The sequence below is a fragment of the Vibrio owensii CAIM 1854 = LMG 25443 genome (genome assembly GCF_000817815.1).
Lineage (GTDB): Bacteria > Pseudomonadota > Gammaproteobacteria > Enterobacterales > Vibrionaceae > Vibrio > Vibrio owensii.
The window spans coordinates 1-57,671 of record NZ_JPRD01000019.1 but is presented as its reverse complement, the minus strand read 5'-3'; the positions used below and the strand labels follow the sequence as shown (position 1 = coordinate 57,671).

Here is a 57,671-nt window from a genome sequence, read left to right as displayed (position 1 = left end):
CCAGTAAGTCCCGAGTGGATATAACGTCTTTCCTCGTAACTTGAGATGCTGGAATCTCCTCCAATAACTCAGAAACAACAATACACTTAGCTCTCATTGCGTTGAGCGTTCTGTCGGCAACAGAACCTTTCTGTTCTTTTTCATACTCTTCGAAGAGCTCAAAAATGCTTCTTGCGTCCTTGGGTTCTCCCGCACTTCGCCCTTGGAACTGGAGAACCTGAGCCTCTTGCTGAGGCTCAGAAATTAACGATGCAGCTAGCTCGGAATCTGGGTCAATCTTGAGCATTGTATCTTCAAGTTGTTTGACGATGGAGTCACATGATTGCTTGTCACTACTTTTAAGTGCGGTTTGTGCGTCTTTGGCGTATTGAAAGACTTGAGTTAACGCTTGTCGCGTTTGCCATGCTAAAGGGTCTATCGGTGACAATTGGAACTGGGTCAGTGCTTCATTGGCCAGTTCTGTAGGAGACTTTTCAGATTGATAAAGATATTCGACTGGAGACATCAGAGTATTGATGTTCTCTGCACTCAGGTTGTCAAATTTTGTGGCCTGACTGAGCATACTTGCCATATAAGCTTGTGAGAGTTCACCCATTGGATCTATAGCACATTCAATCTTCATGAGTGTAGCACCAGTGTGGGTAGCGATAAGCTCGTTTGCAGCTTCGAGAGAGAGGTATTGCTTAATTGTCATGATCCTTTCTTTGATGGTTGCTTCCAGCTTTAGTGCTTTTACATGAGCAGTAATTTTATCGGATGTTTGGAGGGATTTCTTGATTTCGGTACGATTCCCGAAGAAACGACGATATAAAAAAGGCACTTGGTATCGAAAATACCAAATGCCTGTTTTTCTTTGAGTTAAGTATTTCATTTTAGTACCTTTTTTTAGTACCACATACTTAACTTACTGATTGTCACCTTCTAAGTCTTTCTTATCTCTTAGAAAGTTTCTGAATTGGTGGAGCTGGCGGGAGTTGAACCAAAGTATCAATATTTTAAAATTCAGTCGATTAGCTTGGTGTTACCAATTTAGTGTAGCATCAAATGTTACATCAATTTCCTACTGCAAAAGGAACTGAACCCCCGTCCTAATATAACTTTTTGCTATGAAATTTTATTCCAACCATAGCAAAATGGTCTTAAAACTCGCTGTAACGGTTACTCATCAACAGGTGATTTATCACTGTTGAGTAATGAGTTTAGCATACTTGTTGAGGACGGTATTAGGCCAACTCTTAGACCAAAAGGTTTGAAAACTTTGTTCAATATGTCTGTTTTGTAATTACCACGATCATTTTCTATATCAGATAGTGTTTTTCGAGACACATCAACGAGCTTTGCGTAAACATCTTGCTTTAAACCCAGCACATTGATTCGAAGTTCTTTTAGAGCTTGACCTTGAGTTAAATCGCCAAATAACAGTTGTTTAACTATTTGATTTACTATCTTGGTACGTTCGATCGCTTTTGGTGTTGGAGTCTTTTTTGAGGCTCTTTGAGAAGGTCGAACTCTGAGGCGAATAGTATCAGGTCTTACGTTGTCATTGCTGGTTGTGCCGTAGGAGCTAGAGAGCTGTTTGCGATTATTTCGTAGGCGATGAACTACGTCATTTATAGACTCTTTAGATGACTTGTTATTATTGCTCATAATAGCCCCCATTTTTTCAACTTTTCAGGGATATGATTTAACCCAATAGCTGGCATTTCTACGATCTGTTCTGGGACACCTCGCTTTACCAGTCTTTTTTTAAGATCAATACACTTTTCTGCGGTATCTTTAAGCTCGCCAAGCAACAACTCGCTCGGTACAAGGTCAGACAGCGATTCTGCAATGCCGATAAAATTGTAAGTGCCTCCAACTTCTAATGGGGCTTTCCATTTTGTCGTTCGTGGAATACCTTCAGGATCGGCTTTCATGGGGGCAAAATCGTATATAGGGGCTAACTTAATACAACCATCACCTTTTAAGAATGAGGTGTTTCGACCATGATTATCGCTATTGCCAAATAGAATGTTGAGTAAGTCTCTCTTAACCCACTCGATAACAAAGCTTTGAACATCAAAATCATACCCCTGATTTTGTACCATATGACTATGAGTGATTTTTTCTATTAACGCTCTAATAGTAGCTTCGTGCTCTAGAGTTACTCCTGCGCCTTTATCAAGAATGGAGTAAACAGATTCCATTCCGAATTTTTCAATATGCTGCTCTTCGTTAAAACGAATATCAAACCTCGGCAACCATAAAGAAGGGTAGTTTAACCCTTCTTCTAATCGCATATTTTGGGTTGGGATCGTATCAAAACCCATATCGGTGAGTTCGTGATAATAATAGAACTCAGCTCGAAGGATATTACAGTCAATAGCGCTTCTTGAGCCTCTAGGATACTTGACTAAATAGTGTAAATCTTGGTTGGTATTATCATCTTGATAAGGGTCGATCCATATATTATTTTGCTTTGTATCTCCTGTAGAGCATCGCAACACTAGTTTCGGTGCTTCACCACCTGCACCTGTTGCACCGCCAGCAGCCGCCCCTCTTTGTTGAGCATAATCTAAAAAATCACTTGCGCGGTTTTTTACGTCATCTAAAGAAAAGTAAAGGGTATCGGACTCTTCGTAGCGTTCTGGTAGAGAGTCTTTTACTCGCAAGTTGCCGATAGGCGACATTGTGCCAAACTTTAATAAAACATAGTCTTGTTCATCAGTTGAAAGATCTTCAATGTCTAGGTGTTTGACCCAATAGCGTCTGCTTGCTCCACTTGGCATGATGTCATCAAGAAAAGTTAGCCATCCAGGTCTCCCCATGTCGTCAAAGAAAAAAGATACAGGCAGGTTCATTGATACGGCGTGTAGGTCATCTTTTTCATGATGTTCTAATGCGTACTCTCCGAGGTAATTGAGTTCAGTCACTCGGAAGTTGTTCTGTTCACTTTTCGGAAATGAAATGACAGCAATGTCTAGCCATTCACCCTTGATAAAAGCTTGTATGTTTAATTCTTCCATTGAGGACTCCATTCTGACTATGAGTAGTATAATACTCATAAGACTTAATTTTATCAATTAACGTGTAAGCTTTTACGCATTATTTGATAAGGAAGCCTGTAGGCTTCCAGTTATCGAGCTATAGGCAGTATGCCTTGATCTTCAAGCCACTTGACTTGAGTGGTAGCGAACCTTTTGGATTGCAAATGAAAGTGGTGCTGCCAGCAATGCTCTTTTCTACTGGATCGTGTTGATGACCTGCAATCCAGTATCGTGCTTTAGAGATCAGCTCGTCGCTCAAACCAGCATGGTAGTACGGGGCATAATCGCTGTTGGCACTTTGTTCGACAGCAAAAGCTTCTTTTGATGGAAGGTGATGAGATATTGCTATATCAACTTTCCCTGGAAAGTTGTTAATGAATGCTTTGTGTTGCTCTTCAATCACTTGATGGCTGATGTACTTCGAATCATTCATCAGTTCTGAGTACGCATCTATTAGTTCAGGAGAATATGTGTGGATAGGAAACCAAAGAGTGCCGCCATAAATGGTACGCCCATCCAAATCAATTGACTCATTATCCAGAAAAAACAAATTCGCAGTCGTATCACTGTGTGCTTTAAGTTTTGATATCGGGGAGTATGTTTGAGTATTAATGTTGTCTGTGGAGCTTATTGAAACTTGTCTGCGCAGAGAGCCAGAACGATAAGACGTGTTTTTATTACTGTACCACTCGTGATTCCCTGCAACGAGGATTACGGCTTTAAAGTAAGAGCAAAGAACATTTTTTACATAAGCAATACCATTGAGCGCATTGGCAGTATCACCAGCGATAATCAAAACAGCGTCATTATCGAAGTTATGCCAGAAGCTTCGATGGATGCCGTGTAAATCCAAGTGCAAATCAGATACTGCGTAAAATTTCAATTTCTCCACCTGGCTGAGTTTGTAAATGTGGTCATTGCGTACAGTATACCTCCTGCTGATTAAGGGGTAGCTATTTCCGTATATGTTGAGGATGAAAAATAGCCAATCTTTATGTTTCAAATCAATTTCATCTCATTATTTGTATTTTTGAGGTGAAATTGATTTAGGGTATGTATGTGGTGTATTGGTACCAGAGTCAGAGCACACAAAAGAGGAATCTCATCGGTGATTGGTTGGGAGACGTAGTTACTACTAATGACACCTTTACTACTCATTGTGCGGGTTTTGGTTTGTTTATGTAACTTTAACTACGTATTAGTTGTTTTCAGAATGCGGGTTTTGAGAATAAAAAACTAAGAATAGTATTTAGCGGTGTTCATTTTTTCGGTTTGTTCATAAAAAATGAACAGAAGAATAAAATGAACGCTTGATGTGGCTCTTATCTTGGTGAGATCTCGCTAGCGTATAGGTGACTATGGCATTTAGGGCAGGCTGGTTTACTAGGTAGCGTAACTTGCCACTGGCATTGACACATGATGCACTCAAATAGAGCTGAACGCCTTGGCGCTGATGCTAGCTGGGTAATTTTCGTTGTTGGTTGCCATGAATTGGAAAGACGAAGCTCGAAATTTCTCGGATTGCGATGACGGGGTTGGTCATTGCGAAAACTCGGAGTGGGCGTCGGAGTGTATCGAGATACTTTTAAAGATAACCGCTCCCTCGCTTCTTGCTCCAATTGAGTGTAGCGTGGGTGAAATACCCACACTTTAGATTCGATATCGTTTTGAAGGTAATCTTTTAGTCTGTCCAGTTGCCGAGTCCCTGACACTTTATCGCGTGTAAATAGGTGATGTGTATCATCCAACTTGATTTCGAGCACACCGCATTGCCTGTTATGTGGTGTGAGCAACTCACTTGGAAGTGGACGGTTTGGGTGGGTGAAATAAATAACAAAGATGAACTCACTGACTCTGCCCATTACATCCACAATACATTTCTCAAATAAAACTTCTTTATCGACGTTATCAAGTAAGATGGTGGATGACTTCGCAACCAAAAAATCTTCTGTGAAACACTTTCCTTTCGATTGTTTTGTAAGAGAACTCCTGTATTCAGGAAGAACAATAGATATACCAGTTTCTATCACTTGTCTCGCCATCATGCGCACAGAAACAAAAAAAGAAAAATCACATTCTTTATTAGTTCCTTCAACCTTGCGGCTCGCATGAGCAAAGTGCCATTGCTTTTCTTCACCTTGTCTCGCAATCAGTGGTGTGTGGCAAGAAGGGCATATACAGCCGCAATTCTTCCCTCGCACAACATCAGCGACATCAACGAATGTCTGATCTTGGATTCTTAAGCCGAAAGGCACATGTTGAAGCAGCATCAAAACGTGAATAACTCTCAATTTAGCGACGGTATGTACTGATTTTAGGCAAGAATGCTTTATAAATATGTTAGATAGGTTATGAATTGTGCCTTTGTTTTCGTATTGTCTTTTATACAATCGATTATTTACCGCATGAAGGTGATGTAATTGTCGGGGCTAGATATGGATGAGCTTGAGCTAATTGAACAAAAGATTCACGAGCTAAAAAAGGAGCTGGCTCAACTTGAACAGCAAAAGCAGCGTCTATTGACGCAGGAAGCGATTGACAAGGAAGCTGCATGTGAAATGTCGCCACAACAAACATTGCCCATCTATCAAATTTTAAAGGCAATACGCAACGCTATGCTCTGAAGGTGTGGTAAAATAGCCTCATCTAGCTAATTCTAAACTACAGTTTTTCTGCGCTTACAACGTGATAGGGAGAAGGGGAAAATGGATAGTAACAGTGAAATAAGGAAAATTGTTTTAGAGCTATTTGTGCAAGAGGAACTTGCTGATGAATGGCTGAATACGCCTAAATGGTTTTTTGATGATTTAACGCCGTTAGAAGTGCTGCAAAAGTCAGAAGGGAAAGAAGCCGTTTTATCTATTTTGAATCGAATTCGCTATGGTGATCTCTCATAAGATAGGATTGTGTTGTGTGCTTGATGTTGGAAAAATCGAAGAAGTTATCCAAGTATTACTAATATTGAGATGTGGCAGGCTAAGCAAAGCGTCATTGAGGTTTGGATTTAGTGCAATTTACGTGTATCGAGAAGTCTTAGGCTCTAGGTTTAAACGCTCTAAAATTAACTGTATCGTCTGAAGGCTTCAAGGAATCTTCTTAATTTTAATCCCATTCATAAGTTGACAGATAACTTCGTAACTATGAATGGGATTTGCTCACTTAGATAAAGAACTGATAATGCTATCGTTATTATGTTGTATAGTTTTAGTACCTAGACTAACCACAAATCAGTTAGGGCACATTTCAACTGCTCGTGCCTTTCTTTCAGAGAATAAATATCCCATTCAGACACTTTGCAAATATCTCTAGTTAAGTCAAATGAACTTTTGTTATTTAGCTTCTCGTAGATACCTTTCTTTTTCTCAAAGTCACTATTTTGTGCCTCTGAGTTCTTTGAACCACTAATTAAAGTTAGGTTACCCAATTTGTGTAACCACATTGCGTGTTCATTTGAATTAAACCTTGAAGTCCAATATTCGTTTGCTAATTTTTGAGGCAAGATGTGTTCGATCGTTATGCGACCCGTGTAAGTTTTGATCACGCTTTCATCTTGCTGTTCAAGATCTAAACGCAAAAGAATAGCCTTTATCAAGTTTACTTGATTTGGTCTTGGTTCATATAGGTCTTGATCTAGCGCTTCGGTAAAACCTGAGTTATCAGCATGCTGATTTACATGTTCAATAATATCAGTGAATGATTTACCGTTGTTTATAGCAACTAAAGCTGAATAACACACCATTTCTCTTTGGCTTTTTACTTGTTTCTTAAGCCAACCATGCATATAAACTTTTTCGAATGCAGTTACAAAATCACTAAATTCAGGCCAAGTTAGATCTCTTTCTCGCGTCATGCGGTTGAGAAATGCCATTACAGGTGGAATCCATTCATCGGTTGCTAGATTTGTAAGAGATGCGATTTTTCTTTTTAAGGATAAGTTATCAAATTCTATTTCTGTCAGCTTTGTATAGTTTTTTGCTGAATTGACAAGCATTAATGACATTTCAACAGCATCATCATCAAAATCATTTTGTAAACTTGTAACAAAAGCATCTAACCCTTTTTGCAATACGCGGTCACGGTCTTTTTTTTCTGATAATTTATGTAGAGTTAAAAATTTGTCTAACTTATTAACTCCAACCATATCTTCAATTTGAGACCAGGCAGATTCTATTTGGCTTGAATCTCTTTTTAATGATGCCGCTGACTCAAATAATGTGTTTTTCAGTAGATCTGCATTGCTAAGAGGTAAACCTCGATTGTTTAAAACATTAAATAATCGGAAAGATGAGGCAAAGTCTTCAGTCTGAACAAAAACGATAAATACGTTCTGTAGTATATATTTTGCAATCTTTTTAAGATCAATTTGGTCTTTATCTTGAAGGTATTTTCTTACAACAGTAGCATTGTCAATAAAGAGCTGTTCTGTACCAGTAGGTTTTTCTGGTTTGTATTCTTTTTTATCTTGTAATATGTAGAATTTATATAGGTCGTGTTCTTTTTTTCGAACAACTAGTCGAGGTTCATCGGTTTCATCGGAATAAACATCAATAGGTAATATACGTTTTTGAAGATCGTCTTTGACCCCTTGATGATCTATAAGTTTCTTTAATTCAGATACGATCAAACTTAATGTTGTCAAACGTTGCTGACCATCAACAACCTCAAATGTATTGTTTCCTTTATTAATGCAAATCATGCTTCCTATAAAGTATTCCTTTTCATCAGAGAGGTAGCTTTGATAAATGTCGTCGATAAGCTGTTCTGCATTATCGGGACTCCAGCTATATGGCCTTTGATAGGCGGGTATTATGTATTTTTTATTCTCAGTCAGGATATCCTGAACTTTACATTCTTTAGCTTCCACTTGATAACCTATTAATAAGTATGAACTATGATGATTATGCCATAGTGATCTAGTTGTATACAGTGCTAAGCGTGGAATTTTGCAGCATACATTCTCACTACTATTCGACATGAAAAGTAATGAATGGAAGCTATAGAGGAGATTGTCTACTCTTTGAGTTCCAAAGAGTGGTGGTTGATTTTTGCACAGCATGAGTGCAGTGTAAAAATAGGCTCAAATTTAGGTCGCACTCTACCTTTGCCAAACTTGGCAGTGAATGTGCCAACATTGACAGTCGATGTGCCAAGTTTGGCAGAAGAAATTTATCTGGATTGGCTGCTGATTTCTTTAAGAGAATGAAATTTTTCAGTCACTCCTTATATTTAATTATAACTTTATAATAGTTATAACGGTTATAATAGTTATAACATAAAAAATAAAATCATTAAATATAAAATTGGATCCTAAATGTTTCATGTGCCGATCTTGTTTTATTACCTGATCAATATTACTAAATGAAGCTACTGTTTAGTTTAATTATTTAATTTATTGGCGGCAGAATTAAATGCTTTACTATTTGAATTTTATTTGATACTTATTTGTATATATTAACTATCACGTATTTTGGAATATTTATTATGTATAAAGGTCAAACATTATCTTTAAATAAAACAAATGGAAAAGAAGCTTTGAGAGGCTCTCAAAGCAGTAAACAAGATATTCAGGTTAAAGAGAGCCGTGTTCCTGGCTTGTATGGCTGTAATCGCTATAAGTCATCAAAGAGAAAGATTGAAGATAGCAACCTTACATTCAATCCATTTTAAAGTGATTCTTAGTGGTATTAACAAACATCCATTATGTGACACCAGTAAAGATACATTAAAAATGGCATCATAAATATACCTATTACTTTTATGATACCAATGTTATGATGATACCAGACTTTATGATACTGGTATAAGATGACTGGAAGAACTTTTGCTTACTGTCGTGTATCAACGACGGAACAAACAACCGAGAATCAAATCTTAGCTATTCGAAATGCTGGCTATAACGTGCTTGACTCTCGTGTAATCAGCGAGACCATATCTGGTAGTACAAAAGCTATGGACAGAGAGCAATTCTCCAATTTAATCGAACATAAAATCGAAGCTGGTGACACATTAGTAGTACTTAAGCTCGATCGACTAGGGCGAGATAACATCGATGTTCAACGAACGATTAGCCAACTCAGCGAGAAAAGTATCCGTGTCATTTGTCTAGATTTGCCAATCGTCGACCTCAGTTCTTCAGAAGGGAAACTAATGTTACAAATGTTCTCCGCATTTGCAGAGTTCGAGAGAAACAGAATAAAAGAACGCACACAAGAGGGCTTAGAACGAGCTAAACTTGCAGGTACAAAGCTTGGACGCCCTAAAGCGATTGAGACGACCAAACGTGTTCAAGAGTGTAAAAAGGCAGGAATGTCCCAAAGTAAAACAGCAGCACACTTATATATGGGAATAGCAACAGTTAAACGTCATTGGAATATCAAGAGCTAGCTATCGGTAAGTTTTCAGCCGCACCATGCGGCTGAGGCAAAGATGAAATTAGCAGAACTCAAAGAAACTCAGGCAAATCTCCTTCATCAAGGTAGGTCAATAAATTCGGATTAGCTAGTATCCCTCTGTAGAAGATCGACTCCCAGCGGTTAACTGACTGTCTTTCGTATTGCCTTAAAAATCTTCTTAGTATGCGCCCAGATGTATCTGGTTCATCTTCTGCCCTTTCATCTGAAAAGGACGTCAGGAGATTAGTATAATTAACTCGACAAAACTCCTCAAAACGCTCAATGAAATCTACACCTGCGATATGACGTTCAACTAGAGAGCGAAGTGGCTCTTGAACATTTTCAGGTACTCTAACCGTGAAAGCAGATGGAGAAGAGTAAGGCTCTGATATTTCTAGCTCCAATAAAACATCTTCGATAGGATCGAAATAAGGATGTATAAACATCTTATTGCCATCAGCATCTGTAATATCTGAGCCTTTTCTCCCCTGGCATTCACTACACATAGGGGTAAGATTTGCTACAACTATTGAGAGTTCTGGATAAATAGTTTTAGGTAAATAGTGGTCAAGAGTGCCTGGTTTACCAGGTTCCCCGCAACTTGGACAAAAAAGCAGTTCATGCCCTCGTCGTAGAAATTCCAGTATTTCATAAGGTTGCTTATCTGACTTCGGCGAGTACAAACCCACCAAAGCTTTCTTTCGCTTATCAATAAGCCTTTGAGTTGGATCTGACGACTCCCCTCTTCCCGCAACACGACGACTTTCCTCTTGTACCCTTTGGGGGCTAATATAAGGAGCAAGATTAAGCGGAGCTATTTGATTTGGCTCCCCCCCACATTCGACATAACTCAAAACGTGTGCTTCCCAATCGGTTTGCAACTCATTGTAGAAATCTCTATTGTGAACTCGTTCCTCAATCACACCACGAACTACAAGAGCTGAATCGTACTCAGGAAGCTCTAGCTTAGCTACCACTATATTTTCTCCCCAAGCTTAGTATTTTCATCATTAGCTCTTCATTGATTTCGCTACCCAACTGATTGATAAGAGAGTCTGCATCTATAGGTTCCTGCATTTTTGCTTCAACCCATTCATCAAAAGGCTTAGATACCGATTTATCACCAAATACATATGACGATATTCGCTGAACATTTCCCCCAAAGGTTTCGAAAGGTGGAGGGACTATATCAAGCCCTGTTTCATCCTCTCTGAAAATATGGACACAATTAGATGGCACTTCCCTTACAACAGATAAGGAATGAGTAGCCAATATTGCCTTTGATCTAAATGGCGCTAAAACTGCCTTTAGTAAGGAAATAAACTCTATTTCTAGAGTCGGATGCAGAAAGAGTTCTGGCTCATCAATGACTATTAAGCTGTTATCCCTAATTGCACCTAACACATTAATCACAATAAAAGTAAATAGTCTCTGCCCTGAGCTCAGGGAAAGAGGTTGTTGTTCTTTAAGAAAAATAACTCCTTCGGTCAGCTTGCAAGCATTCTTCAAGTCCGCCTCGTGAACAAGAGTAGTAACCCCCCTATTCAACGGAATGTATGTTTTCCCGTTTATCTCAACTAGATGTGGTTGTAGAAGCGATGTCTGTGGAGTTAAATCGATTTCCAATGCTAACTGGTCATAACCTAAAGCTGGTTTTAACACTCTCTCTGCTGCATCAATCTTACCCACACGACCTTGGATAAAATCATTCTTAAAATCATCATATAAAGCATCAATTATCGATTCACTAGAGTTGTATGCAGGCAGGTTTCGACTAATACCGATGGTTCCATCCTCACGAGCCTGCCTAAAACCAAAATATCGATACGCAGTTTTATCCATTAACTTGCTGCTTTCTAAATCAAGGTTGAACTCTTCAAAAGGACTATAAGAAACCAAAATTAGCCTACTGATATTAGGCCTTGCACTAAAAGGTTGGTGTCCAGATTGTGCAAGCGCTTGGTAGTCTCCCATCCCCGTCTGTAACCAATACTCTACCAAAGACTTTAGACAATGCGATTTACCTATACCGTTAGGGCCAATCAAAACATTAATGTCATACGGCAGCAAAGCGGACTCAAATCGAAACGGGACTCTTCTAATGAGACCTGTCCGAGTAATGAGGTTCAAATCAAAATCTCTGATTTCGCTAGCAGCAGCTCCTACGATAATCCTCCAACCATCTTGGAAAGACTTGTTTGCACCACTTTCTCGCATCAATGAAGATGAGAACTCATCAGATTGTGAAATCGAGATAGCAAAAGGGTCTTTCTTTTGATGAACGAGATAACCCGCATCGTTTAGGCTTGATATAACTTGTACTGCTTGTTCAAAGCCTAACTTAGAAACGATTGTTGTGTAGAAATCGATATCCGATGGAATAGATACATAACGAACATCTGGTATAGGGAAAAAACCGTCCCACCCGCTAGCACATAGCTCATCAAGCTTCGACGCGGTATAGTCGCAACCAGGAATCAACAATTTAATATGAAACTCGAATTCATGCTTCACGCCATCAAAATATAAGCTAGCATTAAGAGTGGTTTTTGTACCGTAGTCATCCCAATTATTGCCACTAAGAGACAATAAATTCGGCTCAGAATCTAAACGCAGGGGGGAGTTTTGCCACCCTCTATTAGGGTGGAAGTATATCTTCATCAACAATGCCTAAATCATTACAAAGCAATAAGTAACTAAGTGAATATTATCTACCAACTAAACTTATGTTCAATATGTTTAGTTAATTAGAACAAGAGCAATTAAACTCGGGATGATTAAATGGTTTTCATTTACAAGCTATTGACTCGCATCTTGGTAATCGACCAATTTTTCCAGCCGCAGATGCGGCTGAAGTTAACGAGTTGGTTCAAGATGCGTTAACGTTTAAATAAGGAGAGTCGGACTCTATAGTTCACAATGTCTAACATAGCGCTATTACCTTTAACTCTCCAACAAACAAATCGTCAAGCTGTTACAACTGCTTTAGCCGCTGCCATTGCTGCGATCTTAGTATCTACCTCGGTATATATATCAATATCAGCTTCAGGCGCAGCTATCGAAACGACCAATGCGTAGCGTGCGTTAGATTCCCAACGATTCTGTGTCGTACGAGTTTTCCACCATCCACTTGCAGGGTAGATAGCAATTTGACCACGCTCTGCTAATTCAGCGGCAGTTCCACGCCATATATCCTTATGGATAGAACCTTTATGTCGATTATCACTCCCAATTCGCCAATTCGAGTCATCCGTTGAGGTAGGCTTGTCAATTTTTGAAGCTCTATTAGCCTTATTCACTCGTTTTTGAAAGTCAGTTGCCGACTCTAATGGTCTTTTTACATCAAAGCGTAGTTGATGACTCGCATAGCTATATTTGTTTAGAATGTTTCGACTAGAAGGGTTAGGCTCTACAAAATAGGATAACGTTACTGTGAGCTCCACTTCTGTATCGCCCAAGTCTAATAGAGCATCCTTTGTCCATGGAAGCTCATAAAGATGCATATCTTTTGTTTTAATAGAACTGCCATCTTTATGGAATGGTTGTATTTCATTCTGCACAACCATAGACAGAGAGTTATTAGCACTCCAAAGAGCTTTATCAAGATTAGGGACGCCGAAACCTACCATCCTAGTAAGATTTACCATATCACCCTTTCTGACTGATTTGTCATTGCGATTCGCAGATATCAACTTGAACATTTCATCTGTCCAATCTGCTGAATGAATCATGAGAGCTCGGACGGTTTCAGGCCATAGGCCTGAGTGATGCGCTTTTACTTGTGCTGCAAATCGGGCTGCCAAAGCAGTAGCGGCACTAGTAGCATAACTAGTTTGGTAATGTCTTTGAGAAAAATCGTTATGAGTGGTCAAAAGATGCAAATCATACAAATCATCTCTGTAATCAAGCTCACTTTTCCCTATATTGCCGCCCTCAAAAACAACCTCTGGCTTGACGGGAGCGTTACTTCTATCCCAAGTTAAAGAGGTTGTTGTATGCGGAGAGATTCCACCACAACTTGCTAGTGGATAGTGATCACCAGACTCCGTTAGAGTAGTTTTACTAGTATATGCACCAACTGTTACGACATTCCAAGCTTGAGCTGGATCTGATACCCCTTGAACTTGGTTATACTCTGGGTATGGATAGTCACTAGGAGCGAAGCAATTAAACTGAGCATTGCCAGCACACACTGTAAACAAGCAAGGAGTATCCCCACAGTTAAATGAGTCAGCAGCAAGGGCGTCTAGAGCCGTAGACCAAGAGGATGCTCTTCCTCTATCTGAAGGCGTATTCGAAGATAGAGACATTGAAAATACTCTATCTCTTCCTGGATTCGCGATAAGCGCTGTTGAAACCGCATCTGATGTTACAAGCCCTAGAGGTTTATCCTTATTGTCGCCATCATTTTCAATTACTTTAACAGACTCAAGTTTATGATGAACTGATACCTCACCATTGCCACTTAGAACTTCAGTGAGATCACCCCATATAGCTAAACCTGCCATTCCAGTCCCATGTCCATGGCTATCAACAGGAACTCTGTCATAAGTGACCGTAAGTTGATCAGTTGTCTTAGCAAAAGGTGCCAAGAGTGGGTGTTCTACATTGACTCCAGTGTCAAGAATACAAACATATGGCTCATTACCATTATTCGACTGCTTTAGCCTGTCTAAAAGATCTTGTGACCACTGAGCTTGCTCAACAGGCGTAGAGGAATCGAAAAACTCTGCTGTAACCCGAGGAGCTCGAATCTCAGCAACTCGACTTAATAGCAAAGAGCTACCAGATAGTTGAGACTTAGATGCTTTAACTTGGATAATAGTATGTTCTGGAAATCTCATACGGTATTGGGAAACTTCGACACCTAGCTTCATGGCAATGGAAGTGAAATCAGCTAATATTTCTTCGTGAACGCTGGCGGTTTCTCTACTTCGCTTCGGAGTCGATAGCCATACTTCCCACCATACTATATCCTCTTCACTTTCGGGCAATAAGGCATCATCATCTGACCAGACTGATTGAAAGCTTGCTGTATAGATAGCTTGAATCGCGTCAATCAATTTTTGATTGTCTAAAGGTTTTCCGTGTCTGTTCTTTTTATAACTAACGTAATCTTCAAGCTTTTTCTCAAAGAAACTAAGCTTACCATCTGGAATAAAAACAGTGGCTATCGTCTTAGTTTTGTCTTCACAAGACAAGGTCTTAACGTTATGCAAATCGATGCCTTGAGTGGCGTTAGCTAAGCTTTCAACTGACAGTTCAACTCCAGGGTAACTTTCAAATTCAACTTGAACACCAATTCCCATTTGCAAAGAGATATCAACAGCACTCTCTTTAACATCATCAAAACTGGCCGAAACAGTAGCTAAATCTCCCCTAAGCTTTCCACTGTGCTGAGGTCTATTTCTGAAAGGTATTTCAACAGAACCACCACCGCCACCGACTGGCGTAGTGAAGTTTTGCGATGTAACTGTAGAATCTAGAAAGAAATGGGGCTTATTGAAGGCATGATTCGGCATTCAGCGTCCTTAGTTGGTGAACTGCTGGCTAATATGCTTCCTATCTTCAATTGCGATCTTAAGCATTGATATAGAAATCGAAGCTTGATCGTGTATTAACATCTCTTTGATAGCATCATTAGCAGCAAGCGTTATTTCTGCATTACTTAAACCTTCGGCTACCTGAGCTAACTTTTTCCATGAAAAGCCTTTTGCAACATAAGTGCGTAAACGAGACTTGAATAATGCAATAATTTCATCTTCAGACGGTAACTCGTATCGGATGACATCATCAAAGCGCCTAAACAATGCGTGATCTAGTGCTTCAATATGGTTAGTAGCACAAACAATGACACTGTTAGATTCGTCTTGCTCTATCATTTGCAAAAAACTGTTCAGGATACGGCGAGCTTCACCAACATCATTTGATGAAGCACGATGAGAGCCCAAAGCATCGAATTCATCAAAGAAGTATACTCCTCTAACTTCTCGAATTGAATCAAAGATTTGTCGCAGCTTAGCAGAGGATTCACCAAGGTATTTAGTTATCACTGCATCCAATCTGACTTCAAACAAAGGATAATTCAGTTCTCCAGCTAAAACTGATGCTGTAAATGTCTTACCTGTGCCAGGTTTACCTGCAAGAAGGAGCTTTTTCCTTGGGGATAAACCATGATTTTTCAGTGTAACCAAATGTCTTTGTTCTCGAACAATACGCTCAAGTCTAGCCTTAACATTTTCAGATACAACAAGCTCCCCAAATCGCAGTTTAGGGTAATGAGTAGTCAACAAACCTGTTGAGTCTTTAACTCCACTTGCTATTGATATAGGTGAGTTTTCTAAGCTCTTTTGACGAGCTTTATCAACTAAACCTTTAAGTTCTTGAGCAAGCTTCCCATGTCCATTTCTAGCCTCATGCGCAGCGACTTGGAGCGCAATAGATAAAAATCTATCGTCATCCTTATCAATATGCGACTGCATGAGCGCTTTTATGTGATTTGAACTAGCCATAGGAACTCTAAGTTATGTTGATTTACTTACATTAGTAGTATATCTGAAAGTCACATTAACTACTATTTGCTTGTTCGAAAAATAGGACTCAAAACGAATGGGGCAAAGACACCTAAATGCATAACAGCTAATGCGGCATCACTTTAGAACCCGTAGAGTTGGAACTTTGATAGCTAACCACAAGACTAGTATTTTGATTTGTAACAGATACTCCAAGGCTAACCCCTTAGCCTGAATAGCTAGCGTCCCCCTTACAAGGTTCAACAAGGCCAGAAAACCTCTGCTCGCAACGAACAATTGCCACCTAATTAGAAACAACAATCCCCCTGCTTAAGTTCATTTCAGTATACTCTTGGCGGTCATACTGAAATGAACTCAGAAAAACTACATCATGAGGGTATAAGAAAATTAACCAACAATGGGTGGGCGTTCTTTTTTTTCATTAGAGCAATCAAAGCTTAGATAGTTTGTTGATTTTTTAATTATCAATTCATAGGTTCGCAAACTACTGTAGAAAACCTCTACCCAATCAATTTACCGCTATGTAAGCGAGTAAAATCAAATAACCTTAATAGGTACAATCCCTTACAACTTTCTAAGTTCATCGCTGAAGCGCTTTTCGTGTAAAAAGCAAGCTTAGTATTAGTTTTAAGCTCTGAATGGTTCTAGGCAATCAACCGAATAAGGGCAAGTTCCCCACCCTATTTTTTCAAAAAATAATTTAAGTTTTCGACAACCCATTTTAAGAATTCTTAGTTTCATTCAGAATTACTAAGAACTATAGAGCCACCACGCAAAACCAAGAACTAAATTTAATTAAATCAGAAGTTTAAACAAAAAAAATCAAGACCACTGTTCTTTTTCGAGGTTCATACAAAGGCTAGAGTCTGTTTGTAGTTCCTTGGTAACCCACGCAATTATGGGACGGCAGTTCAACTCCCAATAGGGGAACTGAACCGAAGGCACATCGGACACAGAAATGTGTGCTAGCTCTTACCTAAAAAGAGTATAGAAATGAGTACTAATATGGTACAGAATTGAGGTACTAAAGCTGATTTTTTAACCAAATATCGCATTCATAACCTACTGATTTGGCAATAAAAAAGAGGACGTTGGGTTTACCTCCCGCCAGCTCCACCAATTATCATATTAAAGACGTCCTAGGGCGTCTTTTTTATTGCCTTCAACTCAGCAAAATCAATAACTTAGCATCCTTTAGTGTTTTTTAACATCCTATAACTTCTTTGCATTATGGGTACATCCGTGGGTACACTATCTAAAGTTTATTAATTTGGTGTACCCATAATGGCAAAAACTACAAGTAGACTGACCGACAAGGAAATCAAAGCAGCCAAGCAACAGGAGAAGGAATACAACCTTTTTGATGGTGATGGCCTTCGCTTAAGAGTGAAACCTAACGGCTCCAAGCATTGGATTTTAAACTACTACCGCCCCAATAGCCGAAAGCGTGCTAACTTAAGTCTAGGTAAATACCCAGACCTACCCTTAGCAAAAGCTCGCAAAGCGACAATGGAAGCCAAAGAACTTCTGGCAGAGGGTATCGACCCACAAGAAAAGCGTAAACGGGAACAGCAAGAGCACAAGGCTATCCACCAGCACACTTTCTTCAATGTCGCTAACGAATGGTTTGAAATCAAAAAAGGGGATGTAACCGCAGATTACGCCGTTGATATCTGGCGCTCTCTGGAACTACATATTTTCGCTAGCTTGGGAGCAATACCAGTAAGAGAAATCACAGCACCGCAAGTAATTGAGCTACTGAAACCTATCGAAGCGAAAGGCAGCTTAGAAACCGTAAAACGACTAGCTCAGCGTCTTAATGAGATCATGAATTTCGCCACGAACTGTGGTCTCACCCATGCCAACCCTCTGACAGGCATTAAAGCCGCCTTCAAAAAGCCTAAGAAAGAGAACATGGCTGCGCTTACTCCGACTGAGCTTCCTGAACTCATGTCAACCATTGCCAACGCCAGCATAAAACGCACCACCCGATGCTTGATTGAGTGGCAATTACACACTATGACACGCCCTAGTGAAGCTTCCGGAGCTCGTTGGGATGAGATTGATCTAGATGAGAAAGTGTGGGTAATTCCAGCGGAAAGAATGAAAAAACGCAGAGAGCATCGTATTCCGCTCACCGAGCAGATGCTTGAATTGCTTGAGGTAATAAAACCTATAAGTGGACATCGAGAATTTATATTCCCTTCTGACAGAGATCCTAAGAAACCATGCAATAGCCAAACAGCAAATATGGCACTAAAGCGTATGGGTTTCGCCGGAAGACTCGTTAGCCATGGTCTACGTTCCCTCGCAAGTACTACACTCAATGAGCAGGGTTTTGAGTCTGACTTAATCGAATCAGCTTTAGCTCACGTTGATGATAATCAGGTTCGTAGCGCCTATAACCGAACAGACTACCTAGAACGTCGTCGACCGATGATGTGCTGGTGGGGTGAGCATATAAAAGAGGCTGCGAGAGGCAGCCTATCAGTAACCGGCACTAAGCAATTAAAAGTTATTGGTATGAAGCGCCACTAACCAAGTTCTTTAAATGTAAAAAACTAGAATTGAAGCTAGTGCAACCCATCTGTTACTAGCCTCAACTCAACGACAGCGCCCCATACCTGATCAGAGAACCTGCTTAACTCAACTATCTATGATTAATTTTTTGATCTCTACTGATCTTTGCTTTAGCAACAATTGAGCTATAGCTTATAACTGACTCGATCGCCAGTTCTCTCTTTTGCGAAAGCAATAGAATGTGCTCCCCAATAACTTGCGGATTGAATTGGCTTTGAATAGCTTCTTTCGTAAGAGAATCGATACTTATGTCGTTCCGAGCATTGTCTTGAGGAAAATCAAATTGCAATGACTCTTGCCGAGGCGCTCTCGTTAAAACTGCGTTCTCTACGCTTTCTGATTGGCTGTCACTTTGGGATGGTATCGAGTTATTATCAGAATCATAATCTAGCGCATCTTGACGCTTAATTTTCAGCAATACCTGAAATCCAGACAATACAACGTCAAACCACTGATAAGAAAAACTTTTTTGTCTACCATTAAATGGCTTACCTTTAGGTACAATTTGCCCAAACCCATTCAAATTATAAATATTATTTTCGAGGGTCGTATTGGAGATAGCACTTCTCTCTGGAGACCACTGAGTTAAATTAGGATAAACAAATCCCTCAAACTCCTTTCCTTGAGACAGCCAATAAAGCCTTTCGGCATCTTGTTGAATGTAAGCCTGATCCTGTACCTCTTCTGAAGGTAAGTCACTTGTAATCACCCCACCAAGAGCCCCAAACATTGTTGCTATAGTATCAGTATCAGTATCAATGTTATTTACTATCTCAACCAAGATGTCTTGAATATGAATGTTAGGTAACTTTAGCGTCAGCAAAGAAGCGATTAACGCTGTCTTTGTACCAGAACCTCTCAAGTCAGGTTTATCTAACTGCAGACTAGTAATCAAACTATCATATGCCAAAGCATCGCTATTTACCCAAGGCTCCACAATAGATAAGTCTACGAGTAACTCATCCGACACTATTTTAAATGCGGTCTGGATATCAACTGCACTTTTTTCCTCCCATTCAGGCAGCCACATGCTTGAAAGGTAATCATCGGATAAAATTAATTTTGGAATATCTTGACACGATACAGCTATCTGCTTGAGTTGGTCGTATGTAACCGAATTTCCATTTAATAGTGATGCTAAAGCGGCTGCATGAAAAACCGCTCCAGCAATCCCTCTAGGGTGGCCGTGTGTTGTAATACTATTTTTCACTACGTCGATAAGAAACGATTCTGCGTTCGATAGTGTTTGAGCGGCCCATACATGCGGTTGTATGCGCATTGCTGCACCATTACCACCACCGTTCGTATAATCACTATTCTTTATGGCGTAAAAATTATTGAACCAGTTTCTATTTTTCTGAGTAAGCGATTGAGTTGCTGCTTTAGTTCCACGTCCCGCACCTAATGCGTATGACTGCCACACAGTGAGCTCAAACTTTGCAAATGCTTCTACATCAAAGAAACCATACTTGTTGATTGCTCGAGACGTGGAAAGTCTAAGTTGTGTATCGTCAGAATAGCAACCGGAGCAGAGTTCTACGCTAGCCCCATAGATACCTCCAATCATACGCCGCCAAGGAAGCAGCTCAGTGACTTTTTCTCGCCCAGTCCTATGCTTAACCCCTTGTTTATCCTTAGCTAATTCAGTCATAAAGCCGAGAGCATCACCATAAGCTGCCCATAATGCGGAACGTAACGTTGCTTGATGTCTAGATGTACTCACTTCAATCGCCCTTAAATTTATCTGGGTTAATTATTACGTTGAAATCTGATCTCTCGGTTAATAACTCGAGGGTTGTTAATACCTGATCAGACGTTTCCTCATCTTCAACATAGATGCACTGCAGATACTCTAACGGTAGCCTTTTCGGATACAAAACTTCCGCCTCTTGGCAGGTAGTCCATTGCGCAGGAAAACCGTCTGGCCTAGCTAATCTGCTATTTTTCTTTGATATAACAATATCAGCAAAACAGTTCTCTAGCCCTGAGTAACCAATACCACGGATGCAGGAGCCATGATATATATTGTTAGTAGTGGCAAAAACCACCCCATCATGGGATAAGATTTCTGGACTAAACGACAAGATCACCCAGTAGTCATCGGGAGAACGCTTCCAACTTTTGCTGTAACCAAAAAAACTTGAGTTTATTCTACTTACAGATAAGTTAATATACCCTAACCACTCAGGATCAGACCTGAATTTGGCATTTTTTGGATTGAGAGCAACCAAAGGGCTCTTAGAGTCAGTGCTCAGCTGATCTCTCGAAATAGCGGCTCCCATGGAAGCCATACCAACCAAGCCATGATTGGTGCTAAAGTGCAAAACTTCACGAATTCCCCTTGCTTGAACAAGTTCATCTATGGTTGTCATTCGCCCCTCTCTAGGTGATAAGTATCTGAGCTAAAATCGTCAATAAATAGAGGTTTAGTCTCTAGCTTGTATCCTAGCATAACTGTTTGTTTTGCTCTCGTTATCCCCATTGCAACAAGCCTACAAGCTTCCTGATATCCATCATCCCCATGATTTAGGTAGCTAAAATGTTCATCTTCCAAACCCAACATGAATACATGGTCAAACTCCAGCCCTTTGACAGAGTGCAGTGTAGATAAAGCAATGTTTTCTGTACCTTCTGGCCAGCTACTTTGACTAGTAATTTCGCAAAAAGATAGACCTTCTCTCCTCAATTCATCGCGCAGAAAATTGAAGTACCCGTATCCTTTTCTATGTAAGAAGGCTACTGTTTCCTTCTTCAAATCAATATTCTCCTTGATGTAGCGAACCGCAAAGCCTAATTGATCACGAAACTTTCCTTGAAATATTGTTGGCAAATCTCCACCAGCCTCACAATCCGAGTTATCAGGAAGAGTTGAGTCCTGATCTAGTTTGACGCTTGCTAGCAAACTGGTAGCAAAGTGCGCTATCTCTTTAGTATTTCGATAATTAGTTGCGAGTCTGAACGAATTTTCTGGACGGATATTTAGGCCAACTTCTTTCCATGTGAATGTTCTCTTGTATATTTTTTGTGCCGTATCTATAACAAAAGTTCCAAAGCTATCCTCTGATAGTTGATTAATTATCGCTCTAAGATCATTAGCCGAAAAATCTTGACACTCATCAGCTATTAATACTTCGAATGAATCCACCTTGTTTGCTATGAAGTACTGAGCAAGGTCGTTCAGATCTACGAAGTTGTTTGACTCTTTGAAATCTACATAAGGTTTTACGGCATGCTCTATGAAATCTCGACGCATATCTCTATTAGTTGAATACTCGTCTGTCCGATTTGGGCTTTCAAGCTCAATATATTGCTCAAGCTCGTCATGGCGATATCTGCCCAAAATATACTCTATCTCATTTAGGGTATGCTCATAAGAGAGAGGCGATTTCTCAAACACATCTGCAGGAATGTTCATTTTCACCGGAGTAATACGCAGTGAATGATCTTTGAGATAAGGGTAATTATCCATCATATACTTCGCCAGATGAACTACCTCAACCTCGACATCATCAGCAATTTCTTGTGCTAACGATTCTACATATGCTTTAAGTGTCTTGTTAAAGGTTATTACAACAGCTCTGATCGGTGTTGTATCCCCTATTCGACGCTTCATTGTTTTGTAGTGTAACAACCCAACTTTTAGTAAAAACAACGCACTAGTAGTTTTCCCACTGCCCGCCGCTCCGCGAATAACTCGATTCATGGGTTTGGTATTTAAAGCCAACTTTCTTTGTTCTGGCGTTAAATTTACAGATCTTAGTGACTCCATTAATAAACCTTCAAAATATAATCACACACAACAGCTATGCTACTGCATGCAATGAAATTTTGATACTACGTTAGTCAAACGCTGCAACAGAATCTAGATAAAAGGTGATTACTCAGTGATATATTTGTTCCAATGCCGTTTTACAGTTGCAATTCCTATCCCCAAACTTTCTGCAACTTTGGACTGAGATAGCCCCTCACCTTTCTTTTTCTGAACCAAGCGAGTGGTTTCACAAGCAACTGGCCTACCTAGCTTTTTACCGTGCGCTTTGGCTCGCTCAAGCCCCTCTCTAGTTCTTTCTCGAATCCGGTTGCGTTCAAACTCAGCAAAAGCAGAAAACATTTGCAGCATCAGCTTTCCTTCAGCGCTTGAAAGGTCAGCTACCGGTAAATCTAAACAGACGACTTTTATGCCTTTCTCAGTAAGTAAATTGATAGTATTTTGGACGTCGATGTTATCTCGCCCTAAGCGGTCTAACTTTAAAACCACCAGCATATCGCCGCTTTCCATCTGATGGTTTATCAAGAGCTGAAACTTGTCTCGCTTCATCGCTTCAACTGAACCAGATACAGTTTCGCTAACGGCGCGGGAATCTGAAACCTCATATCCTTTCTGACGAATAGCAATGATTTGGTTTTCTGTAGACTGCTCGGTTGTAGAAACGCGACAATAAGCAAATATACGCATCGGTTACTAATTCTTAGTTTTGGTATCATAAATCCACAACCATACTTTGATGATACCCGCAAGATAGAATAAAATCTGGTATCAATATACGAATGTTTTTGATACCAGCTTGGTTAAGTTAACTGGATGGGTATTACTTGTTTCCCATCATTTGTTGAAACTGCATGAATTGCTTGAACTGCTCCTCCATCTCTGGAGATGTACTCTCTGCTGCTTTGGCTAGTTTTCGTAATAACTCTCAGGCACATCACCGTAACTGTAAAAACTGGTCAGTACGCTTTCATGCCCTAAGTTTTGGCTCCATGCTTTGAACTCTTCAGGCGTTCCGCAAAGTTTTTCGCCTAGTCGAACCAAGGTATTCCGGAAGCGATGAGGATTAAAGTAAGGCAATCCAGCTGCCTCGAAGGCCTGTGCAAAGGCTTTTCGAATTGGATTAGCATTACTCCAATGCTCTCCAAGTAAGCCAATAGCTTCAAATTGCTGCCTGCCGTTGTGTGCCAACTTAGTTTTTGGAAACAATGGAGAGTTTTGCCTATACCCAAGCTCCTGTACCAAGTAATCAATCCATTCAGCCAAGACCTCAAGTGGCAGTTAGCCAACAGGGAAAAAGTGCGTAACAAATGTTTTACTGAATTTGGTATTAACGTCCCTCGCATCTTGATAAAAACTTTGTTCAGAGAGATCAAGATGCTTTATCTTTGCTGAAGCAACTGCACCATCTCGCGCCCCCGTTAAAATGACAAAAGCAATCAAAGTTCTGTTACGCATTTCAATTGGCGTAGAACAAGGCATCTCCTCCAAGACTTTCATTAATTGTTCGAGTGTCGCTACATTTCTTTTTCTCTTGTCATTGGCAATACGAGTATCTTTTTCAGACAAATTGAAATATTCAATATCGCTGTCACTGATTTTTGCCCGATACCCTTTCTGCGTGACTAGAAAGTTAAAAAATGACTTCAAATGACGAGTTGCAGTCAGCACCGTTGCCTTACTCAACCTTTCGCCTGTAGAAACAGATTTTTTGTCTAGTAGGTGTTTTTTGAACCCGATAGCATGCTTAGCTCTAAATTTCTTGAAATCGATATAGTCAGTATATTCCTCAAAGCGATTAATTGACTTAAGAACGCCATCAATCGTCGAGTCATCTAAGCGCTTAGCTTCCTTGAGATACTTAGTAAACTCATAGACAATTCGCGCATTATTTGTACTATTATTTTTCATCATTAAAAACCCCTTCAAAAGGACAATTTAAGAAGTCTTGTTCCCTTAGGACTAGGTCATGCTGTAGCCTGTTGGTGAACCTCCATTTCTTTCACTCCATCAATGAAGCGAACATCGATTCTATTGGGTTCGTTGTCCTGATATGAACCCAGTGCTCTGCTGGATAATCGTAGAACGCCAGCATTTCAGTTTTATCTTTCACCAAGCAGTCGGTGCCTTTGGATACTTGGCTTCAAAGCGTTTCTGGAAGGTAGAGAGGGCGTGATAAGCATCATCTCTAGTTTCTGCCATCCAGATATCTGACAGTGCTCTTCATTCGTGGTTGTACGCTTTTGGGGACCTTGTTAAGCACATTTGCTGTCTTATGCACCCAGCAGCGTTGCTGAGCCGTTTGAGACCAACACTTAGCAACAGCTTTCCAGAGGCCAAGCGCGCCATCTCCGATAGCGAGCTTCGGTGTTAACTGTAATCCTTGTGCTCGTAGCTGCTCAATGAGTTTCGTCCAACTTGCTTCGGACTCTCTATGACCATTTAGAACACCAAGGACTTCTTTGCGTCTGGTGTCATCGACACCAATGATGACGAGCAAGCAGAGCTTATCGTCCATCCTAACGTGACAGTAAACACCGTCAGCCCAAACGTAAACATAGCGACGCCTACGAGGTCAGGCTTACGCTACCGTTCGTACTCTGCATACCAGCGCTCTTTAAGGCGACAGATGCTGTTGGCTGACAGGCCTCTCGCATCCTTACCAAGCAGAGACTCAAGGGCGGGTAGCATATCACCCGTAGATATCCCCTTGAGATAGAGTAACGGGAGCAATGTTGCAACGCTCTTTGTTCGCTTGAGGTAAGGTAGTATCAAGCTGCTATTAAATTTGACGCCATTACCAGAGCGATCACGAACCTTGGGAATTTGCACTTCGACATCGCCGACACCAGCTTGCAATGTTCGTTCAGGTAAGAAACCGTTGCGGCAATGGCTTGTTTGCCGTCAACCATTGCATCCTGATGTTGGGCAAGTAACTGTTGAAGCTCAGCCTCAACATCTTGTGCAATCAAATCCCTAGCCCCTTGACGTATCAGTTCTGTAAGCGGGTCTTGTGGTGTATTCAGTGAAACAACAGTATTATCAGTCATGCGGTGTTCCTATCTGTTAATCGTTCTGGGGAGAACTGCATCAACAGATTACATCGCAACTTCCTTTTTCTTCCATACACCAGAAATCAGCATAGCTCTTGCTCCTCTTACAAGATAGACAATAAACCAAGCTCCGTTACATAATGGCGAAATGTCATTATCAATATGAGGTTTTGTCTGTTGCATGAAACGTATTAAAGAAGGGGAGTTCAAGCGGTTGGCTCAGGAGTCGTCGAAGACCCCAAACAAGTGTCAGCTTCACGCAGCAAGTACAATATGCAGTGCGAGCTGGGCGAACGGATACGCTCAGAAAATGGAGAATGGATCATTTGGCTACCCTGGTTAAGTCGTTGGGGTTAACCAGGATGGAAGTTCGGTTTGTTTAGTGTCGCGTCTTTATTTTCAACATTGAGACGATCATCAATAGAATCTATTTCTTGGGGAACATTTTGAGTTATCTTCACTCAAAGCCATTTATTTTCTATACACCCAGTCCAAATTCATGAGCTATGACGAGGTAGTTCAATGTGTTAAGCACGGGCTTGAATTGACAGGCATAGCCGATAAAAAACACGTAAAGCCTGACGTCAGTCATTTGCTACCTGAGTTGAAATTTGCCCTCGTAGAAACGCTTTTACTTCATACCCGAGGTAATCAGACAAAAGCAGCGAGAATGTTGGGGATTAACCGAGTGACGTTGCGTAAAATTTATACTCAGCGCAGTCGCTAGCAAGAAAATGCCCCAAAATCAGCTAGGGCAAAGATTCTAACCCGCTTTAGTCTGTAATATTTGTCAGCTACCTTATTGCATAGCGATTTAATTTGCCGCATCTAAACTTAATAAGGCCACTTCTAAAGTTAGACCGGAGGTCAATTATGTGGACGAAGAAAGGTCACCTAACTGGGCAGAAAAAACCTTTAAACTTTAAGACAGACTCGATTAAGCTTTGAAGAGCACGCAATGACAGAGAGAAGATCCCCTTAATCATCAAGGCTCAATCGCTATATCAGCGTATTGGAAGCCTCTACCACGCTACCATGATGGATTTTGCATTGCCATGCATCTATGGCTAAGTCATCTATCCAGAACGTAACCGAACCACGTTCGCATAGAGCCTTATTGTACGCCGTCCAGTTAGCTATCTTCTTTTTCACTTTATCCATGTCACCACCGTCCTAGCTATCACAAAGGATCAGATCACAGGACTTGGAATAGGTTCAACTGATTTAGGCAACAACGTCGTTTTTAATTGAACTCTAATTAGCAAACAAAGCTGCTTCAATTTGAAAATTATGTTTTTGCATGTTGCTTGGTGGTATGTTTACTTGCCTGTCTTTATGTTTAGTATAAAATATACACCTAGGCAGCAAGAGAACATTAATGGGTTCCACTCAGAGTTAAAAATTGCATCCGAAATAAATGTCACGACCGGTGTAAGAGTTAAATATTTACTAGTCCTATCTGCTCCTATCATTTCTAAAGCTGATTGCATGAAATAAAGTGGTATAACCATGTTCAAAAAAGATATTATGAATAGGATTTTTAGGTCGGATAAACTGATGAAAAGTTGATTTGTATCATTATTCATGTTTATAGAAAATAGTGACAGTAAGATAAGGAGGTAATATCTTATTGAAAGTAACCCTTTTACGTTCAACAAAGAGACTCTTGACAATCGACATGAGCTAACTAAATAGATATAGCTGCTTGTACCTGATAATATCGATAAAAACAAAGTCAAAGAACTAGATTGTTCTTCAGCATAGGTGCATAGAAAAATGGCTAAAATTATTATAATAGAGCGAGCAACTTGTTTGTTTTTCAGAGTCGAAATGATGCCATATGTAAGAAAGTGGAGAGATAATAAATAATGTGGAGACGTATTGATGATCACATAGAATGCCGAAAACCAATTAATAGCTATAGATATTGAAACTATAAAAAATAACAATGATGAATCATAGATGGATGATATGTTTTTTTTGAAATTATTTATATCTGCAAGAATAAAGAACAAGCTAGTAATAATTGATGTATAAAATAATGTTACCATTATTGGCCAACTACCACCAATTCTATTGATTATCACTCCTGAGACTGCAATACTCAAAGAGTACATTGTACAGAAAAAAAAACCTAATTTCACAACTGACCTTATAATATATTGACAATAGTGTAAATAAATATTGATAGAGTGATAGTTATTCGCAACACAATGACGATAGGTAAGTTGGTTTTTCTTTTTGCATGTATATTCTTGTTATAGTCGTCAAAACCTTTAATCCACGATGAATTTTCTTTCTCTTCTGAGTAAATGATATCTCTTGTTTTACCTAACTTTGCTGAATTTCTTCCTGCCTTGTAAGCGTTGTATCTATTGGGGTCTATTAGGTGTCCCTCTACGCCACCTACGCTAAGCCTTCCTTTATCGTTGACTTTGTACATGTTATTCAATGAGTTATTTTTGATAGCACGGTTATGGTACCTTTATGTGTATTCTTGTCAAATCTTTTTATTAAGATGTATGTCGTGTTTCTATTTGTTTTGTTTGATATTTTTATCATTAATTTGAGATGAAACACCTCAATAGTTTTTACAAGTATTACTATCACTAGCTCATAAGTGCATTAGTAACAATAATGTAGATATGTATGATTGAGGATGAGTGTTTTTCTGGTAGGTAAGTTTTAATTTATTTTCTAATGTAGTTTTTGCTAATTTAATTTGGTTTGCTCAGGTCTAAGTGCTATTTAAAATCAATTATGTCATTAATGTTTTATTGATAATGTTGTAGGTTTTTACATCTGTTAATAAACACCTTATGAGAAGGTAAGTCTTATTTTTTCTTGTTTTTCTTGATTTTTTATTATTAGGTGGCTATTGATAATAATGTCGATTTTTATGGTTAATGATTTGTTGATAATGTGTTGTTGCATATTGCGTTTTAATATATTAGCATCGTGTCCTCACTTTAATTGGATATGAAGTTTCTTACTAATATTTGTTTATCATAATGTTTAATTATGGTATTGGTTTGTTTATCTAGCTGTATTTAAGGAGTTTAAATGATGAAAATTAGTAACTCAGATATTGATAGTTATAACGATAATGGGTATTTAGTTAAGGATTCTGTTTTCTCTGAAAAAGAGATAGATGAAATATATCGTGAAATTAATAAAATATCTGCTGATGAGTCCTTACCTGGTCGCGTATTGGAAAGTGATGGAGCAAGTGTTAGAAGTTTAAACGGTCCTCATTTATCAAGCGACTACTTTGCTCAACTTGGCGGGAAAAAATTACTCGTTGATGCAGCAAAACGATTGCTTGGTGAAGAGGATATATATATTCATCAATATAAGATTAATACTAAGAAAGCATTCTCAGGTGAAAAGTGGGAGTGGCACTCAGACTACTGGTTCTGGAATAAAGAAGATGGTATGCCTAGCGCAAACTCTTTGACTGTAGGTATTCTTCTTGATGATATGACTGCATTTAACGGGCCACTGATGGTTATTCCTGGTACTCATGTAGATGAGCTTACCGATGATTTACACCAGAACCCTTACAATGGGCTTACAGGCGGGGAGAACTGGGAGATTACTACATCTTCTAAGCTCAAATATCAACTGTCAACAGAATACTTAAAAGACCGAGTTGAAAAATCAAGTATCGTACCACTAGAGGCTCGAAAAGGAAGCGTGATTATCTTTCATTCAAATATATTGCATGCATCTAGCTACAATATATCTCCTTGGGATCGAGGAATATTGTTAGTGTCCTACAACCCTGTTAGCAACATGTTGAATGACGTAAAGGAGCCAAGACCTGAGTTTATGGCGACTAGAAATGTAGCTGTACTGTAAGAATAGGATGTAGTTATGGATAAGTATTATTTAGGAATATCATGTTATTACCATGATAGTGCAGTGGCTCTTCTTAAAAATGGCGAAATAGTTTCCGCAATGCAGGAAGAGAGGTTTTCTAGATTAAAACAAGACAGTTCTTTCCCAAAACTGGCATTAAGTCGGTTGCTTGATGACTATGAATTGACACTAGATGATATTGAGCAGGTTTTCTATTACGAAGATCCTGATATTAAGTTTGATAGGATATTAGCAACTTGTGCAAACTTCGGAATAAAAGGGATAGGTTCTTTTTCAAAAGATATCCCTCGTTGGTTGATAGATAAGAAGCATGTAAAAAGAAAAATTAAGAAAGAGCTCAAAAGCTTTCAGGTAAGTGAGAACCTACCTGAAATTCAATATGTCGAGCATCACAAATCTCACGCGGCTTCCGCTTTTTATCCAAGTCCTTTCGAGTCTGCTGCAGTTCTGTGTATCGATGGTGTAGGAGAATGGGCAACTACAACAGGTTGGATTGGGTCGGCTACCGGTCTTAAAAAAGTGCTAGAGATTAGATATCCCCACTCTTTAGGGCTTCTATACTCAGCGTTTACTTCTTATTGCGGCTTTAAAGTGGACTCAGGAGAGTACAAGTTGATGGGGCTTGCTCCTTACGGTAAACCTACTTTCTATAACGATATTGTTTCAAACTTAATAGATATTAACGAAGATGGCAGCTACCGTTTGGATCTGAGTTATTTCGATTACGCTACTGGTAATAGTATGACGAGTGATAAATTTCACAAACTATTTGGTGGTGAACCTAGGGAACCTGAAAGTCAATTAACTGAACGAGAGTTTAATTTAGCAGCTTCAGTTCAAAAAGTTTTAGAAGATGTTGTGATCAAAATAGCTAATCATTTAAGAGCTATAACAGGTGAGACTAATTTATGCTTATCCGGTGGTGTTGCTCTCAACTGTGTGAGTAATGGTAACCTCGAGAGGCACAACATTTTTAACCAAATCTGGGCTCAACCTGCATCAGGTGATAGTGGCGGTGCTTTAGGTGCTGCTTTAGAGGGTTGGAATAACAGCTTCCCAACTTGCCGTAAAAGTCGTGAAAGAGATGACATGAAGGGTGGTTATTTGGGAACGTCATATGACAATGATCAAATAAGGGAATACCTTGACTCACAAAATGCCAAGTATTCGCTACTTAATGACGAAGAGCTTGTCGATCATATCTCCCAGCTACTTTCTGACGGAAATGTAATTGGTTGGTTCCAAGGGAAAATGGAGTATGGGCCTCGAGCTCTTTGTAATCGCTCTATCATCGGTGATTCAAGAAACCCTGAAATGCAGTCGAAGATGAACCTAAAAATCAAGAATCGAGAGTCATTTAGACCATTTGCTCCAGTTGTATTAGAAGAAAAATTATCTGAGTGGTTCGAAACAGAGAGCCCAAGTCCGTATATGCTACTTGTCCACGATGTAGCCCAGAATAAGCTTGTAAAGTCGGGTAGTCATGCGGACGTTATAGGGTTAGATCTCCTAAAGATGCGACGCTCTACCATTCCAGCAGTCACTCATGTTGATAACAGTGCCAGAATTCAGTCAATAAATAGAGATAGAAACCCAATTTTTTATCAACTACTCAATGCGTTCTATACGAAAACAGACTGCCCTGTATTAGTCAATACATCTTTCAATGTGAGGGGGGAGCCTATTGTAGAAAGTCCGGCTAATGCTTACGCATGTTTTATGAGAACTGAAATGGACTACTTGGTAATGGGTAACTATGTTTTGAGAAAACAAAAGCAACCTAATTGGGAAGACGCTATTGATTGGAAAAAAGAATTTACATTGGACTAAGGATATATAATGAAAAGTTTTTCTAGGATAATAAGTACTTTTATACTTCAACCTTTATTTTTTCTCGCTTTCCTTACTTTTGTAATGCCGTATTGGTTTTTTATTTTGCGAAGGGCTGACCGCTTGTTAATTAACACTAATTCGAAGAAAAGTAGTTATTATATTAACCATGTTCAAGAGTGAGAGCTTATATGGATCATAATCAAGCACTAAAAAGAGTTTATGAACTGACTCCGCAGTTAAGAGAATACGATGAATTTATGTATCTAGGGGTAAGATGGCTTCCATATGTGATGTTTTCCCAGTTATCAAATTATAAATCCGATGTAATAAATACTGATGGATTAGGTTTTAGGCTTAGTCTTAACGAAGTAGGTCGCTTCAGTTCCATTGAGTCTTTTGATAATAACAATGCAGTAAATTTAGTGATTGGCGGGTCTACAGCTCTAGGTACAGGGACAACTTCAGACAGCTGTACGATCGCATCTGTGTTGAGCCAATTGACTGGAGAGACTTGGTTAAACCTAGGTGTACGTGGCTTTAATGCTTATCAAGAGATGATTCAATTTATCATGAATAAAAAGCGTTTCTCTAAGATAAATCATATCGTTATTATAAGTGGTTTAAATACGCTTACCCTTGAGGGCCTTCCTGATGAGTTAAGAACAGAGTATGGGAAGTACTATTACTCATACGAATTTAACCATTATATGGAGCTTTATAATAAAGACCTCTTGAAGAAAAATCTGACTTATGGGAGCAAATCTCAAGCAGAAAAAAATAACATATTATCCTCACTAAAGAATAAGTTCAATGATTGGATTAATTATGAAAATCCGGCCGAGAAGATCATTGAAGATGGACACATCTCTATTGTAGATAGAGTTGATATAGCTGCACAACAAACACTGGAGGCGGCGATAACAATCAAGCAGTTGATGTCAAACACTGATACTAATGTTCATTTTACGCTACAACCACTTTCTAGATGGTGTAAGAGTACTTTTCACAAAGAAGAAGAGGATATGTTTGAAGCTATAGATGGTTGTGCAAATAACTTCTGGAGGTTATTTGGTAGTTTGTGTTCTACAGAGGTTCACTCGCAATATTCAAATATCCTTCAACAAGGATGTTCAGATAACGGTATTGAATATAGTGATATGAATCATTTACTGGGGGAATCACAGGTGTGTCGCGATAATATATTTGTTGATCATCTACATTTTAATGACCATGGATATCAAGAAGTCGCGAAACTGATTCATGAGAACCATTTAAGTAAGGAGTATTCAAATGTCGCATAGCACCAAAAAGAAAGAAGTCAGTTTTCTAAAAAAATTATATAATAAAATATTTAAAAAGAAGAAAAGAAATGGCTCAGTATACCCATCACGTTGAAAGGTAATTGTTTAGATGAAAAGCAATGTAGTTATGGTTGATGTGCTTATCAACCCAGCAAGAGTACTCGCGAAAGAAATATTAGAACATCATGATGTTATTCATGTAAAATCTGATTCAAAGCATGACTTTTATAACTCTAGCGATTATATGTTTGACAAGGTTATAGCTTATGATGGCGTTAATTTTGAAAAGCTGTTTATGCAAGTAACTAGCTTTGAACCTATTTGCGTTGTGGCAGGCAGTGAGTGGGGCGTTAATCTAGCCGATAAACTTTCAGCATCCCTTGGGTTCACTGCCAACATCATTGATGAGTTTGATAAGAGAAGAAACAAATTCTCTATGTCAGAAGCTTTGAAAAATGCTGGAATGAACCATATTCCTCAGTTGTTGACTTCAAACGTTGATGAAGGGCTTAATTGGCTGAAAAATAAAAATATATCTCGAGCGGTCGTTAAGCCGGTTGACAGTGCTGGTTCTGATGATGTGTATATCACTTGCAATGAAGGTCAGTTCGAACTTGCATTTAACAATATTATTGGCAAAGAGAACATTTTATTTTCTAAAAACGAATCAGTGCTTGTTCAAGAATTTATTGAAGGACAAGAGCATGTTGTTAACACTGTAACTCTTGATGGAGGTGTGTGGTTGTCTGACTGTTGGAAGGTCACTAAATCGTTGACCTCTGAGGGTAGAAATATCTATGACTACGATGAACTACTCTCGGCTAGCTCTGAAGAGGTGAAAATTTGTTTTGATTACATATTGCAGGTGCTCGATACACTTGGAGTAGTTATTGGCCCAGCTCATAGTGAATTAATTTTCAATGAAAATGGTCCGGTGTTGATCGAAACCGGCGCGCGTATTTCTGGAGCTGCGAATCCACAGGCTTTGAGAGCTGCGATAGGTACCGACCAAATCCAAATGGTGCAAGAGTGCTATTTAGATAAACCTCAGCTTCAAAAAAGACAGAAGATGTATACGTTAAACAAACATTGCCGCTGTGTTCATATGGTTGTTGGGAAACAAGGGATGTTATCACATGAAAAAATCATAGATAAGCTAGAGAGCTTGGAGTCGTTCTCTAATGTTAACTTTAGAATTCCTAACGACCTGCCTATTAGCCAAACTGTTGATGTAATGACATGTCCTGGAGCTTTTTTCCTTGTACACGAAGACAATAAGCAGATTGAGAAAGACTACAATGAATATAGAAAATGGGAAAAAGAACACCTATAAATACTCTCAAGTTAAGTCAAATATAAGAGGGGGATTGACTACTTAGTTTTACTAGAGAGCAGTTTAAATGAAGAAACTGCCAAACAAACGCCATATTGCTTCATTACTCGAACGTGAGCACGCCTCTGAAAATGGTACTGCGCTGAATGAGGCATTACCAAAACTCAGCCCATTGAACCCACAGGACTGAAGCTAGAAGCAAAGGTTTTTTCAGAAAATCACTGCTTTTTTGGAGAAGTTTAAAGGTGTCGGTGGGTCGTTATAGTAATCTTCAGAGCTCTTTCATGTAGTTGTGTTCCCATAATGAAAAGAGCCCTGCCATCTAACACTAGTGCAATGCATGTCTATATAGCAAAGCATATATATCTAACGTATGAATATACACCCACGCCTATGATTTGGTAGCTAACACCAAGCGAATCGTATGAGTAAACGCAGTAAATGATTTTTGTCCAAAAAGCTTCTCAGAACTGCATGGTGTGAGAAGCTTTTATTGCTTTCACCACTTTCGAAATAGTGTGTCTTGTGCAGCCAATAAGATCTACTATTTGACTGTAGCTTTTACCTTCTCGAAGTAGCCCTTCGATTTTCCGGTGTAGCTTAACATTCACTGGACGTCCTTTGTACTTACCTTCCAGTTTAGCTTTTTGTACGCCTTGTGCCTGACGACAGCGTCGATCTTCATAATCCTTTCTAGCCACTGCCGCCAACATGTCTAGCATCATGCTATTTAACGCTGCGAGCATTCGTTCTGTGAACTCGTCTGTCTGGTTCATAAATTGATGACTGGTTGGTAGATCTAATGCGACAACTTTGAGTCCCTTGTTGGCTATGAGCTGTTTCCAGTCTTTTGTGTTGAGTCGGCTGATCCGGTCGACTTGCTCAACCTGGATGATGTCACCAGGCATGGTAATATTAAGTAAGCGGAATAATTCAGGACGGTGCTGATGAGCGCCGGATTCATTTTCTTCAAACCAGGCTACGACAGGGAAGTTCATTTTTGCCGCAAACTCAATTAGGTCATTTTTTTGCGCAACTAACATCTTGCTCATCGGTCGAGGCTCGTAGGTAGCCATAAATTCGAATATTGGTTGCCATCAGTGCATTTTACATTGGTTTTATTATGCTGGTGCATTAAGAATCTAATGTCACAATGTATTATTAATTAAATAATAATCATGGGTTTGGATTCATCATTTTGCTGTATTGTCACAGGAATTGCTGAGGTGCAAGGTAATTCAATTGATTATGATTATTTTGTAGTGGTGATGTATGTGAATTGGATAGGTAATGTTTCGTGAATATTACTATGAGCATGTCTGTTCAAATTACAGATAAACTTATCCACAGGAAGGAATTAAGCTGACCTCAATTGTCCTTCCAAAAACGTCTGTCTTATCAATTCTTCGCGACTTTCACCCGCCCTAAAACTGACAAACTCTCCCCCATCTTTGCAGAGCAAACATTCATAAGGCTCGACGTTCATACTCGCATAAGAAGGCAGCGCTGGCGCGTCCTTGCTTTCCATCTCTAACGCATCGTAGATTTTTGGCAACATTTCCTTTCTCCAGTCCGATGGGGAGGTATTCAAACGTCAGCTGGCTGCCTTTGCTGTAGTGATGCAAGCGAGAGCCTGAAATAAGAGGCCGCTTCAAATAACGACCTAGGTAATTGATCGTCTTATGCGGTTGGTTCGTTTTCTTACCAAAATGCAGTTTCCAACGACGGTGATATTGGCTACGCAGAAAGGCGAACCAATCTTTTTCATGACGTATGAACGGGCAATCGTCATGGCTTAAATCAAGCTCTGAGTAATGCGCCCTTAAGAGCTGCGTGAACGCAGCTCACCAACATGCTTCTGTCACTTTGGTTTTGGAATAAATTGGCTTCCATAGCCCTGTTCGTTGGCAAATTCCTCCTCGTGTTACTGAAGCGTGGACATGGCAATTGAGCTTGCGGCTGTAGGTATGAAACGCACAGAAAACGCCTATTTCTAAGCCTTGCCGTTTTGCCCAAGTCGTTAAAATGTCGGCCGCGCATTTGAATAATCGATTAAGTAACCAGTGATTATGACGAAAAATAGACCAGAGAGTGCTCGGTATGGTGGAGATGTGTGTTGCCATTCGCAATCAGGCGACACATGCTGTTGTTGGCGTATCCACCTTTCGGTGGATTTGACGCCACAACTGCTGCAAGCACGAGACTTACAGCTTTGATTGAGATATTTGGTGTAGGTACAGCCTGCACTTATAGAGCCATGCTCCCATGCTCGCTGAGCCACAAGCCATCATTCGGGCGACGTTATCGACAACGACATCTCTGATTTCAGAGATGTGTTTACTGAGATAAATAGCCCTGGTGCCATTCCGAGAGAAAAGTGGTCTGAGTGGTCGTAAGTGCATGACCTGTAGGGTAATGCAGAATTGTCAGCACACTGTGAAGGTTAAGTCTCTTTGCTTTCGCTCGGGCAGCTATGCCGCCGCTTGACACTCCAAATGGTGCTGATGCGACCGCAATGCTTTACAGTATCGTCGAAACTGCGAAAACAAACGATCTTATTCTTTACGGTTACATGCATCCCTACCTTGGAACTTCAAACATTAGTACTATCATCCCGTGAGGTTATGGGACGGAACCATTCATTGCTCAGGCAGTGCTGAAGTTAACCAGAATAAGCATACGGACTTGAATATTGCCAAAGCGGCTTCCAGTAAGACTCTAGTAAATCATTTACAGGCTCACCTTCCATAAGGTAATTGATCTCTGCCAAGTTACCAGGATAAAGATTATCTGAGCCGACGATACAGACTTCATCATCCACAATCATTATTTTGGCATGATTACCGGGAGCAGAGTCAACAGCTCCGTAAAAAAAGCCACTGGCACTTACTGTTGTCCAAAACGGATGCCCTATCATTCCCTGAGCTGGAGGGTCTTCTGACAATGGTAGAGCTTTTAATGTCGCCGTTTTGCCCTCTTCAGGCAGGTCTGGCCATTTATATGTTTCACCTTCTACCCTTTTATCTTCCGGTACTTTATCTGTGAAAAAGAATGGAGCAATGAAAAGTCGTGATAAAGCGTTCCTACGCTTACCATCACTGTCATCAAACTGTTGGTCTGTATGTACATCATGGGTCATATAGTATTCCATCAGTCCAAATGTCCGTATGGCCCCTGAACCAAATGAGTACTGGTCACCTTCTACTCCAGCACCGGCGTCTAATGGTGAGACAACAATCTGGACGGTTAACTTCTCATTTTGTAAGAGGGCATCAATAATCCAATGACAAACGACATGGTCTTTCCAGTTCTTTTTCCAAGCACTGATCACATCCTGCTGTGACATACGAATAATATGTTTCGCATTTAAAATAAGGTTCTTTTTCATTATTTCTGAACCTATTTTAAAGTCGGTATCTCGGTTTAATCCTGTCCAATATTTACCTACTGTTAAAATACGTTCTGATTTTTTGTAGCTCTCTAGCTTATCGTACGAGTTGTAAACTTGACGCTCTTCAAAAACACTATCATCTAAATCTGATACGGAACGTAAATCAAAATTTCTAATGTCATGGACTGAAGGTAAAGGATGTAAAGGTGGAATAAGAGGATCATCACCGGGTTGAATACCTGTTTCATGCACCTTCTGAATACGGTTTTGTCTCTCCTGAACAAAATCCAAAACATAGCTCAACTCAAAAGGATCGTGTGGATAATCTAGTTCGCCATCCTTATTGTTCCAGATTAGGCTCTCCGTATCTAACGATTCTTTAGTCAACAAAGAAGAATCCGTATTCCATAACTCGTTAAGGAACTTTTGAGCTCCAAAGCTGGCAGCACCATGAACCACTGCAGAAACATCGTGAACAGGCGGATAGCTTCGGAATAGGTCCATATTGAGGTTGTGACCTCCGACTAAAGATTCAACTCCATCACAAGCAATTATTTTGGTATGGTTCCACGTCATTTTTGTATCAGAGTCTGAAATTAATGACTCTGGGAGAAATTTTTTCTGTGCAGACATCCAAGATCCTGCTACCCGTTGATAATATCTGCCTATGACGAACTCTGGCACGATCTCCCAATAAGCAGAACGAGTTCGAATTAAGCGGACAAGAGCTGCTTTGAAGTCAATGAGGTTATCTGGCTCATTGATTGGGTAAAGTGGAGTTTGTCCAAAAAGAAACCTAAATTGCGGCTTTTCATTTCGCCCCATTGGCGTTGTCAATGCAGTGTCAATCGCACCTAATATCGCTCTAGCCCAATCAGGATCGGGACTGTTGAGTGATGATATATCACATCGATAATGAGTTTTTTGTACTATTTCAACAATTGCGCGCTCAAATTCTTTTTGACGCTCAATTGCGCGAGGCATAATGTCTGGACCAAACGGCATTCCCCAGACATTTGGAGTATCGAGTAATCTTACATAGTTCACATCGCTATCATGATAGAACAACTCTCTCTTTGATAGCTCTACTTTAATTAATTCTATTTGAGTCATATTTACCATCGCCTACTATTTTCTTCTATTGAACAAAAAGCAACTGATCGACCAATCACCTAAAGATTATAAAAACTTCCAATCCACCCAACCTTTATTTCTTCTATCCTTGGTGACTGGGTAAACCAATTTGTAAGGAGGGTCACCAACAACATCGTCCATATAATAGGTGTCATTTGGATTTCTCCCCCATATTGAAGAAATACGGCGGACATATGGTCTTCCTGAAAGCGTGTTACTATTACGAGTTTCCCCTCCTCCCATAATGTCGAAATCGCGGTGAAATGTATGAATTTCCTTTCTTAGTTCAAAAACACTTTGTTCTACGGCGCAAGGAACAGCGAAAGTTGCTCCCCATTTGGTTAAGTAACCTCTAGCTATTTTATAGATTAACTCTGGAACAGGAGCTACCGAAGAGCTTACTTTGTCGGCATTATAGTAACCATCACTAGTTGTATTTCCTGCCACTGTGCTATGTCTTCCTCTGCAAGCATAGAGATCATAACCTATAGGTTGAGGACGATTATTGTCTGGAGCTAGAGGGTCAGCTTGCTGCACTGAGTCTGCCATACTTGCCCAACTTGGATATCTTTGTATCCAACTCCACCATGATTGACTATTGGTAGCTATTTCATTGCTCTCACCCCTCATTCTACCGTTTGGTCTTGGCACCAAAGCTTGGAATGCGTGGTCTTGTATATTTAAATTGTAGGATTGATCCCAAGAATAAATGCCCACATAGTTAACTACATTGGGCGGCAATTGTGTGAGAATACTCCACCATGTACCAGGACCAGGTACAGGGTCTATAGCGAAAATATTTATAGGCGTATTACGCATTTCTTCATCACCATAGGCATATAGAAACCAAGCCGCCATTATTGCTTCACAAGCCCCCCGACTGTGTCCAATAAAATTAAATACACTCGCCTTACTTGCTGCTGAAAGATTTGCGCCATGAAGTGCTAATGCGGGCATAGACCATCCTAAAAAGGGCTCCTTATACTTTCTAAATTGATTTCCTGTGGTATAGCCAGAAATATCAGATAACAATTCATCTGGCACGTTAAGTGGTCCGTTTACCATTAGTGGCTCACTGGTTTCTCGTGTATGAGCCCAATCATTCTCTCCAGCTCCCCGAATCGTCACTCCAACAGTTTTTAACTCATTGATAATTCGAACGGGAATATACCCTGTTGAAGGAAGATATATATTTTTATCGCTTTCTTCTCGGGATACTTCGCCCTCATCGCGAGTGCAAGAAGTCCCTGAGAAACTAATTGTCATAACTCCCTTTTCTTCTGTTAAAGAAAAAATAGGTAAAGCAGGGAGGGTGGATGACATTAGTAGACCAGAAGCACCTGTTAAACCCGACTTGAGAAAATCACGTCTTTTTATTTTCATAGATTTTAATCTCTGATATTTATCTCTATATGTTTTGATTCCATATACTCATTAGGTTAAATGAAAGTAACAAAACAAAGTTCAATATAGAGTTGTTACAATACTACTCTTGCTATGATCTAGCATTAACTTATAAAAAAACACAATGATATGTAATTTTCAAATGTTAATTACCTTTGCATTTATAAGAACAATGAATTTATATTCACAAACCACTTGGTTGCCACAAGAGTCAAGGCATTGTATTTATAATAATATTTTGTTTTTTGAATAAAAACACATTGCTTAATTAGTGTTTTGTTATTAAGTCGGTTTTTTAAAGTATTCCTTGAAAAAACTAACAGGAAAACGTTTGCCATTATCTATTCTGATTAGATCACCAATTATTTTTCCAAAAAAAGAAAATTGGAGAGTGCATATTAGATTTATTACTTGAAATGTGACGCCATATCACAAAACAATACATATGACTTTTATACGACTAACTCTTTTCTATCTTGTTGGCTTTATTGTCTTTTGTAATGACACGGCGAATTTGGCCACCTGATTAAGAGGTGATATACTAAAACAGGTGACATTATGACTAAGTGTGAAAGCCCCTCCCCCCAATGGTTGGACACATAAGCTAATTTCTTAAGTGGTTGAGCCAGCTTAGCTCGTGTATCGACCAGTCAACAATCCCTCAATGTTCAGATCAAGGCGTTAAAAAGTGCTGGCGTGAAACCATGATGGGATCAGCACTGAAGGCGAAATGGGAAAGATGGTGGTCACCACCTTATCTGCTGTCGCTCAGGCCGATCGACAACGGATACTTGAGCGAACTAATGAAGGACGAATAGAAGCAAGATTGAAAGGGGTTACGTTTGGTCGAAAACGTAATATCGTTCGAAAACAACTACTTGCTTTATATGAAAAAGGTATTGGAGCGACGAAAATTTCTCGACAATTAAAGATTGCAAGATCAACCGTTTATAAAATATTGAAAGATTCAAGCTGAAGTTATCTACATCTCTGTTATGAGAACCAAAGTGTAAACCTTATTGGTTACTTTTTAGTTAAACCATCTAAGGTTTACCCTTGGGTTAAATTACCCTTCGAAATTTACATACACACAGCCAAGAGTTCCAAAATCACCACGTACTTTTACTGGCAGATTTGCTGGTATTGGACCAACCACAGCTCCAGTCGTTACCCATTCACCCACTTTGAGATTATAACCTATCTTAGGTAGATGATTAGCTAACCAAATTAAAGAATTGACAGGGTCTCCCATCACATTGGAACCAAAGTTCTGACCAATTTCCTTATTATCAAAATAGCCAGTGACTGTGACTTTAGATAGATCTATATTTCGCCAGTTAGGGATTGCTGGCTCATAAACGAATCCATTGTTGCCTCCATGATCCGCAGCAAATTGAGAAACGCCTGATTTTACAGGCCCTTGGGTGTAGCAAGTCCCTACAAGTTCTATCGCCAAATGTAAACTGTCCACGGCTGCGAGAACATCCTTGCGATTGTAAGGTCGTTCTCTTGGAGGCATATCCTTCGCCATCTTAAATGCGAACTCAAACTCAAAACCATACAAAGTCGGTGCACCATGGCTCACTGTATGAGGTTCAGGATAGACCCATTGTTCAAATAAAGGTCCAGAAACTGGTTCTTGGAGCCCAGCTATTTTCATTAGTTCATCACTAGTAATCGCGACTTTCCAACCTTTTTGCTTCATGTTGATATTTTGGATGATTTTGTCTTGGATCTCATATCCATCTTTTAAACTTTGAAGTTTGAGTGAATCTGGTAAATCTAAAAGTTTGTTTTGCTCTCGAGCGGCAATGAGTAATGATGCCGCTTCACCTGTATAATGAGAAGTTGCCTCCGGAGGGGGGGGACTTGTGTGTTTACCATTCGCTGAGTTTGGTTCATCCCGCATATGCCATACTTGCAATCAAAACACATATAGATGTAGTTATTAAGTTATTCATAGTCTACTCGCTATCATGATTAACTAAATAGATAAATCTATTAAAAAAACACGCCACCACAAGCCACACTCAACAGAGTTGGGCGCACCAAGGAAGATGTCGACATAATTGTTGTGTCCCCAAAAGTTATATAAGTTTGTACTACCCACCCTTCTAAACAAGGAAAAATCGCTAAGCGCGTTTCAATACGCACACGCAGGCTAGTCCAATAACATTCATCCCCCACGGTTTTACATTTACTCCCATGCTGAAGAAAAGCTGTCGTCTTTAAAGGCGGCAGCTAACCCTGTAACCTGCTGCATTCGTAGTACTTCATCACTATCCATACCAAGCTCTCGACCGATATCGTCATTACTCCAATCTAAGCACTTAAGTTTCATCACCAACTGAGCCGTCAGCTCTACTTGGTGCGCACCTCGCGCCATATTGTGACGAACCGAAGAAGACATTCGCTCATCTAAAGATTTATCCAGCACTACGACAGGCATATAACCTCCCAAAGAGGCGCGAATATGCTCATCGTGTTTTATTAATCGACTACGGTGGTAACCATCAATGATAACCAAGTCATCACAATCTCTTTGACGGCCAGTGACGACCGGCATGGTTAAACCATCCTTTAAAATGGAATGGCGTAATAATTTAAATTCCGGAGGGGCGACCTTATTGGGGTTATAATCGTTATCGACGACCTTTTGATGTTCGACAAGGCGAACACTTAGTACAGGATGTGTAAATGGCACTATTTTTTCAGCGCACTCTGACAACAAATTAAAAAGAGACACTCTCTCAGTAAGAGATGCTTTTTTAACGTTAAAATCGCGTAGCGTGTTCTGTAGCGTATCCAATAAACCGAGAGTATTATCGATTTCCATAATAACGACCTTCTTTTAGGTATTGCTCATACAGTTCGGCGTATTGCTGTGTCAGTTTCTGGTTTTGCCCAAAAGACAACCCGCGACACCAGTAATCATTTTTTATCAAAACCTTACAAATTCGCCGCCAACTCGGCACGCACTTCTGAGCTTCCAATTTTTTATCTGCAAAATCAGGGATATGCGTTATTCCTTTCAATTTTCCGTGACGACGCCACCATATCAAAAATTGAAAAATGCGCTGACGGTAATGTCGAGCCATATGGGGCGGCATGCTATCTAATAAATATTTACTGTACTGTCGGTAGGAATACCCATCAGGGAGTGCAAACGAGTAATACCCTAAAATTCGCCCTTGATTGCGACTATAACGAGCACCAAAATTGCACCCTTCAACCCGCTCAACTAGCTTTTGCCAAGTATGAGGCTCTAAGATTTGATACAACCACAACCCCTTACGTTGATCATCACCAAAAGGTTGACATAAGCGTTGCTGCGACAAGGGAACGCCAGCTAAATTCATCAAGTCGTAAATCCGGTTGTAATCCCACCGGAAACGTCCATTTGCTATCCAGACATCTCTTGTTTGCCAATCGTAGATGGGGTAAGCCTTATACAACGTTGATGTCACTTCCGTTGTCCACCGCTCTCCTTCATAACACCGCTTATTGGTGTTTTTTACCGTTCGATAACGATGAAGCGACTCATCAGCTCGAATGGCGACAAGACAGGCACACTTTGTTTGTTTTTGTTTTTGATACCAAAGTCCAAATTCATGAACAAATTCCTCAAACTCCATCCCTATTTTGAAAAAAGGAAAGTGGGTGATATCACTAATCACTGAAGGGTGAGAAGGCAATGAACGCAACCATTGCGAACGCAGCTCTGGTGCCCAACACATCCATTTAGGCTGAAACTGAGAAACCGCATTCCTAAGGCTTAACGGCAAACATATCCAGTAAGCGTTGACTTCACTTCTACTGACCATACGTTCAATAAAGTCAACTGTATGTTGATACTGCGCCTCCATATCAACAATCAACACGTCAATAGGTAGGCGTCCTAGCTTTCGAGCTTCCTCTATCGCTAAGTGCAGCAATACTCCTGAATCCTTACCGCCAGAAAAGGCCAAGTAGAAAGCAGGAAAATGCGTCAACAAATAACGACAACGAGCCCGCGCTGCCTCACAAACATCAGTACGAAGCCATTTTTTAGTGGACTTTTTTTGAACCTTATTGGGACAATAATTCGTCAAACCTTTAACCCCAAAGACCTAGACACTTGAGTGTCAAAAAAGATGTACTTGTTGGGCGATACATCAACATTACAACTCAATAAGCAATTTCGGAGTACGCAATACTTTAACGAAATGCGAACTTCTTCACGACGACTTAATTCGCAATTAGCACTCCAGTCATCCCCTTTAGGGATGACTGGAAGACCTCGTAATAGCTCTAATGTGAATAAATAATATTCGGCTTCGTAATGCATCCCCCACAAACAAAAGTCAGACAATGAACAAGAAGAAGTCGAAGCAGGGCCAACCGCAACATATCCCTCCTTTGTTTGAAAGGAGAACTCACCATATAAATTTGACATAACGTCTAGCAAAACCTTCATCATCATAATACCGCCCACGTTCTAGATGTTCGCCCGTTAAAAATCGACCAACACAGTCAAATGCAGCCATTCGCTCACAAGCAAACGCAAATGTATGCCAAACTCATGCTTAAGTCAGTTGTCACTTTGGCTAAAAAGACAAAGTAATTTAACTTATTGTTTTAAAAGCAAAATAGTGATGAATTGAGTTTTTTTTTGTATAAATAATTCCGTTTTTTGCGTGTAAAGTATTAATATGCGCGAGGCTGTTAGGGCGAGATTAAAAAGGATTGAAGGAGGAAGGAAGGATGCAATTTAAGCATGCTTGACGCAATAGCCAAAATGACAAGCTTGAGAAAGTTTTATGTTTATCTCCTCATATCGTAGCTTTGAGCGATTTAAATATCGCTCAGTCATCGCTAAATTTCCTTTACCATTGCCATGTCCAACCCAAACTGAGGCGGCGAAAGTATCTTTCATTAGATGAGCAACTTTCTGTACTGCAAATTTTCGACAAGAATGAAGCCCTAAGCGAATACCTTTCATTTTGTCTGCAAGTTTTACTCGAATTTTTTGTAGTACGTTGTAGACACTTTGTCTTGATAGCGGTCGGTCTTTCTCTTTGTTATGAGCATTTTTTTGCAACTCCCCACGAGGGAAAAGATACTTGCAGCCTTGATAGCACTGAACACGTCTTTGTAGCATCGTTTCCACATCGCAAAAGGATGAAAAATCAATTCGTCTTGATTGAGTAACAAGCCCTTCTAATTGGGCTCTTAGTATTGGTTCTTCCTTAGCGTAATATTTTTCTTTTGCTTTAGAGTATTCACTCTTCAACTGGTATTCCTCTGCTAAAATTGCCAACTCCTCAGGCGAAGAAACTAACCTGACTATCAGTGAGGCATTGTTATCATTAATACGTTTTCGTAACCAGTGTCGACCTTGCGATACCCACTGTTGCTCTAACTTGCGATTCACTTTTTTTGTCAGGTTCGCTCTGCCTGTTTTTGTGTCATTCAACGTGATGGTTTTATTTTTCAAATCAATTTGAGATAACTTTAACTCTCTACATTCGATATTGCGCAACCCAAAGGTCGCACTGAGTAAAAACATATCGTACCAAAAAAGATGGATATCTTTGGCGAGTTGTAAAAAACGAGGCATCAGGGTTTCAGGAATGGCATCGACGGCTTGTGTTTTAGTGTGCATGGTGACTCCTTTTCTTAGCTATCAATAAACCTAAATAAGACACATAACGTCTTATTTAGGTTCAGGTGATGAATCAATTTTCGTTATATAATTGTAGTATTGTTATCACTGTGCGTATTAACATGAAGAAGATCGGGGAATAATTACGCTGTACATTTTTCAGGGTTCAAGTACACCTCATCGATATAACTCCAGTCCTTCGTCTGCCTGGATGAGGCAATTGAGCACGTCGGTAGACTTGCTACGCTGTCGGAGAGTTTCATTATCCTCGCCGCAATGCCACTATGTTTATGTTTATGTTTATGTTTATACCAATCAAAAAAATCACCACCCCAACACCGAGCGCCTTCAATCCATCCATTGGCCATTAAGGACAATACTTTATTGTTTTCAAGCGATAATTGGCTGAAGCCAGAAAAACATCAACTGTGCTGGTCACATGTGAAACGAAATCTTCAGCAAATCGCTGACTATACTGGCAGAGTTTATACCGCGCTCGTTGGGCAACGACTAACACTGATCGCTAATATGGTTTTCAGAATACGTCACCGCCTGAAAAATGCAGGAATCCAGTCCGAACAATATATTCGCCGCATGAATCGACTGCGAAAGTCTTTTGACCACTGGCTTCAAAAAGGGAGTGGGATAGTCGTTCAGATATATAAAGGTCGATGTAAAAAGCTGCAATTACATAGGCAAAGCTTGTGGTTATTTTGTAAGCGTCTTCAAATCGACACCTTCAATCATCGAAGCGAGCATCGTAACCTTTTAGTCTTTATAGCTAAACGGGAAATGAAAAGATGTCACAACATAAATCTCAACATTGTTCCCGACAGGAATGGCTTCGCCTTGTTCAAAAATATTACAACTCCAGACAATCAACGGCTCAATTTTGTCTAGAGCATCGCCTCCACCCAAAAACATTTGATAACAATCGTCGCTTACGCCCCCTCACAATTTCTTTGCAAAACAATGAGTAGACGCACATCGTCCCGTCTGCTCTAATGAATTTCGCCAAAAACACACCTTGCCAAAGGGATAAATAGGAGCTCCTAACGATGCGCGATATTCAGATTCTACAACAAATACTTTCTCAACAGTGCCCAAGCATTCACAAAAAACGTCTGAGCTCTCTTATGCTTGCAACTGAAACAGTTCTCGATGGTGCCGAACTGACTTTAACCAAAATTGGTAGCGCGCTTGTTAGGAAGCCATCACCTTCATAAAGAAAAAGATATTATTTATAAGTGGCATGCAAGCTTTATTACGTAAGCGAACCCATTCCCTGTCATCCTCGTTGATTGGTCTGATGTTAGAGAGCAGCTACGCCACATGGCCACATGACTTTGCGCGCTGCTGTTGCGGTGAAAGGTAGAGCTGTGACCGCCTACGAACAGGCCTTCAAATACAAAAACTACAATTCACCCAGGTCGCAGCAGCTCTTTTTGGACAAGCTTAAGAATATCCTTCCTGAGGGATGTGTGCCTATCATCGTCTCTGATGCTGGCTTCCGTAGCACTTGGTTTCGACAAGTCGAAAGTATGGGTTGGTTCTGGCTGGGGCGTGTTCGTGGGAAAGTGTCAATCAAACTCCCCGAGGAAGATTGGTGTTGGAATAAAACGCTTTACCCAGCAGCAAACAGCAAGGCTCGTTATCTTGAGGAGTGTAAACTGGCAAAACGCTCACCATTAAAGTGCTGTGCTTATCTATATAAAAGTCAGCCCAAAAGGCAGAAAAGCCCTTCGCCATAGCCGAACCTGCCAAAAGCACTCGACAAGCAAGGTATTTAACAAGAGAGCAAAGGAGCCTTGGCTTCTGGTCACAAACATATCAAACCAGAGACTAAATAGCTTCAAAATTAACAACTTATACGCAAAAAGAATGCAAATCGAAGAGTCGTTTCGGGACTTAAAAAGTCCTGCTTATGGGCTAGCACTCAGACATAACCGCACTCGGTGTACAAGGCGTATCGACATATTGTTGCTCATGGCACTGATGGCTGAAATCATCATGTGGTGGAATGGTTTAATCGCCATGCAAGCCAAATGGCACTATGACTTCCAAGCTAATACGGTTAAGCCTCGACGTGTTCTGTCTATTCCAAGGCTTGGAAAAGAAGTGCGCAGTCATCGGCGATATCGAATTCAAGAACCCCAATATCACTGTGCTATGGTTGAATATCAACACCTCACACATTGCCGTGGGTTGGGGTAATTATGAGGGAATCCGCCAGCACCGTGATTTATATGCGAATAACAGTTAGCATCTATTTTATGGAAAAACTAAAGTTATTGAGATATATAATTCCATAAATAAAGAGAGAGCTCCCCCTCTCTTTATAATGTTTTAATCTAGAATAATATTAGTAATTAAACTTATCATCTTTTTATAGTCGCTTTCATTTGAGTAGTTTACATTAAACGTATTCACTTCCCTTTTCTCCTCGCTATGAGCATCACTGATTAGAATTACATCTCTAGAAATACCGAAGCCAATAATATTCTTCATCAATTTTTTATTTCTTTCTTTATCTCCTAGGATAATAATCGAGTCATACCTCTCGAAATCAGAGTCACTAAGTGATGTATTATCAAAGTCTGAATTAATCACCATCAAGCGGATATCTTTCGCCGTTCCTTCAACCTCTTTTTCAATACTCGACATTATTTTATTGTTAATTTGACTTTGTTCTGCTTGATAGTCAAGAATTAAGTTTTGACCACTAAAAGCTAGTCCACTGAAAGTAGATAAAAATCCAATTAATATAAACTTTTCATTTTTTTTAATAACATAAAATCACCTTATAACATTCCTTTATTGAGTATACGGTATCTTTTTCCTGTTACAGAGTCTGTTAAACATTCAGTTTCAATGTCTACAGATACGGGAAGTAAGTAGTTCCGTTGATAAACATCCTCGTTGAACAGTAACATTGAGTCTTTTCTAGATAGTTCAACTCGGTTAATAAATGTTAACGTTTTGGAATAACAATTGCTGCTTCTTACATTGTCTTCCCATGAGGTTGTCGATGAGATATCTAATGCTCGCCATAATTTCGAACCTAAAACTTCATCACCATTTAGAATAAACCCATTTTTATCTATATTTGCATTCTCTAATGAATGAACAACTGCGTTTTTTGACATGCGATATTCTGTATTTGTACCTATATCATTTCTCAAACCAGTATTTACGACATAAAATGTTTGCAAATCTTCACTAACTGCTGTGCCTGCAGAGTTAGTAAACCCTACGTTTAACCCGGCCGTAAGGCTTGGTCCGCTAGGATCAAAAGCTCCACCGACCTCACCACCAATTGAGAATTCAAGAGATTGAGAGTTTTCAACAGTAATAAATTTATCTTCATATGTTGAACTAGGGTAATAGTCTTTCATTTTAAATAGCGCACTGTTATTAACACCAAAAGGTATACATGAACCATTATCAGAGCTTGAGCACACTTCAACAGCTTTATTTAAAGATGTTTTTTTCTTTGGATTATAATATAATTTAATTAAAGAATTATTATTAAACCCAAACTTTGACATGTCATCCATTTTGATACATGAACCAAATGTTTCTCCGTTACTTTCTGGGAAAACTTGATATTTATCATTGCAACCTTCAGGTGATACTTTCCATATACTATGGTAAGATTTACTTGTATCTATAGTATATTTAACGCCCTCATCTTCCGCTATCCAATTTACGTCGTTTGGACTCCATAAAGCAAATTTAGCTGTTATATATTCAGGAGACGAATTGAATGAAAGCGAAAAAACTTTTCCACAAGTTTCTTCATTATATTGTTTAGGTGGCACTTTAAGCTCTTCAAAAAAAACCATTAACTAAATATCTTAGATCAATTTCACCTATTGTTGGGTCTCCTTTTATACAAACTTGAAATCTATTGCTACCCGCAGCACTTACATTGAAAGTAGATAATATTTGGCCAAAAACTAACATAACTAAAATACTTTTAAACTTCATATTTCCTCCTAATTTTCAAACACGCTTTCATCAACTAATAAATTAACCGCATTAGTCCCATCAAATGTTGATTTAAGAGACTCGCCGTTAAATGGTCCCCAACTTGTGATAATCGGTTTTACCTGCGTTGGACCTTGATAAATGGGGTCTGAAGGAACTTTATGATTCCACGTAACAATCTTCTGATTTGCCAAAGTTGCCGACCCATCAACAAGCATGACATAATTAGTCTGGTCCAAACCACTAAAGATTAAAATATCAATAGTTCGTTCAACATCAACAATCTCTTTTACTTGCTTAAACGAAGAGAAATTGCTCCACCAATAACGAAATGAGTGAGTGTAATATTTATCATCATCTATAATTTCATTTTCTATTTGATGATCCCTTATGCGCAAGTGCTTACATAGGTTTTGTATAATCTCAGTCCCCGGATATTTATCTGACAGTTCTTTATTAATTACAGACACCTTTTGGTTAAATACATTGCAAGCATTTTCTGGTGAGATACTGCCATTGTGATATGTGTTTTCACCTTGGAAATATGCATCATCAATGCCTGGTATAATCGTACTTTGAGCAAAGCAAAAAGATGATACCAATGACACCCATAAAATTATCGATATACTTTTCATATCAACTCCAATTAAGTAGGTTTGACTATATTTATCACCAGTTATCAATTTTATATTCAAAAATATATTTGACATGCGGTGATAGCTATTGAGTCTCATTTATTTAACTATACGAGACAACTACCTATAAGTCCTACAATTAACTTAGAACTTGTTAATGTAGAGCTTCCTTACCCACGAGAACAGGAAATATAGAAATTTAAAAGCCTCCTTTTATCGTGTCTACTTTAATACTTAATATAAAAAGCACTTATAGATAAAATCTTCAACTCTAAAAAACTTCTCGAAACTTGGAATTAAAGAATATATTTTCATTTCACCATCTTCTAATTTAATAATAACCACATGTTTCATATGGTTATTTAATATTAATTAGAAAACTAACGTGATTAAAAACCGAATTGTCAATAAACTAATAAAACAAAGAAGGTATTAGAGCTAAAAAGCGAAGAAAACGTTTGCCCTTTAAAATCACTAGTAAAATAGATAAAACACACAAAACATAAGACAAAATATTTCAACAAACAATCAATTATTAAATGAAAATTTATGCATATTCATACAATTACCTAAAGTGCGACGTAATATCACAAATTTATTCTTTGGATACAGAAAACCACAGGTTTCCCCGTGGATGAATGCTTTTGGAGATGAATCCAGGTATGGGCAGCTACTTACGAAAGATTATGCCAAAGTTACTGTGAAGTTTACCTGGCTTTGAAATCATCTGCATATAGTGATGCTTAGGATACCTCATTGGCTTCTGTCTCTAACTCTGCCGAGGATAAAGGCACGGTTACTGGGATTAAGCTAGGTAGCACCAATATTACCGTATCTGGAAAATTTGATGGTTTAACTCTGGATGCAACAACTGCATTGGATGTTGTTGGCCCATATCGTCGTCCATTATTAGCAGATGAAACCGTATATGGGGAAAATACAAAAGAAGAGATCGCCTATGTCGACAGCACCGGTACAACTCAAATGCTAGGACCTGGCCCTGATATTTATGGTTATGCCGCAGTAGAGATTGATGTCGCCATTGCTGAGTGTCAACTAAGAGGTGAGGAATTGGCATCAAATCCAACACCACTGGCTGCCTACTTGAATGAAGGCAATGATGAAACGTCAACTTGGCCACTCAACTTCCGTTATTTTTGGACGTCACAAAAAAACACAACAGAATTAGGGGGAAGTATTTGGCAACTACGACGCTGTATTCTTTAGTGATATCACTGGTCAATTTGAAATTGCCGAAACAGGAAAAGACCCTAGATTGAAAGCATTTGTTATCTGTGAACATAAATAGAGCGTAAAGCTTGAACTATAAAAAGGATGGTTGTTAGTAGCCATCCTTTTTTCGCTAGACCATCGACCTACCATCATTATTCTAAGTCACAAGAGTGCCAAATTCACAATTCTAAGTCACAAGAGTGCCAAATTCACATCCCCTTTTGACAAGATGCTAATGATATAATCGTTTAAAAATCTCATCAATTTAGTTTTTAAGTTCGCTCAGCAATTAAAAACGTTTGCAAATTGATATTTAAACAATAAAATAAGCGATTTTCTAATTTCATTTTACACAAACATACTTTTATAGCGTGTCTAGCTTAATCTAATCTTTGATTGGATGGCGAGATAGATTCATAATACAACACTACCAAGCTACAAATGAGTAGCTTTATAATCTATTTGGATAATATCTAAGTTATTTAAGCGAAAACTTTACATCCATAGAGTAAAAAGTAGTCTACTACAATTAGCTTAAAGTAAATTTATCAAATCTATATCTAACGATTTTTGATAATGCACCCTATCCATTCATCGACCTCACTTTCTACCCACACCACTGCGCGAGCGCCTAAATTAACCGACTTAGGGAAAGCACCTTCGCTCATTTTCCTGTAGATTGCAGAACGGCTCAGTTCGGTCTTTTCTATTACTTCTTTTAGCTTTAAAAATCTCATGGGATTGGCTCCTATTTCTTTTACCCATGGGATAACGCTGTGTGTTAGAAAAAACGTTCAGAGCTCTCTCCCTCCCACAAATCAATTACTTTCAGATATATGTTCTCTTAATGAAGTTCCTATCGTTTCACTCTTGGAGGACCTATGTCGACCGATAACCTTCACTACCAAAAACAACAGAAATACCACGAAAATGAAATCCTCGAGCATGCCGCCGAAATCCTCGTTAACCGTTATGTTCGCGGCGATGCCCTTTGTAATCCGAATGCAACAAAAGAGTATGTTCGATTGAAATTAGCCAGCTCAGAGCATAAAATATTAGCGCTACTACTACTCGATAGTCAGCATCGCGTCATTGAGTTTAAGCCGCTCTTCAAAGGAACCATTGACTCAGCCAAGGTTGTCAAAACCGTCTTAGAGAGCAACGCAGCCGCCGTCATTCTGGCGCACAACCATCCATCCCGTGATCCATCACCATCTCAAGCAGATAAACGCATTACACGTAAGCTCGTCGATACTTTAGCGCTGGTGGATGATCAAAGTTCTTGCTCACATTGTGGTTGGAGAAAGCAGTGTCTCTTTTGCAGATATGGATGAAAACGTTCGCTCGTCATCTTTCAAGAGTAGTTTTTGATGAGATCCATTTATCTATCGTTGGAAAGTGACCTTCTTCCCCTTCATTACGACACATCATGACGCAAGTGCGATAGAGCTCGTCGCAGAAATCTACCCTAACGCATTGATAAAAAAGCTTTGTCGCACCTTTTGATATCGTCATGCCCAACAGAACGAACCTCGTTGAGCTTACCATAACGCAACCTAACCAAACTTAATACCACCTTGAGTTTATCTTGGCGACTTACAACCTTATTCCATACAATAAGGCTAAGTCGACTACGGTTACCTGTCGTTTTTAGGTTTTTATCTTGTCCAGTTCGTATCCAGCCATGTGAGATTTTTGTCGAAAGCGTTGGATGGACAGCATCGATAAAGATTATCGATTCCTCCTTACCACAACTCGCTTTTAGGGTTTCATACGAGTCAACAAACGCTTGCTGTTTATCCTCATCAAACTTGTGTGGGATACCTTTGGGTTGTTTGTAGCTGAAACCGTTGTGATGAAGCCATTTATTCATGCCAGGAACACTGTAGTCAACCTGATGGTGCTCCAGCACATAAGCAACAATTTCGTGTGAATGATGGTATGTATTTTCGGTTAGGTGCTGGAGCAACTCTTGAGTTTGATGGGCAGATAGATCGCTTTGTGAACCGCCATTTTCAGGCTTGAGCTTATTCGATTGCAGGTAATCTTTGATAAGTTACCGAACAGTGGATTCATGAAGTAAGAAGAGCGTCAGCAATTTCCTCGGGACTCCAACCATTACTAGCGTAGATAACAGCTTTTATAAGGTCACGAACTCGTCCATCACGAGTCGTGCCGTGTTGGTTTTTGAGTGCCTGCTTTTGTTCATTGCTCAGAGTAACTTTCATCGCTGCTAGCATTATCCTCTCCTCGGAGAAAATCAAGTACCTTCAATGATCACCGGTATAATCAAATACAGATTCTTTGGGTTCTGGAGTATTTAAATGACAAGATAGATCTAGGCTACGTTTCAGTGTGGAACACGACAAATACAAACGACCATTACTTATCAATCATATGGTTTTTCTGTATTAATTTTTTAGTTAATCCAGATGGGTCAGAACTAATAATTAGAAAAATGAAATCAGCATGGAGTCAAAAAAAGTTCAGAGACAAAAACTGTGACTATAAACCTTATAGCATTTCAATGAATAAAGAAACCAAAAAACAACTAACTTGGTTAGTCAAACAAGAAGAAAAAAATATTCAGCAAGTTATCCAAAAAATTATTAATGAGGCATACACAAGAAAGAAAAACAAAATATACGATTAATGGCAGTGTGCAAATATCTGTGTAATTTAAGTAAAATGTATAAAACAGGAATGGCACATGGACAAAGACTTCTATTTAGAACAAGCCATTAAAGCCCTTCAGTCAAGACAAATTCTGACTGGCAAAGATGGTATCTTAATTCCTCTCATCAAACAAGAAGCAACCCTGATCTGCTCAAGCAATTTCAATCCAGTAAACCGAAACGAGATCTGCTCTTGGTTTGGAGCCAACACTGTCAGCAAAGATTAAGGCACAAAGCCAAGCAGCTTTTGCATAACACGCATGAAGAGATGGAACACTTGAGCTCACTAGAACAGGAAGCTCATGATTTGATTGAGGCGGTGAAGCTAGAAGACCAACCTCGCTTTCGCTACTGGGCATACGCGGTCAAGCATATTTCTCGTCGTATTGAGCTCAATGAACCCGCTTATGAACGTTCCTTTGAAGTGCAACCATTCGAACTGTCTTTCCGTTTACCAAGTCGAGGCAACCCGATTTGGCGCCACGTGACTCGCGTTGGTTTGATGTTTGCTCTTGGTGCTGGGATTGCCGAATACTTTGAATTGATTCGTCCGGATTGGGTGTTGATTTCCATGTTGATGGTCATTCAGCCGAGCTTCTTGGCAACCCGAAGTAAAACTTGGCAACGCTGTTTAGGTACGGCGCTTGGGGTACTGTTCGCCACCTCCTTGATTCATCTTGGCGTACCAACGACCATCCTGTTTGTGTTAATAGCTGTCCTATTACCTGTCGCAATGCTCAATATTATGCGTCATTACTCGCTGGCGATTGGCTGTATTACCGCACTGTTGATTTTGGTTTATCAGACCATGGCACACCAAGGGCTCGACTTTGCCGCTCCGCGCTTGATCGACAATGTCATCGGTGGCGCAATTGTCCTACTCGGTTATGGTTTATTGTGGCCACAGTGGCGAGGCAAGGAGATTCATACCCAAGCATTAAAAGCACTCGATAGTTCAAAGAGCTTATTTGTGTATTGCTATGAGCAGTTACAAGTCGACACAGAGCAACGTGATCATATGGCGCTCACTAAGCAACGTGCCGCTATGCTCACTGCTGAAAGCGACCTTGAACTGATTTACAACGAGATGCAGCAAGAGCCAAGACACACTCGCGCCGATCCGCATTATTATGAAGATATGTTGAGCCATTATCGCTTGTTGAGTCACTACCTCTGCTTGCTTATCCCTCTAGTGAGAACGGGCACCCACTACCAAGGCTCACTCCAAGTCGAACGTCTGATTCATGATGCGATGGATGCGTTGATCAGTACGATTCGTGACAATCGTGTTCATGAGCTGCCAGCACTGAGCAATAAAACCGATGCCAATCATCCCTCCTCGACCGCAGGACAGCGCTCTGTCGAAGAGATCATCTGGTTAGCATTGATGACCATTAAGCAAATGCACGACTTAGTAAGGCGTAACCTAAAAGACTAAATACGCAGCACTATTATCAACGGCGTGTCAGATTTCACTGACTGAGAACAACGTCGATTGACCAAGCTAACTAACAGGAGTATCACTCCAGCTTCGTTCCACTTTTGTTAGAGGAAAGCGTTTGGAACACATAAATGAACTATTGATGGCGATGAAGCCTCTGCTTGAGCAATATGGCTATCTCGCCCTTATCGTCAGCATCTTTCTTGAAGGCATTGGTATTCCGATGCCGGGGCAATCGCTGATGATTGCGGCGTCTATCATTTCATCTGAGCATGTCATGAACCTTAGCCTAGTGATGATAGTCTCTTGGTTGAGTTGCTTTTTTGGCAACACGTGCGGCTACCTGATTGGCTATTACTTTGAAGGTTGGTTAGACAAGAAAGGCTATATTTCTGGCCCCAAAATGCAGAAGCTACAAAGTACGATTCAGAAGTATGGTCCTGCTTGTTTGGTTGTTAGCCGATTCGTGGAAGGAATGAAGCAGTTTATGCCGCTTGCTTGCGGTATTGCTAAGATGCCGCGCAAAGAGTTCTTATTAGGTAACGCGCTTGCAACCACCATTTGGGTTGCCGTGTTCAGTTTGCTCACCAACTTCGCGTTTGAGCATTTGAGCGTCCTTAGCCAGTTCTATACCGATCATCGCTACGTGGTTTGGTCTAGCGCAGCACTGCTGTTCTCACTGATGATCTTCGCGCTTCTCAAACGAAAAAAAGCGTAAATGCTCTAAACCAATATAATTCCACAAAGGCTCACGGTATCAATAAGATATGTTATGTGAGCCTTTTTTATTGGTCTTTTCGATTAAAAATAACCAGCCATTTAGACGTCTAGACGTTGACAAGTCTTTGGTGTCAGATTAGTCTGCTCGCCTTATTTATTGATTATGTTGTCGTTCACATGTCTGGTTCTAAAAATTCTAATAAAGCAATCGCACCATCAGCGGTCGCACTTTTACCTTTAGTGCTATTCCTTGCGCTGTTTATTGGCGTGGGCACTTACTTATCTTTGCAAGGCGTTGATTTCGCGTTCTACCAATTGCCAGCGCCTATCGCGGTATTGCCTGCGGTGATCCTTGCGCTCATCTTAAGCAAAGACAAACTCAATCGTTCTATCGAACACTTTATGCGTGGCGTTGGTCATCAAGACATCATCGCGATGTGTATGATCTACCTGCTTGCTGGTGCCTTTGCTGCGGTAGCAAAAGCGTCTGGCGGCGTAGATGCGACAGTTAACCTTGGTCTATCTGCGATTCCAACTAGCATGATCTTGCCGGGTATCTTCCTGATTTCTGCGTTTATCGCGACGGCAATGGGCACCTCAATGGGCACCATCGCTGCAGTTGCGCCTGTTGCTCTGGGTATTGCTCAATCGGCAGGTATGAGCCTTCCATTGACTGCTGGTGTAGTACTTAGCGGCGCAATGTTTGGTGATAACCTTTCGATCATCTCAGACACCACCATTGCGGCAACCCGTTCTCAAGGCTGTGAGATGAAGGACAAGTTCAAAGAGAACATCCGTATCGCACTACCAGCAGCACTGGTGGCGCTTGTGATCTTTGCCTTCAACAGCACAGCAACTCAAGTACCAGAAACTGGTCCTATTGAATGGCTGAAAGTGCTGCCATATGTGACGATTCTTATCCTTGCTGTATCAGGCATGAATGTGTTTGTCGTGCTTACTATTGGTATCGTTTTAGCGGGTGGCGTGAGCCTGTCTTCTATCGATGATTACGGTCTAACCAACTTCGCACAAGACATCTACTCAGGCTTTGGCAACATGCAAGAGATCTTCTTGCTATCTATGCTGATTGGCGGTTTGAGCGAGCTTATGCGTCGCCAAGGCGGTCTCGCGTTCCTGACTAACCTAGTGAGCGGCATCATCCGTACGTTTGGTTCTAGCCACTCGAAAGAAGCAAATGGTCGTGCAAGCGAACTAGGTATTGCTGGTCTGGTATCAATGGTAAATACCTGTACCGCCAACAACACCGTTGCCATCATCGTATCAGGTAGCGTGGCTCGCCAGCTGGCAGAAGAGAACAACGTATCACCGCGTCGTTCTGCAAGTTTGTTGGATATCTTCTCATGTGTTATCCAAGGTGTATTGCCATACGGTGCGCAAGTTCTGCTATTGGGTTCGGTATTTAACCTTTCTCCACTAGAAGTTGTCGCGAACTCTTACTATTGTTTCGCACTTGCAATTGCAGCAATCGTGGCGGTGTTTATCAAGCATCCGGCACGTCAGCCTGTCCCTCAGACTGAAAGCTAAAATTAACTTTGAAGAAGGGCTCCGATTGGAGCCTTTTTTGTGTCTTAAGAAAAGAAGCGATTCCCTACTCGCTCCTTCGCCGCTCTAGATAATGACGCTATGTAAAACCAAGCATCAACCAAGGCTAATTCCGTCATTCTCGTATATGGACTCCCAATTA

Annotated in this window: 49 protein-coding genes and 8 pseudogenes (1 of these 57 running past the window's edge); 22 read left to right on the top strand and 35 right to left on the bottom strand. The window is 39.9% G+C overall.

The genetic code is table 11. The features are described 5' to 3' along the window. From H735_RS12280 to H735_RS12260, 5 genes are all read right to left on the bottom strand, one after another. A protein-coding gene (locus tag H735_RS12280; protein WP_020197661.1) for a site-specific integrase crosses the window boundary here: on the bottom strand, window positions 1-871 show its beginning. It extends 950 nt beyond the left edge of the window; the window shows 871 of its 1,821 coding nt (coding positions 1-871); its start codon is at window positions 869-871; its stop codon lies beyond the left edge, outside the window. 287 nt (window positions 872-1,158) lie between these two features. Continuing rightward, a complete protein-coding gene (locus H735_RS12275) occupies window positions 1,159-1,647 on the bottom strand; it encodes a helix-turn-helix transcriptional regulator (protein WP_020197662.1) in 489 nt (162 codons plus the stop codon). After that, complete coding sequence (locus tag H735_RS12270; RefSeq protein WP_020197663.1) at window positions 1,644-3,005, bottom strand: type II toxin-antitoxin system HipA family toxin; 1,362 nt, start codon at window positions 3,003-3,005, stop codon at window positions 1,644-1,646. The genes H735_RS12275 and H735_RS12270 overlap by 4 nt, the downstream gene beginning before the upstream one ends. A 118-nt stretch (window positions 3,006-3,123) precedes the next feature. Further along, the gene (locus H735_RS12265; protein WP_020197664.1) at window positions 3,124-3,909 is read right to left on the bottom strand and encodes a metallophosphoesterase; all 786 of its coding nucleotides are present in this window, start codon (window positions 3,907-3,909) and stop codon (window positions 3,124-3,126) included. A 439-nt stretch (window positions 3,910-4,348) separates the two neighbouring features. Beyond that, the gene (locus H735_RS12260; protein ID WP_020197665.1) at window positions 4,349-5,296 is read right to left on the bottom strand and encodes a competence protein CoiA family protein; all 948 of its coding nucleotides are present in this window, start codon (window positions 5,294-5,296) and stop codon (window positions 4,349-4,351) included. A gap of 165 nt (window positions 5,297-5,461) precedes the next feature. Here H735_RS12260 and H735_RS12255 point away from each other — a divergent pair, with 165 nt between their 5' ends. After that, on the top strand, window positions 5,462-5,650 hold the full coding sequence (locus tag H735_RS12255; RefSeq protein ID WP_227741564.1) for a hypothetical protein: 189 nt from the start codon (window positions 5,462-5,464) through the stop codon (window positions 5,648-5,650). A gap of 81 nt (window positions 5,651-5,731) precedes the next feature. After that, on the top strand, window positions 5,732-5,923 hold the full coding sequence (locus H735_RS12250) for an MbcA/ParS/Xre antitoxin family protein (RefSeq protein WP_020197667.1): 192 nt from the start codon (window positions 5,732-5,734) through the stop codon (window positions 5,921-5,923). A gap of 314 nt (window positions 5,924-6,237) precedes the next feature. Here H735_RS12250 and H735_RS12245 read toward each other — a convergent pair whose 3' ends face one another. Then, window positions 6,238-7,890, bottom strand: a complete 1,653-nt coding sequence (locus H735_RS12245; RefSeq protein ID WP_020197668.1) for a DUF262 domain-containing protein — start codon at window positions 7,888-7,890, stop codon at window positions 6,238-6,240. Window positions 7,891-8,013: 123 nt separating this feature from the next. On the opposite strand from H735_RS12245, the gene H735_RS12240 reads away from it, so the two are divergent. The 3 genes from H735_RS12240 to H735_RS12230 all read left to right on the top strand — a co-directional run bounded on the left by H735_RS12240 (window position 8,014) and on the right by H735_RS12230 (window position 9,410). After that, entirely contained in the window at window positions 8,014-8,229 is a 216-nt protein-coding gene (locus H735_RS12240; protein WP_020197669.1) for a hypothetical protein, read from the top strand. Window positions 8,230-8,507: 278 nt separating this feature from the next. Beyond that, window positions 8,508-8,693 (top strand): hypothetical protein, encoded by a 186-nt coding sequence (locus tag H735_RS12235; RefSeq protein WP_020197670.1) that lies wholly within the window; start codon window positions 8,508-8,510, stop codon window positions 8,691-8,693. A 138-nt stretch (window positions 8,694-8,831) separates the two neighbouring features. Further along, window positions 8,832-9,410 carry a recombinase family protein gene (locus H735_RS12230; RefSeq protein WP_020197671.1) on the top strand — a complete coding sequence of 193 codons (579 nt, stop codon included), beginning with the start codon at window positions 8,832-8,834 and terminating at the stop codon, window positions 9,408-9,410. 58 nt (window positions 9,411-9,468) lie between these two features. Here H735_RS12230 and H735_RS12225 read toward each other — a convergent pair whose 3' ends face one another. The 4 genes from H735_RS12225 to H735_RS12210 all read right to left on the bottom strand — a co-directional run bounded on the left by H735_RS12225 (window position 9,469) and on the right by H735_RS12210 (window position 15,930). After that, the gene (locus tag H735_RS12225) at window positions 9,469-10,395 is read right to left on the bottom strand and encodes an HNH endonuclease (protein WP_020197672.1); all 927 of its coding nucleotides are present in this window, start codon (window positions 10,393-10,395) and stop codon (window positions 9,469-9,471) included. Beyond that, complete coding sequence (locus tag H735_RS12220; RefSeq protein WP_020197673.1) at window positions 10,385-12,079, bottom strand: AAA family ATPase; 1,695 nt, start codon at window positions 12,077-12,079, stop codon at window positions 10,385-10,387. The genes H735_RS12225 and H735_RS12220 overlap by 11 nt, the downstream gene beginning before the upstream one ends. 305 nt (window positions 12,080-12,384) lie before the next feature. After that, window positions 12,385-14,940 carry a S8 family peptidase gene (locus H735_RS12215; protein WP_020197674.1) on the bottom strand — a complete coding sequence of 852 codons (2,556 nt, stop codon included), beginning with the start codon at window positions 14,938-14,940 and terminating at the stop codon, window positions 12,385-12,387. 9 nt (window positions 14,941-14,949) lie between these two features. Further along, window positions 14,950-15,930 carry an AAA family ATPase gene (locus H735_RS12210; RefSeq protein WP_020197675.1) on the bottom strand — a complete coding sequence of 327 codons (981 nt, stop codon included), beginning with the start codon at window positions 15,928-15,930 and terminating at the stop codon, window positions 14,950-14,952. A gap of 1,305 nt (window positions 15,931-17,235) precedes the next feature. Here H735_RS12210 and H735_RS12205 point away from each other — a divergent pair. Beyond that, window positions 17,236-18,489: an integrase domain-containing protein gene (locus H735_RS12205; RefSeq protein WP_020197676.1), complete on the top strand. Its 1,254-nt coding sequence runs from the start codon at window positions 17,236-17,238 to the stop codon at window positions 18,487-18,489. 112 nt (window positions 18,490-18,601) lie between these two features. On the opposite strand, the gene H735_RS12200 is transcribed toward H735_RS12205, so the two are convergent. The 9 genes and pseudogenes from H735_RS12200 to H735_RS31635 form a co-directional block, all read right to left on the bottom strand. Next, entirely contained in the window at window positions 18,602-20,254 is a 1,653-nt protein-coding gene (locus H735_RS12200) for an ADP-ribosylglycohydrolase family protein (protein WP_020197677.1), read from the bottom strand. 1 nt (window position 20,255) lies between these two features. Then, window positions 20,256-20,903: a DarT ssDNA thymidine ADP-ribosyltransferase family protein gene (locus H735_RS12195; protein WP_020197678.1), complete on the bottom strand. Its 648-nt coding sequence runs from the start codon at window positions 20,901-20,903 to the stop codon at window positions 20,256-20,258. Beyond that, window positions 20,900-22,300, bottom strand: a complete 1,401-nt coding sequence (locus tag H735_RS12190; protein WP_020197679.1) for a 3'-5' exonuclease — start codon at window positions 22,298-22,300, stop codon at window positions 20,900-20,902. Before H735_RS12190 ends, H735_RS12195 begins: the two co-directional genes overlap by 4 nt. A 108-nt stretch (window positions 22,301-22,408) precedes the next feature. Next, window positions 22,409-22,987, bottom strand: coding sequence for a recombinase family protein (locus tag H735_RS12185; RefSeq protein WP_020197680.1), 579 nt, complete (start codon window positions 22,985-22,987; stop codon window positions 22,409-22,411). A gap of 219 nt (window positions 22,988-23,206) precedes the next feature. Beyond that, window positions 23,207-23,563: a site-specific integrase gene (locus H735_RS31645; RefSeq protein ID WP_227741565.1), complete on the bottom strand. Its 357-nt coding sequence runs from the start codon at window positions 23,561-23,563 to the stop codon at window positions 23,207-23,209. Window positions 23,564-23,578: 15 nt separating this feature from the next. Next, a complete protein-coding gene (locus H735_RS31640; protein ID WP_020197682.1) occupies window positions 23,579-24,211 on the bottom strand; it encodes a tyrosine-type recombinase/integrase in 633 nt (210 codons plus the stop codon). A gap of 88 nt (window positions 24,212-24,299) precedes the next feature. Next, window positions 24,300-24,815: pseudogene (locus tag H735_RS31890) on the bottom strand (transposase). 68 nt (window positions 24,816-24,883) lie between these two features. Then, window positions 24,884-25,156, bottom strand: coding sequence for a transposase (locus H735_RS31885; protein ID WP_337588575.1), 273 nt, complete (start codon window positions 25,154-25,156; stop codon window positions 24,884-24,886). After that, window positions 25,069-25,347, bottom strand: a complete 279-nt coding sequence (locus H735_RS31635) for a hypothetical protein (RefSeq protein ID WP_020197961.1) — start codon at window positions 25,345-25,347, stop codon at window positions 25,069-25,071. The genes H735_RS31885 and H735_RS31635 overlap by 88 nt, the downstream gene beginning before the upstream one ends. 184 nt (window positions 25,348-25,531) lie before the next feature. Between H735_RS31635 and H735_RS30055 the strand changes: the two genes are divergently transcribed. Continuing rightward, window positions 25,532-25,693 (top strand): hypothetical protein, encoded by a 162-nt coding sequence (locus tag H735_RS30055; RefSeq protein ID WP_227741571.1) that lies wholly within the window; start codon window positions 25,532-25,534, stop codon window positions 25,691-25,693. A gap of 156 nt (window positions 25,694-25,849) precedes the next feature. Further along, window positions 25,850-26,077: a helix-turn-helix domain-containing protein gene (locus H735_RS30050; RefSeq protein WP_042979941.1), complete on the top strand. Its 228-nt coding sequence runs from the start codon at window positions 25,850-25,852 to the stop codon at window positions 26,075-26,077. Window positions 26,078-26,270: 193 nt separating this feature from the next. On the opposite strand, the pseudogene H735_RS30045 reads toward H735_RS30050, so the two are convergent. Beyond that, window positions 26,271-26,511, bottom strand: a pseudogene (locus H735_RS30045) (transposase); the annotation flags it as partial. A gap of 991 nt (window positions 26,512-27,502) precedes the next feature. After that, on the bottom strand, window positions 27,503-27,793 hold the full coding sequence (locus tag H735_RS12155; RefSeq protein WP_020197962.1) for a hypothetical protein: 291 nt from the start codon (window positions 27,791-27,793) through the stop codon (window positions 27,503-27,505). Between the two features lie 620 nt (window positions 27,794-28,413). On the opposite strand from H735_RS12155, the gene H735_RS12150 reads away from it, so the two are divergent. The 5 genes from H735_RS12150 (at window position 28,414) to H735_RS31880 (ending at window position 33,889) form a co-directional block, all read left to right on the top strand. Continuing rightward, window positions 28,414-29,211 (top strand): phytanoyl-CoA dioxygenase family protein, encoded by a 798-nt coding sequence (locus H735_RS12150; RefSeq protein ID WP_020197963.1) that lies wholly within the window; start codon window positions 28,414-28,416, stop codon window positions 29,209-29,211. 15 nt (window positions 29,212-29,226) lie between these two features. Then, complete coding sequence (locus H735_RS12145) at window positions 29,227-31,062, top strand: carbamoyltransferase family protein (RefSeq protein WP_020197964.1); 1,836 nt, start codon at window positions 29,227-29,229, stop codon at window positions 31,060-31,062. A gap of 191 nt (window positions 31,063-31,253) precedes the next feature. After that, a complete protein-coding gene (locus tag H735_RS12140; RefSeq protein ID WP_020197965.1) occupies window positions 31,254-32,366 on the top strand; it encodes an SGNH/GDSL hydrolase family protein in 1,113 nt (370 codons plus the stop codon). A gap of 109 nt (window positions 32,367-32,475) precedes the next feature. Next, on the top strand, window positions 32,476-33,699 hold the full coding sequence (locus H735_RS12135) for an ATP-grasp domain-containing protein (protein WP_020197967.1): 1,224 nt from the start codon (window positions 32,476-32,478) through the stop codon (window positions 33,697-33,699). A gap of 67 nt (window positions 33,700-33,766) precedes the next feature. Next, window positions 33,767-33,889, top strand: coding sequence for a hypothetical protein (locus H735_RS31880; RefSeq protein WP_020197968.1), 123 nt, complete (start codon window positions 33,767-33,769; stop codon window positions 33,887-33,889). Between the two features lie 274 nt (window positions 33,890-34,163). Here H735_RS31880 and H735_RS12130 read toward each other — a convergent pair whose 3' ends face one another. The 4 genes and pseudogenes from H735_RS12130 to H735_RS12115 form a co-directional block, all read right to left on the bottom strand. Then, the gene (locus H735_RS12130; RefSeq protein WP_020197969.1) at window positions 34,164-34,751 is read right to left on the bottom strand and encodes a recombinase family protein; all 588 of its coding nucleotides are present in this window, start codon (window positions 34,749-34,751) and stop codon (window positions 34,164-34,166) included. A gap of 305 nt (window positions 34,752-35,056) precedes the next feature. Then, window positions 35,057-36,101, bottom strand: a pseudogene (locus tag H735_RS30035) (IS91 family transposase). A 260-nt stretch (window positions 36,102-36,361) separates the two neighbouring features. After that, window positions 36,362-38,203: a phospholipase D-like domain-containing protein gene (locus H735_RS12120; RefSeq protein WP_020196160.1), complete on the bottom strand. Its 1,842-nt coding sequence runs from the start codon at window positions 38,201-38,203 to the stop codon at window positions 36,362-36,364. Between the two features lie 66 nt (window positions 38,204-38,269). Next, on the bottom strand, window positions 38,270-39,607 hold the full coding sequence (locus H735_RS12115) for a hypothetical protein (protein ID WP_020196159.1): 1,338 nt from the start codon (window positions 39,605-39,607) through the stop codon (window positions 38,270-38,272). Window positions 39,608-40,340: 733 nt separating this feature from the next. Between H735_RS12115 and H735_RS12110 the strand changes: the two genes are divergently transcribed. Beyond that, the gene (locus H735_RS12110) at window positions 40,341-40,604 is read left to right on the top strand and encodes a helix-turn-helix domain-containing protein (protein WP_444547700.1); all 264 of its coding nucleotides are present in this window, start codon (window positions 40,341-40,343) and stop codon (window positions 40,602-40,604) included. 90 nt (window positions 40,605-40,694) lie between these two features. On the opposite strand, the gene H735_RS12105 is transcribed toward H735_RS12110, so the two are convergent. The 4 genes from H735_RS12105 to H735_RS12090 all read right to left on the bottom strand — a co-directional run bounded on the left by H735_RS12105 (window position 40,695) and on the right by H735_RS12090 (window position 45,272). Further along, on the bottom strand, window positions 40,695-41,537 hold the full coding sequence (locus tag H735_RS12105; protein WP_020196157.1) for a 2-keto-4-pentenoate hydratase: 843 nt from the start codon (window positions 41,535-41,537) through the stop codon (window positions 40,695-40,697). A gap of 288 nt (window positions 41,538-41,825) precedes the next feature. Beyond that, a complete protein-coding gene (locus tag H735_RS12100; protein ID WP_020196156.1) occupies window positions 41,826-42,464 on the bottom strand; it encodes an IbrB-like domain-containing protein in 639 nt (212 codons plus the stop codon). Then, complete coding sequence (locus tag H735_RS12095) at window positions 42,451-43,719, bottom strand: DUF3440 domain-containing protein (protein WP_027726687.1); 1,269 nt, start codon at window positions 43,717-43,719, stop codon at window positions 42,451-42,453. Before H735_RS12095 ends, H735_RS12100 begins: the two co-directional genes overlap by 14 nt. Before the next feature lie 659 nt (window positions 43,720-44,378). After that, window positions 44,379-45,272 carry a site-specific integrase gene (locus tag H735_RS12090; protein ID WP_020196154.1) on the bottom strand — a complete coding sequence of 298 codons (894 nt, stop codon included), beginning with the start codon at window positions 45,270-45,272 and terminating at the stop codon, window positions 44,379-44,381. A 393-nt stretch (window positions 45,273-45,665) separates the two neighbouring features. Here H735_RS12090 and H735_RS31875 point away from each other — a divergent pair. Together H735_RS31875 and H735_RS30020 are read left to right on the top strand one after the other, a co-directional pair. Beyond that, window positions 45,666-46,034 (top strand): annotated as a pseudogene (locus H735_RS31875) (IS66 family transposase); the annotation flags it as partial. Window positions 46,035-46,330: 296 nt separating this feature from the next. Further along, a pseudogene (locus tag H735_RS30020) lies at window positions 46,331-47,486 on the top strand (IS4 family transposase). A gap of 132 nt (window positions 47,487-47,618) precedes the next feature. Here H735_RS30020 and H735_RS12065 read toward each other — a convergent pair. The 4 genes from H735_RS12065 to H735_RS12055 form a co-directional block, all read right to left on the bottom strand. Then, entirely contained in the window at window positions 47,619-47,936 is a 318-nt protein-coding gene (locus H735_RS12065) for a hypothetical protein (protein ID WP_020198140.1), read from the bottom strand. Between the two features lie 137 nt (window positions 47,937-48,073). Next, window positions 48,074-49,117 (bottom strand): hypothetical protein, encoded by a 1,044-nt coding sequence (locus H735_RS12060; RefSeq protein WP_020198141.1) that lies wholly within the window; start codon window positions 49,115-49,117, stop codon window positions 48,074-48,076. Beyond that, on the bottom strand, window positions 49,104-49,262 hold the full coding sequence (locus H735_RS30885) for a hypothetical protein (RefSeq protein WP_020198142.1): 159 nt from the start codon (window positions 49,260-49,262) through the stop codon (window positions 49,104-49,106). The genes H735_RS12060 and H735_RS30885 overlap by 14 nt, the downstream gene beginning before the upstream one ends. A gap of 8 nt (window positions 49,263-49,270) precedes the next feature. After that, window positions 49,271-49,897 (bottom strand): hypothetical protein, encoded by a 627-nt coding sequence (locus H735_RS12055; RefSeq protein WP_152447709.1) that lies wholly within the window; start codon window positions 49,895-49,897, stop codon window positions 49,271-49,273. Window positions 49,898-50,653: 756 nt separating this feature from the next. Between H735_RS12055 and H735_RS12050 the strand changes: the two genes are divergently transcribed. Then, window positions 50,654-51,124, top strand: coding sequence for a hypothetical protein (locus H735_RS12050; protein ID WP_020197548.1), 471 nt, complete (start codon window positions 50,654-50,656; stop codon window positions 51,122-51,124). A 566-nt stretch (window positions 51,125-51,690) separates the two neighbouring features. Here H735_RS12050 and H735_RS12045 read toward each other — a convergent pair. Continuing rightward, complete coding sequence (locus tag H735_RS12045) at window positions 51,691-51,867, bottom strand: AlpA family transcriptional regulator (RefSeq protein ID WP_020197549.1); 177 nt, start codon at window positions 51,865-51,867, stop codon at window positions 51,691-51,693. A gap of 144 nt (window positions 51,868-52,011) precedes the next feature. Between H735_RS12045 and H735_RS12040 the strand changes: the two are divergent. Beyond that, window positions 52,012-52,501 (top strand): annotated as a pseudogene (locus H735_RS12040) (JAB domain-containing protein). Between the two features lie 244 nt (window positions 52,502-52,745). On the opposite strand, the pseudogene H735_RS12035 reads toward H735_RS12040, so the two are convergent. Continuing rightward, window positions 52,746-53,358: pseudogene (locus H735_RS12035) on the bottom strand (IS630 family transposase); the annotation flags it as partial. 230 nt (window positions 53,359-53,588) lie between these two features. Here H735_RS12035 and H735_RS12030 point away from each other — a divergent pair. The 4 genes and pseudogenes from H735_RS12030 (at window position 53,589) to H735_RS12015 (ending at window position 57,511) form a co-directional block, all read left to right on the top strand. Next, the gene (locus tag H735_RS12030) at window positions 53,589-53,783 is read left to right on the top strand and encodes a hypothetical protein (RefSeq protein WP_152447698.1); all 195 of its coding nucleotides are present in this window, start codon (window positions 53,589-53,591) and stop codon (window positions 53,781-53,783) included. A 140-nt stretch (window positions 53,784-53,923) separates the two neighbouring features. After that, a pseudogene (locus tag H735_RS12025) lies at window positions 53,924-55,243 on the top strand (FUSC family protein); the annotation flags it as partial. Window positions 55,244-55,388: 145 nt separating this feature from the next. After that, entirely contained in the window at window positions 55,389-55,964 is a 576-nt protein-coding gene (locus H735_RS12020) for a DedA family protein (protein WP_005440257.1), read from the top strand. 179 nt (window positions 55,965-56,143) lie between these two features. Further along, the gene (locus H735_RS12015) at window positions 56,144-57,511 is read left to right on the top strand and encodes a Na+/H+ antiporter NhaC family protein (protein WP_005447666.1); all 1,368 of its coding nucleotides are present in this window, start codon (window positions 56,144-56,146) and stop codon (window positions 57,509-57,511) included. Window positions 57,512-57,671: the final 160 nt, after the last annotated feature.

What these genes read in the sequence shown, in the direction of transcription:
- H735_RS12275 (WP_020197662.1), bottom strand. Translation starts at nt 1,647, where the DNA reads ATGAGCAATAATAACAAGTCATCTAAAGAGTCTATAAATGACGTAGTT.
- H735_RS12270 (WP_020197663.1), bottom strand. Translation starts at nt 3,005, where the DNA reads ATGGAAGAATTAAACATACAAGCTTTTATCAAGGGTGAATGGCTAGAC.
- H735_RS12260 (WP_020197665.1), bottom strand. Translation starts at nt 5,296, where the DNA reads ATGCTGCTTCAACATGTGCCTTTCGGCTTAAGAATCCAAGATCAGACA.
- H735_RS12255 (WP_227741564.1), top strand. Translation starts at nt 5,462, where the DNA reads ATGGATGAGCTTGAGCTAATTGAACAAAAGATTCACGAGCTAAAAAAG.
- H735_RS12250 (WP_020197667.1), top strand. Translation starts at nt 5,732, where the DNA reads ATGGATAGTAACAGTGAAATAAGGAAAATTGTTTTAGAGCTATTTGTG.
- H735_RS12240 (WP_020197669.1), top strand. Translation starts at nt 8,014, where the DNA reads ATGGAAGCTATAGAGGAGATTGTCTACTCTTTGAGTTCCAAAGAGTGG.
- H735_RS12235 (WP_020197670.1), top strand. Translation starts at nt 8,508, where the DNA reads ATGTATAAAGGTCAAACATTATCTTTAAATAAAACAAATGGAAAAGAA.
- H735_RS12230 (WP_020197671.1), top strand. Translation starts at nt 8,832, where the DNA reads ATGACTGGAAGAACTTTTGCTTACTGTCGTGTATCAACGACGGAACAA.
- H735_RS12220 (WP_020197673.1), bottom strand. Translation starts at nt 12,079, where the DNA reads ATGAAGATATACTTCCACCCTAATAGAGGGTGGCAAAACTCCCCCCTG.
- H735_RS12215 (WP_020197674.1), bottom strand. Translation starts at nt 14,940, where the DNA reads ATGCCGAATCATGCCTTCAATAAGCCCCATTTCTTTCTAGATTCTACA.
- H735_RS12210 (WP_020197675.1), bottom strand. Translation starts at nt 15,930, where the DNA reads ATGGCTAGTTCAAATCACATAAAAGCGCTCATGCAGTCGCATATTGAT.
- H735_RS12205 (WP_020197676.1), top strand. Translation starts at nt 17,236, where the DNA reads ATGGCAAAAACTACAAGTAGACTGACCGACAAGGAAATCAAAGCAGCC.
- H735_RS12195 (WP_020197678.1), bottom strand. Translation starts at nt 20,903, where the DNA reads ATGACAACCATAGATGAACTTGTTCAAGCAAGGGGAATTCGTGAAGTT.
- H735_RS12190 (WP_020197679.1), bottom strand. Translation starts at nt 22,300, where the DNA reads ATGGAGTCACTAAGATCTGTAAATTTAACGCCAGAACAAAGAAAGTTG.
- H735_RS12185 (WP_020197680.1), bottom strand. Translation starts at nt 22,987, where the DNA reads ATGCGTATATTTGCTTATTGTCGCGTTTCTACAACCGAGCAGTCTACA.
- H735_RS31640 (WP_020197682.1), bottom strand. Translation starts at nt 24,211, where the DNA reads ATGATGAAAAATAATAGTACAAATAATGCGCGAATTGTCTATGAGTTT.
- H735_RS31635 (WP_020197961.1), bottom strand. Translation starts at nt 25,347, where the DNA reads ATGACTGATAATACTGTTGTTTCACTGAATACACCACAAGACCCGCTT.
- H735_RS30055 (WP_227741571.1), top strand. Translation starts at nt 25,532, where the DNA reads ATGAAACGTATTAAAGAAGGGGAGTTCAAGCGGTTGGCTCAGGAGTCG.
- H735_RS30050 (WP_042979941.1), top strand. Translation starts at nt 25,850, where the DNA reads ATGAGCTATGACGAGGTAGTTCAATGTGTTAAGCACGGGCTTGAATTG.
- H735_RS12155 (WP_020197962.1), bottom strand. Translation starts at nt 27,793, where the DNA reads ATGTACAAAGTCAACGATAAAGGAAGGCTTAGCGTAGGTGGCGTAGAG.
- H735_RS12150 (WP_020197963.1), top strand. Translation starts at nt 28,414, where the DNA reads ATGATGAAAATTAGTAACTCAGATATTGATAGTTATAACGATAATGGG.
- H735_RS12145 (WP_020197964.1), top strand. Translation starts at nt 29,227, where the DNA reads ATGGATAAGTATTATTTAGGAATATCATGTTATTACCATGATAGTGCA.
- H735_RS12140 (WP_020197965.1), top strand. Translation starts at nt 31,254, where the DNA reads ATGGATCATAATCAAGCACTAAAAAGAGTTTATGAACTGACTCCGCAG.
- H735_RS12135 (WP_020197967.1), top strand. Translation starts at nt 32,476, where the DNA reads ATGAAAAGCAATGTAGTTATGGTTGATGTGCTTATCAACCCAGCAAGA.
- H735_RS31880 (WP_020197968.1), top strand. Translation starts at nt 33,767, where the DNA reads ATGAAGAAACTGCCAAACAAACGCCATATTGCTTCATTACTCGAACGT.
- H735_RS12130 (WP_020197969.1), bottom strand. Translation starts at nt 34,751, where the DNA reads ATGAGCAAGATGTTAGTTGCGCAAAAAAATGACCTAATTGAGTTTGCG.
- H735_RS12120 (WP_020196160.1), bottom strand. Translation starts at nt 38,203, where the DNA reads ATGACTCAAATAGAATTAATTAAAGTAGAGCTATCAAAGAGAGAGTTG.
- H735_RS12115 (WP_020196159.1), bottom strand. Translation starts at nt 39,607, where the DNA reads ATGAAAATAAAAAGACGTGATTTTCTCAAGTCGGGTTTAACAGGTGCT.
- H735_RS12105 (WP_020196157.1), bottom strand. Translation starts at nt 41,537, where the DNA reads ATGCGGGATGAACCAAACTCAGCGAATGGTAAACACACAAGTCCCCCC.
- H735_RS12100 (WP_020196156.1), bottom strand. Translation starts at nt 42,464, where the DNA reads ATGGAAATCGATAATACTCTCGGTTTATTGGATACGCTACAGAACACG.
- H735_RS12090 (WP_020196154.1), bottom strand. Translation starts at nt 45,272, where the DNA reads ATGCACACTAAAACACAAGCCGTCGATGCCATTCCTGAAACCCTGATG.
- H735_RS12065 (WP_020198140.1), bottom strand. Translation starts at nt 47,936, where the DNA reads ATGTCGAGTATTGAAAAAGAGGTTGAAGGAACGGCGAAAGATATCCGC.
- H735_RS12060 (WP_020198141.1), bottom strand. Translation starts at nt 49,117, where the DNA reads ATGGTTTTTTTTGAAGAGCTTAAAGTGCCACCTAAACAATATAATGAA.
- H735_RS30885 (WP_020198142.1), bottom strand. Translation starts at nt 49,262, where the DNA reads ATGAAGTTTAAAAGTATTTTAGTTATGTTAGTTTTTGGCCAAATATTA.
- H735_RS12055 (WP_152447709.1), bottom strand. Translation starts at nt 49,897, where the DNA reads ATGAAAAGTATATCGATAATTTTATGGGTGTCATTGGTATCATCTTTT.
- H735_RS12045 (WP_020197549.1), bottom strand. Translation starts at nt 51,867, where the DNA reads ATGAGATTTTTAAAGCTAAAAGAAGTAATAGAAAAGACCGAACTGAGC.
- H735_RS12030 (WP_152447698.1), top strand. Translation starts at nt 53,589, where the DNA reads ATGAAATCAGCATGGAGTCAAAAAAAGTTCAGAGACAAAAACTGTGAC.
- H735_RS12020 (WP_005440257.1), top strand. Translation starts at nt 55,389, where the DNA reads ATGGCGATGAAGCCTCTGCTTGAGCAATATGGCTATCTCGCCCTTATC.
- H735_RS12015 (WP_005447666.1), top strand. Translation starts at nt 56,144, where the DNA reads ATGTCTGGTTCTAAAAATTCTAATAAAGCAATCGCACCATCAGCGGTC.